Consider the following 56,917-nt stretch of genomic DNA (forward strand, 5'->3'; position numbering starts at 1 on the left):
GGGGGGGGGCCCCCCCACCCGGGGGCGGGTTGTTTTCTACTGGGGGTTGTGGGTGGGGCGGGCGGGGGCCCCCACCCCCCCCCTGGGGTGTGGGCCGCCCCGCGCCCGGCACTACCATGCCGCTCCTGCTCCTGCCTTTGACTCCGTCTCCGCGCCAGCGCAGGGAGCTGTCCTGCAGGGGCTGATGGGTCAGCGCAGGACCGTTGGCGCCACGGATGGCGCCATCGAGCCCCATGGATGGGTTCACGGCGTGTCCTGCGCTGACCCATCAGCCCCTGCCTGCCAGGAAGAATCAAGGCGACGAACGCGCACACATTTCAATCCCGCCCCTTGACCTCAACCAATGTTGAGGTGCGATAACAATCTTCCCACGGCCAGCCCTCTGGCCTTCCCCACGGAGATTGCTTCGATGTCGTACTCGCTTCCCCCGCTCCCCTACGCCTACGACGCCCTTGAGCCGCACTTCGATGCGCGCACGATGGAGATCCATCACAGCAAGCACCACCAGGCCTACGTCAACAACCTCAATGCCGCCGTCGAGCAGGCCGGCATTGCCGAGCAGCCGGTCGAGGCGCTGATCGCCAACCTCGGTGCCGTGCCCGAGGCGCAGCGTGGCGCGGTCCGCAACAACGGCGGTGGCCACGCCAACCACAGCCTGTTCTGGACCGTGCTCAGCGCCGACGGTGGTGCACCCGATGAGGAACTGGCCACCGCCATCGACCGTGACCTGGGCGGCTTCGATGCCTTCAAGGACGCCTTCAGCAAGGCCGCGCAGACCCGTTTCGGCAGCGGCTGGGCCTGGCTGACCAGTGATCGCGACGGCCGCCTGCAGGTCGAAAGCAGCGCCAACCAGGACAGCCCGCTGATGGGTGCAACCGTCGGCCTGTCAGGCAATACCCCGATCCTCGCGCTGGACGTCTGGGAACACGCCTACTACCTGCACTACCAGAACCGTCGCCCGGACTACATCGGTGCGTTCTTCAACATCATCAACTGGGCCGAGGTCGGCCGGCGCTACCGCCAGGCCCGGGCCTCATGAGCGGCGAGACAGTGCCGTACGCCGGGCCGTGGGCGGGGGTCTTCCCCGCACCGGCGCCGGTGCCGTCGGTCGAGATGCCGCCGCGTGCCCTGCGGCGGCTGCTCGGCCATTTCCCGACCGGCGTGGCCATCGTCTGCGCGCGCGATGCACAGGGCAAGCCGGTCGGCCTGACCATCAACTCGTTCGTACCGGTCTCGCTGCAGCCACCGCTGGTGCTGTGGAACCTGGCGTTGCACGCGCAGAGCCTGTCCACCTTCCAGCGCGCCACCCGCTTTGCAATCAGCGTGCTGGCGGCCGACCAGGAAGCGCTGGCCCGGCGCTTCGCCGATCCGCAGGTCCGCAATCGCTTCGACGGCCTGGCATTGCTGGATGACGACGAGGACGCCCCACCCCGCATCGCCGGTGCGGTCGCCCATCTCACCTGTACCCGCCACGCACAGTGGCCGGTGGGCGATCACCTGCTGCTGGCCGGCCGCATCATCGACGTGCACGAGAACGGCGGCGCGCCGCTGCTGTTCCATCGCGGCCGCTTCCAGCCCGGCCCGGCCGAACTGCTGGTGGAGGTGCGCGGATGAACATCGAAGCTCTGGAATGCATGCTCGCCGCCGGCAGGGACGGCGCGCTGCTGCGCTTCGGCCTGGGCAAGGGCTGGCTGGATGCCGGCAACCCGGTGCGCGCGGCCACCCATCTGGGCCGTTGCGTGGTGCTTGATCCGCAGTACTCGGCGGCGTGGAAGCTGCTGGGCAAGGCCTGGCTGGCCAGTGGCCAGCCGCAGGCGGCGCGCGAAGCCTGGCAGCGCGGATTGAGCGTGGCCGGCAGCAAGGGCGACCAGCAGGCACGCAGGGAATTGCAGGTGTTCCTGCGCCGCCTGGACCGCGAGCAGGCGGAGCCGGCGAAGGCGGGCTGAGTTGATCAGCCCGCGTTGGCCGATGCCGGTGCGGACATGATGTCCGACATCGGCAGGCGGCGCGGCTTGCTCGGGAACGCGTGGCGCAGGATGCGCCAGACCACCTGGCCGAACTGGCGCGGCAGCGAGCCGTTGTTGTAGTGCTGGCCGTAGCGACGGCAGATGTCCTTCACTTCCTTGGCAATGGCCGCATAGCGGTTGGCCGGCAGGTCCGGATAGAAGTGATGCTCGATCTGGTGGCTGAGGTTGCCCGACAGCACGTTGATCAGGAAGCCGCCGCTGATGTTGGATGAACCGCGCAGCTGGCGCAGGTACCAGTGGCCGCGCGATTCATTGCGCAGGCATTCCTTCGGGAAGGTTTCCGATTCGGCGGTGAAGTGGCCGCAGAAGATGATCACGTAGGTCCAGATGTTGCGCAGTCCGTTGGCCACCATGTTGCCCAGCATCACGGTGAGGAAGAACGGGCCGGCCAGCAGCGGGAAGAACACGTAGTCCTTCAGCACCTGGCGGGCCATTTTCCGCGCCACCGGGCGGGTCTGCATCCACATCGCACGGCCGCTGATGCGGCCCTTCAGCCAGCGGCCCAGGCGCAGGTCCTGCGCGGCCACGCCCCACTGGAACAGCAGCGCGAAGATCGGCGCGATGATCGGCTGCAGCAGGTAGAACGGCTTCCAGCGCTGCTCCGGGAAGATGCGCAGCAGGCCATAACCGATGTCATCGTCCATGCCACGTACGTTGGTATAGGTGTGGTGGCGGAAATTGTGGGTCTTGCGCCAGTTGTCGGCAGTGGCAACGATGTCCCACTCATAGGTATTGCCGTTGAGCTTGGGGTCGCCGGTCCAGTCGAACTGGCCGTGCATGACGTTGTGGCCCAGCTCCATGTTCTCCAGGATCTTAGACAGCGCCAGCAGCAGCGTGCCGGTGATCGCGGCCGGCCACAGCAGCGGCATCCAGAACAGTGGCGAGAACGCCGCCAGGAACAGCAGGCCACGGCCCCCCACGCCAAACCAGCGCACGGCGGCGGCCACGCGGCGGATGTAGCGGGTATCGGAGGCGCCGAGGCTGCCGATCACACGGTCGCGGATCGCGTCGAGTTCCTCACCGAAGGCATGCATCTCGGCAGTACTCAGGGCACGGTCGGTAGCGCGGGTCATGGCAGGCGTCCTCAGAGATCCAGGGTCAGGTCGGTGGTCGGTGCGCTCACGCAGATCCGTACCGGCTGCGCCGATTCGGACTGCAGGTCGCCGGTGCGCAGGTGGCGGGTGGCGCCACTGACGCGGTCACAGCTGCAGGTGTTGCAGATGCCCATGCGGCAGCCATGCCTGGGCTTGATGCCATGGGCTTCCAGGCTTTCCAGCAGCGAGCTGCCACGCGGCACGCTCAGCTGGCGGCCACTGCGCGCCAGCGTCAGCACGACCTCCCCTTCACTGCTGGCGTCACGCAGCGGTGCGGGAGGAGTGAACGCTTCCGCCTGGAAACCGGCGACCTGGTGCGCCAGGCGTTCGCGGGCGGCGGCAACGAAGCCGTCCGGGCCGCAGGCCAGCACATGGCGCTGCGCCAACGGGGTGTCATCGCCCGCCACCTGCAGGTCGTGGGCATCGATCCGTGCGGCGGGCACATCCCCTTCGCGGGTGGTCAGCAGATGCACACGCAGGTTCGGCTGGCTGGCGGCCAACGCCTGCAGCTCATCACGGAACTGCAGGTGGGCGGCGCTGCGTTCCCAGTAGAACAGGTCCACCGGCGCTGCCAGCGGGCGCTGGCAGGCGTCGCGCAACAGGCTGCGCATCGGCGTGATGCCACTGCCGGCAGCCAGCAGCAACACCGGCGCCGCAGCCGGCATGTGGAACTCGCCGAAGGCGGCATCGAGGCGGAACAGTTCGCCCGGCTGCGCGCGGTTGACCAGGTGCTGGCTGACGAGGCCGCCGTCGATCGCCTTGACGGTGATCGCCAGCTCGCGCCGACCCAGTGCGGTGGGGCTGTAGCTGCGCTGCCACAGGCGCCCTTCAATCTCCACGCCCAGGGTGACGTGCTGGCCGGCGCGCATGCCGGCCCAGTGCCGGTTGGTGCGCAGGACCAGGGTCGCCGCGCCCTCGCCGGCCGGCTCTCGCCGGACCAGGCGGGCCACCGGCTCGCGCAGGGTCCACAGGGGATTGAGCTGGCCTGCCCAGAAATCGAACAGCGACGGCGAGACCCAGCGGTACGGAGAGAACAGGGACGGACGGACGACAGCGCTCATGGGCGAACTATACGGGCGCACATACACCTGTGTATACATGTGTATATTGAACCGGATTGGGTATGATTCAGCCTCGCCCCACCGGAACCCCCATGGCCGCCGCCACCGCCTTGTCGACGCCTGAAGATGCCAACAGCCCGGCCCGCCGTACGGTGAGCCGCGAGGACCTGCTGGCCGCCGCCCTGAAACTGATCGGGCCGCACCGCAGCCTGTCCACGCTCAGCCTGCGCGAAGTGGCACGTGAGGCCGGCATCGCGCCGAACAGCTTCTACCGGCAGTTCCGCGACATGGACGAACTGGCCGTGGCGCTGATCGACGCCGCCGGCCGTTCGCTGCGGACCATCATCGGCGAGGCCCGCCAGCGTGCCACCTCCACCGCCACCAGCGTGGTGCGGGTTTCGGTGGAGACCTTCATGGAACAGCTGCGCGCCGACGACAAGCTGCTGCACGTACTGCTGCGCGAAGGCGCGGTGGGTTCGGACGACTTCAAGCACGCGGTCGAACGTGAGCTGCACTATTTCGAGGAAGAGCTGCAGCACGACCTGGTGCGTCTGGCCGCGCTGGACGGCGCCGTGCTGCATGCCCCGGAACTGGTGGCCAAGGCCATCACCCGGCTGGTGTTCGCGATGGGTGCCACCGCCATGGACCTGCCGCCGGAGAAGGACCCGGAGCTGATCGAAGAGATCTCCACGATGATCCGCATGATCATCGTCGGCGCCCGTACGCCCGCCGCGTTCCGCCGCGGCTGACGATCGCCCCCGGGGTCGGATCCCTTTCCAACGGAAAGGGCTCTGACCCCAACCACACAGCAACACCAACCTCCGTGCATGACCACAGGCAGGGTTGCGGCTGCCAAATGTAATGTTATAACACAGCCATGATCTGGCTCGGTCGGCGTTCCGCTCGGAATGACTGCGGCTTCCTTATATAGCACTTGCTATATTGATAAGCCACTGCTTTCATATGCGTCAGCCAGGTCGCCCTCGCCGCCTTTCTTTCCCCAAGGACGACGCCCTCATGCCCGTTGCCACGCCCCTCTTCCATCGGCTGCCCCTGGCCGCCGCCATTGCCCTGACCCTGCCGCTGCCCGCACTGGCCGCCACTCCGAAACCGACCGAACTGGACCGTGTGCAGGTCAAGGTGAGCACCGCCACGCGCAGCGAACGCCTGCTGTCGGACGTGCCGATCCGCACCGAGGTGCTGCGCAAGGAAGACATCGCGCTGCGCGCGGCCACCGACTTCTCGCGCGCCGCCGAGCTGATCAACGGCCTGCGCGTGGAGAGCAACTGCCAGAACTGCAACACCAGCGAAGTGCAGCTGCTGGGCCTGCCCGGTGCCTACAACCAGCTGCTGTTCGATGGCATCCCGCTGCTGTCCACGCTGGGCAGCGTGTACGGCCTGGAACAGATCCCGGCCGGGTTCGTCGACCGCATCGAAGTGGTCAAGGGCGGTGGCTCGGCGCTGTACGGCCCGGGTGCGGTTGCCGGTGTGATCAACCTGATTCCGCCGCTGCCGGCGCGCAGTGGTGGCCATGTGCAGGCCGGCGTGGATGTCCTGAAAGGTACGCCGCAGAAGAACGCCGACCTGCGGCTGGACCTGGTGGCCAGGGACGCAGACGCCGGCCTGTCAATGATTGCCCAGCGCAACTGGAACAACGGCATCGACTACAACGGTGACGGCTACACCGAGATCACCCGCAAGAACCTCAAGGTCGGCGGGCTGCAGGCCTGGTACGCGCCCACGCCGGGCACGCGGCTGCGCCTGGACCTGCAGGTGACCGATGAAACCCGCCGCGGCGGCAACCGCCTGGACCAGCCCGGATACCTGGCCAACATCGCCGAATCGCTGGATACGAAATACCGGCGCGGCAGTGTGTCGTGGGACCAGGAGATCACTGCCGACGTCGATTTCCGCCTGGCCTACGCCTTCGCCGACATCGACCGCGACAGCTTCTACGGCGGTCTCGGCGACGTAGTCACCGATCCGTCCGCACCCGGCTATGACCCGTCGCAGCTGGACCGCAACGTGGCCGGCAGCGCGGCCTCGCGTTCGTGGCGCCAGTACGGCCGCACCCACAACCCGCTGCACTACATCGACAGCCAGTTGAACTGGCGGCTGGGCGCGCATGCGCTGGCCTTCGGCGTGCAGTACAAGCACGAGGCGCTGCGCGACGACAACCGCACCGGTGACGGGCAGCGTCTTGCGGTGCTGGAGGATGCGACCTTCCACAACCTGGGCGCGTTCATCCAGGACGAATGGAGCCTGCGCGACAACGTCGACCTGGTGCTGGGTGCACGCGTGGACAAGAGCTCGGAACTGGACAGCGCGGTGTTCTCGCCGCGCATCGCGCTGGCCTGGCAGGCCACGCCAAACCTGAAATGGCGGGCGGGCATTGCCACCGGCTTCCGTGCTCCGGAGATCTTCGTTGAGGATGTGCACGTCGATACGCTCGGTGGCGAACAGGTACGCGTGCGCAATACCGATGGCCTGAAGGAAGAGCGCGCGTTGACCACCCTGTTCGGCTTCGACTGGCGCTCGGACCCGGCCAATCCGGTGTGGAGCTGGGATGCTACCGCCTCCTATGCACGCATCCGCGATACCTTCGCGCTGGGCGAGATCCAGCGCGGCGATGACGGCCAGCTGAGCCAGCTGCGTTACAACGCCTCCGGCTCGGACGTGCTGGGTGCGGAAACCAACCTCGGCTGGCAGCCGTCGCCGCAGTGGCGCCTGACCGCCGGCGCCTCGTGGTACCGCTCGCGCTTCCGCGAGCCGCAGCGCATCTTCGACGACAGCGGCGACGGTGGCGACACCGTGATCGAAAGCCGCGACTACCTGAAGACTCCGCGCTGGACCGGCCTGGCCCAGCTCAGCTGGATGCCGGCCGAACCGTGGGAGACCTTCGTCGCGCTGCGCCATACCGGGCCGATGTCGGTGCTGAACAACCGGTTGGGCGAACTGCACCGCACGCGTTCGTTCCTGGTCACCGATCTCGGGGCGCGTTGGCACCGCCATCTGGGCGCACAGGCGCAGCAGGAAGTGTCGGTGGCCGCGGGTGTCAAGAACGTGTTCGATCAGCGCCAGAAGGATCTGGAAGTGGGCGCACTGCGTGACAGCGACTATGTCTACGGGCCGCGCTTCGCGCGCTCGTGGTACGTCAACCTGCGCTATGCGTTCTGAAGCGCTGCGAGCGTTGGTGCTGGCCTGTGCCGTGCTGCCGGCCGCACCGACGGTGGCTGCGGACCTGCACGCGCAGGTCTCGGCCTCGTTGATGCGGCCGGAGCAGCGCTCGCTGCGGCCGATGCAGTGGTCGCCGCCGCCGAAGCTGGTCGCGCTGTACTTCGGTGCCGACTGGTGCGCACCGTGCCATGCGTTCGTCCCCACGCTGCGCAGCGTGCGCGACGCATTGCGCAAAGCCGGCGCCGATACCGAAGTGGTGTACGTCAGCCTGGATGAGAGCGAGAGCGCGCTGCGCCGCTACATGCACGCGCAGGACATGCCGTGGCCGGTGCTGGACCCGCGCCGCGCCGCGCGCATGCCGGCGCTGCAGGCATTGGCCGGGCTGGCACCGCCGAACCTGGTACTGATCGATGCCGACGGCACGGTGCTGGCCAACGGCTGGCAAGGCCGGCGCTATGAAGGCCTGCAGCCGGTGTTGAAGGAATGGATGAAACGGGCGTGTGCGCAGCAGCAGGCGCGCTGCCCGCCCGATCTGTAGAGTCGAGCCACGCTCGACGCATTCGATCACCGTGCGAACGGCAGCCGAGCATGGCTCGGCTCTACAAAAACCGGGATCGCGCGAACGGCCGGAGGCCATGGCCCGGCGCTACCGTTACGGCGCCTCGCCCTCGGCCTTGCGCACGAAGGCTTCGAACAATGCCAGCGTCTGCTCGCTCACATGGTGCTCGATGCCCTCGGCATCGCGCCGCGCGGTATCCGCGTCCACGCCCAGCGCCAGCAGGAAACGCTCCACGGTCTGGTGGCGCTGGCGGCTGGCGTGGGCCAGCGCTTCGCCTTCCGGGGTCAGGAACACGCCACGGTACGGCCGCTGTACCACCCAGCCATCACGGGCCAGGCGCCGCAGCATCTTCGCCACGGTGGGCTGGGCCACGCCCAGTCGGGTGGCAATGTCGACCTGGCGGGCCTCGCCGCCGTCGGCCAGCAGGTCCGAAATCAGCTCGACATAGTCCTCCACCAGTTCCATCCGGTGCGCCTCGCGCACTTGCCGGAAGCTCTCGACCTGGCGCTCGGCCTCGATCAAGGGGGTGCTTTTCAGCGATGTCGAATCGTCGGTCTTGCCCACGCCTGCGCCTGTCCTTCCGGTGCAATCCGGTGTTGAACCTGAATTCTGGACCAGTCACACGACAAAGACGATTGTTTCCCATTGCTAATGACTATAGCAGGAGCTATATTCGGACCCATGAATACCCTGGCGCCCAGCGACCCTTCGGCCTCCACTCCGGCCAGCCTGGGTGCGCTCAACGCCTCGGTCGCGGTGCCCGACAAGGGCCATTGGTGGTTCCGCCTGCTGGCCTTCCTCGGCCCGGGCTACATGATCTCGGTCGGCTACATGGACCCTGGCAACTGGGCCACTGACCTCGCCGGCGGTTCGCGCTTCGGCTACCTGCTGCTGTCGGTCATCCTCATCTCCAACCTGATGGCGGTGATCCTGCAGGCGCTGTCGGCGCGGCTCGGCATCGCCACCGGCATGGACCTGGCGCAGGCCTGCCGCGCGCGTTACCCCAAGCCGGTGAACCTGGCGTTGTGGGCGCTGTGCGAGGCGGCGATCATCGCCTGCGACCTGGCCGAGGTGATCGGCACCGCCATCGCACTGAAACTGCTGTTCGATCTGCCACTGCTGTGGGGTGCGGTGATCACCGCGCTGGACACGCTGCTGGTGCTGCTGCTGATGAACCGCGGCTTCCGTGCGCTGGAAGCGTTCGTGATCGCGCTGCTGATGGTGATCTTCGGCTGCTTCGTGGTGCAGATCGCGATGGCGGCGCCGCCGGTGATGGCGGTGCTCGGCGGCTTCATTCCGCGCGCGCAGGTGGTGACCGATCCGCACGCGCTGTACATCGCGATCGGCATCATTGGTGCCACGGTGATGCCGCACAACCTGTACCTGCATTCGTCCATCGTGCAGACCCGCGCCTACCCACGTACCGATGAAGGCCGCCGCAGTGCGCTGCGCTGGGCGGTGACCGACAGCACCCTCGCGCTGACCCTGGCGCTGTTCATCAACGCCAGCATCCTGATCCTGGCGGCGGCGGTGTTCCATGCCAATGGCCGATTTGATGTGGAAGACATCGAGCAGGCGCACCAGCTGCTGGCACCGATGCTGGGTGTGGGCGCGGCGGCGACGTTGTTCGCGGTGGCCCTGCTGGCCTCGGGCCTGAATTCGACGGTGACCGCCACGCTGGCCGGCCAGATCGTGATGGAAGGCTTCCTGCACCTGCGAATGCCGCCGTGGCTGCGTCGGCTGATCACGCGTGCGCTGGCCATCATCCCGGTGGTGGTGGTGATCCTGCTGTTCGGCGACCAGGGCGCGGTGAAGCTGCTGGTGCTGAGCCAGGTGGTGCTGTCGATGCAGTTGCCGTTCGCGATCATCCCGCTGGTACGGATCGTGACCGACAAGGTGACGATGGGCGCGCTGGTCGCACCGCGCTGGCTGGGCGCGATCGCCTGGGTGATCGCGCTGGTGATCGTGGTGTTGAACGTGAAGCTGCTGGTGGACACCTTCGCCGGGGCGTAAACCGCATCCCTGGGGTCGGACTCCCTGCCGCAGGCAAGGGGTTCCGACCCCGCCATCTCCATGCTACAGATGCAACGCAATCGCGGCCTCGATCTGCTGCGGCGACTGGAACCCTGCCAGGCGGGTACGTTCGTCCCCGTCACGGAACAGCGAGAGCGTCGGCGTCTGCCGCAGCCCCAGTTCCCTGAAGAACGCCTCGCCCAGCACCTCCAGCTGCACGCGCAGCAGCGTGGTGCCCTGCCCCGCGACACTGTTGGCCACCCGGTGCAGCGACATCTCCAGCATCCGGCACCCCGGGCACTGGTCCTTGTGGAAGTCCACCAGTACGCGCGGGTGTTCGGCCAGCAGCTGCTGGAACTGCTCAGGCGTGGTGGCGTCGATGATCTGCATCGGTGGTGCTCCAGTAATGGGCCAGGACCTCGTCAGTCCAGGCCTCGATGGCCCCGGCATGGCGCTCGCCATGCGGCATCTGTTCGATCTCCAGCGGCGGGTAGTCGCTGCGGAAATAGCGGATCAGCCGGTGCACGGCACCGCAGTAGTACTCCTGCCCCCACTGCGTTTCGCCGGTGCCGAACACCGCCAGCTGCCGTGGCCGCTCGCCGCGCTCGGCAATGCTGGCCACCCACGCCTTCATCTCCGCTGGCGTGCGGCCGGCGTTGTCGGTCCAGCAGCCCAGCAGCACCAGGTCGGCCTCGTCGGCCGCCAGGGGAGGCGCCTGGCGCAGATCGTCGGCCTCCTGCCAATGCACGGCATGACCCGCAGCGCGGCAACGCTCGGCAATCTGCCGACCAAGCTCGCGGGTATTGCCGCTCAGCGAGGCCACCACCAGCAGGATGCGCAGCGCAGCGCCGGGCTCAGAGGTCGTCGAAGCCGTTGTCGACGTTGGTCTTCTTGTAACTTGCATTGCGCATCTCGAAGAAGTCGGTCTTGGTCTCGGTGAAGTTGTCGGCGTAGGCCTTGATCCACGGCATCACGTTGTCGGTGGTGTCGCTGTACAGGCGCTCGATGCCGAGCATGCCGGCCATCTTGTTGGCGCGGTACTTCACGTAGCGCACCATCTCGTCCACGTCGATGCCATCGATACCGTCCAGCACCTCCGACGACCACTGGGTCTCCAGTTCGATGGCGTGCTCGAACGCCTGGTGCACATAGGCGGTCAGCTCGTTGGTCTGCAGCTCCGGGTTCTCGCCGATGATGGCGCGGATCAGCTCGCTGATGAACTTGGTATGGGCCAGCTCGTCGCGGTTGATGAAGCTGATGATCTTGCCGGTGCCGGTCATGCGGTTCTGCCGCACCATGTTGTAGAAGTACGCAAACCCGGAATAGAAGTTGATGCCCTCCAGGATCGAGGACTGGATCAGCGACTTCAGCAGGGTCTCGGCGGTCTTCTCGCGCATGAAATCGCCATACGCGCCCATGATCGGTGCGTTGCGCTTGATGATGGTCGGGTGGGTGCGGGCGATCTCGAAGATGCGGTTCTGGTTCGGCAGGTCGGTGATCGAGGCCAGCACGTAGCTGTAGCTCTCGTTGTGGATCACTTCCTGCTGGCCGATGATCGCCGCGTTGGCATGCGCCGCCGGGTCGGTGATGTACTCGGCCACGTTATAGATGAAGCGCGTCTGCGGTGAATCGAGCGTGGCCAGCAGGCCGATGATCGAGTCGTACGCGTTCTTTTCGCGCGCGTTGAGCTCGCCGTACTGGCGGGCGTCCAGCTTCATGTCGACCTCGTCGGGAATCCAGAAGTTGGTCGACAGCTCCTTGTAGGCCCGATAGAACGACGGGTACGGGATGTCGTTCCAGTTGAGGATGCCACTGGTGCGGCCGTTGATGATGCCGGTGCTGCGGTTGGGATGGCGCGGTTCGAGGATCTTGATGCGGTCGAGGGGGGTTGCCATGGTCGTCTACCTTCGTATTACGTGCATTGCGGATGTAGCGCCGAGCCCATGCTCGGCTGCTCTTCGCGTCTGAGCCGAGCGCGGGCTCGGCTCTACAGGGGGCGCAGCGATCAGCTGGAGCACCATTCGCATTCGCTGATGTCGATGTCGTTGGAGCGCACGTAGTACGTGGTCTTCAGGCCTTCGCGCCAGGCGCTCAGGTGCAGTTCCAGCAGCGTGCTCGCGCGGATGGTGCTGGGCACGTACAGGTTGAAGCTGATCGACTGGTCGACATGGCGCTGGCGGCGGGCGTTCTGGCGCACGCTGGCGAACTGGTCGACCTTGTAGGCACCCTTCTCGTAGTACGGCCAGGTTTCCAGCGACAGGCCCGGCGCTGCCACCGGCCGCCGGAAGTCCTTCTTTTCCTCGTAGTAGAACGCGCTGTAGATCGGGTCGATGGAGGCGGTGGAACCGGCAATCTGCGCGGTGCTCATGTTCGGTGCCACGGCCAGCAGCCAGCCGTTGCGCAGGCCGTGCGTGGCGACCTCGTGGGCCAGGCTGTCCCATGCGGCGCCGCTGTAGTCGCGGTCACGGAAGTAACGCCCGTTGTGCCAGTCACTACCCGCGAACATCGGGTAGCTGCCCTTCTCCTTCGCCAGCTGCGCGCTGGCCTGGATGGTCAGGAAGTTGATGCGTTCGTAGAGACGGTCGGCCAATTCTTCGGCATCCGGTGATTCCCACTGGATCGCCTGCTGCGCCAGCAGGTGGTGCCAACCGAACGTGCCCAGGCCGATAGCGCGGTACTTGCGGTTGGTGATGGTGGCCTGCGGCACCGGCAACGCGTTGAGGTCGATCACGTTGTCGAGCATGCGCACCTGGATCGGGATCAGGCGCTCCAGCACATCGGTGGCCAGCAGGTCATCCGGCGCGCTGATCGCGCGGCCGAGGTTGATCGAGGACAGGTTGCAGACCACGAAGTCACCGGCGCGGCGTGTGGTGACGATCTGGTCGCCGCTGACGATCTCCTGGATCATCCGCGTCGGGCTCATGTTCTGCAGGATCTCGGTGCACAGGTTGCTGGAATAGATCATGCCCGCGTGCTTGTTCGGGTTCCGGCGATTGACCTCGTCGCGGTAGAACAGGAACGGATTGCCGGTCTCCAGCTGGCTGAGCATGATCCGCTTGAACAGATCGATGGCCTTCACCGTGCGTCGGCTGATGCGCTCGTCGGCCACCAGTTCGGCGTAGCGGTCGCGGAAGCTGCCCGAACCGCGCGTCTCATCGTAGAAGTCCTGCAGGTACCAGCCCTTGGCCTGCTTCACCTCGTGCGGGTCGAACAGGTACCAGTCGGCGCGACGCTCGACCGCTTCCATGAACAGGTCGGGCACGCATACCGAGGTGAACACATCGTGCGCGCGCAGGCGCTGGTCGCCATTGTTCAGGCGCAGGTCCATGAAGGCTTCGATGTCGCGGTGCCAGATGTCCAGGTACACCGCCACCGCACCCTTGCGCTGGCCGAGCTGGTCGACCGACACCGCGGTGTTGTTGAGCTGCTTGATCCACGGCACCACGCCACCGGAGGAATTGGCCACGCCCCGGATCGGCGCGCCGCTGCTGCGCACATAGCCCAGGTAGGCGCCGACGCCGCCACCGTGCTTGGACACGCGGGCGATATCGGTGTTGGAGTCATAGATGCCCTGCAGGCTGTCGTCCACCGTGTCGATGAAGCAGCTGGACAGCTGCCCACCCACCTTGCCGGCATTGGCCAGGGTCGGTGTGGCGACGGTCATGTACAGGTTGGACAGCGCCCAGTACGCCTCGCCGACCAGCTGCATGCGCCGCTCGCGCGGCTTTTCTTCCTGCATGAGGTACAGCGCGATGGTCAGCCAGCGCTCCTGCGGCAGTTCGTAGACCTCGCGGCTGCGGTCGCTGGCCAGATAGCGCGTGGCCAGCAGGTACAGGCCGTTGTAGGCGAACAGGCGGTCGCGCTCCGGGTCGATCATCTCGCCGGCCTGCTGCAGCTCTTCCTTCGAATAGCAGCGCAGGATGTCGTTGCTGTAGATGCCGCGGTCAACCAGGCTTTCCTGCAGGCCCACATACGAACCGTACTTCAGGCCGACGTCGTAGAAGCGGTTGCGGCTGGCGCGCTTGTACAGGCGGCGCAGGTAGATGCGCGCGGCAAACTGTTCCCACTCGGGTGCAACCAGGTCCACCCGCGATTCGGCCTCACGGATCAGCAGATCGACAAGGTCATCGGCGCTGATGCTGGGCTTGCGCTCGACCATTGCCTGCACCACGCGGCGGTAGTCGCTCACATCCAGCTGCGGGAACTCGGCGTGCACCGCATCGATGCTGCGCTGCAGGCGCTCGGCGTCGAATGGCAGGCGGCGGTTGCCGGCCTCCTTGGTGATCCAGGTCGGCACGCGCTCGCCACCGGCGCGCAAGGCGTCGCCAGCGCCGGCCAGATCGGCCACGCGGAAGGTACTGTCGGTCATGGTGGTGAAGCTCCAGGCTCGCACGCGCGTTGGCGGTCGATGCCATGGCGGCCCTGCACGCGATACCGGCGCACGGGGCGGTCGGGGTGGGATGCCAAAGCGCGGGAACACCAGATCGTCGGCAACAGCCTGCGCCTGCGGCCGGTATCCGGGCCGTGGGGGCGATCTGGGTCCGCACGATGGCGGCCGCGTCGACACGGCAAGCCTTCAGGGGCGGGCCGCGGGACGTTTGCTGCGTGTCCGGCGGCGGCGGCTGACCGGGAGTGACGACCACAACATAGTGGGGATAATCGGAACCGTCAACACAAGATGCGGCAATCACGACATGCCGCGACGATCAGTCGCAGGATGCCGTGTTGCACCTGCGGCGCCTTGTCGACAGCGCCTGCGTCCCCAGTTCGGTACAACATCAACTTTCCGCGGAACACCGCCCATGCGCGCTGCCCAGTACCATTCCTTCGGCAACCCGGCCGACGTCCTCGCCATTGCCGATGCCACCCTCCCCGAGCCCGGCCCCGGCGAGGTGCGCATCCGCACCGTGCTGGCCTCGATCCACAATCACGACCTGCTGACCGTGCGCGGCCTCTACGGCTACAAGCCGACACTGCCGGCGATCGGTGGCAGTGAAGCATTGGGCGTGGTCGATGCACTCGGCGAAGGCGTCGACGGCCTGCAGATCGGCCAGCGGGTGGCCGCCGCCTCGGTGCATGGCACCTGGGCCGAAGCGTTCATTGCACCGGCACGCATGGTGATTCCGATGCCCGAGGCGATCCCCGACGAAATGGCCGCGCAGCTGATCGCCATGCCGCTGAGCGCGCTGATGCTGCTGGAATTCCTGCACGTCGAAGCAGGCCAGTGGATCGTGCAGAACACCGCCAATGGCGCGGTGGGCAAGTCGCTGGCGATGCTGGCGCGGGCGCGTGGCGTGCATGTGGCCAACCTGGTGCGCAATGCCGATGCCGTCGCGCAGTTGCAGGCGCTGGGTATCGATCATGTGTTCGACACCTCGGTGGAGGGTTGGAAGGATCGCGTGCGTGAAGCGACTGGCGAAGCACAGGCCGCGGCCGCGGTGGATTCCATCGGCGGCGACGCCAGCGGTGACCTGGTCGACCTGCTTGGCCACCACGGCACCCTGGTGTCGTTCGGGGTGATGAGCGGCGAGCCGATGCGCATTCCCGCCGGTGGCCTGATCTACAAGGAGGCCACGGTGAAGGGCTTCTGGGGCAGCAAAGTCAGCCAGGCGATGGCGGTGGAGGACAAGCGCCGGCTGGTCGGCGAGCTGCTGAAGCGTGCGGCCAGCGGCGAACTGACCCTGCCGGTGGAGAAGATCTTCGCACTGGACGACATCGCCCAGGCGGCGAAGGCGGGCGCCGGTTCTGGCCGCAATGGCAAGGTGCTGCTGCGGCCTTGAGGGTAGGACAACCGGGGTCAGATCCCTTTCCGCTGGAAAGGGATCTGACCCCCGGGAGGAGTGCGGACCAACGGTCCGCACCCACCGAGTCGGTTCGTTAAGAACCTGTGATGTATAACTGAATGCGCTTTCGTCATTGGAAGGCGTACTTGCCTGCATGCGGTACTGACGGCTCCTCCCCCGTTCGGCGTTGTCGCTTCCATGTACCGCACCACCCTGAACCTGCTTGCCGGCGCGATCGCGCTGGGCCTCACCGCCGGCGCTGCCGGCGCCGCTGAATCCGCCGATACCGGCAAGGAAAGCACCACCCTCGGCGCCGTGCTGGTGACCGGCTCCAACATCAAGCGCAGCGATACCGCCGGGCCGAATCCGGTGCAGATCGTCAGCCGCGAACAGATCGAGCAGACCGGCCGCTCCACCCTCACCGACGTGCTGCGCAACCTGTCGGCCAATGCCGGCAACAGCTTCGACGAACAGTACACCGGCAGCTTCGCCGCCGGCTCGGCCTCGATCGGCCTGCGTGGCCTGTCTCCGAAGAACACGCTGGTGCTGGTCAACGGCTACCGCGTCTCCAACTTCGGTTTCGCGCTCAACACCCAGGACACCTTCGTCGACCTCAACGCGCTGCCGATCAGCGCAGTGGAACGCATCGAAGTGCTGAAGGATGGCGCCTCGGCGGTGTACGGTTCCGATGCCATCGCCGGCGTCATCAACATCATCCTGCGAAAGAACTTCCAGGGCGTGGAAGTCGGCGGCGGCTTCGGTACCGCCACCCAAGGCGGCCTGAACGAGCGCAAGGCCAACCTGCTGGCTGGCTTCGGTGACCTCGAACAGCAGGGCTGGAACGTGCTGTTCGGGCTGGACCTGCTCAAGCGTGATCGCCTCGACGCCGACCAGCGTGCCTACACCCGCAGCGGCGATTTCCGCGACAAGCCCGGCGGCCGCCTGGCCGGTTGGTCCACCGCCGGTGGCAACTGGCTGTCCAACCCACGCGCGCCGCAGCCGTTCGCCAACTGCCCCGACGGCAGCCAGCTGCGCCCGTACAGCGACTTCGGCAGCACCCTGCCCGGCCAGGCCTGCGCCTTCAACGCGCAGCCGTTCAAGACCCTGCAGCCCGGCGCCGAGCGCCTGCAGGCGTCGTTGAGTGCGACCTACCGCTTCAATGACAGCGTCGAAGCGTTCGCCGACGTGCTGTACAGCCACAACAAGGCCGACCAGATCTTCAGTGCGCCGCTCACCGTGGGCCCGGGCCTGCGTGCCTACAACCCGGCCACCGGCACCCTGATCGACGTGCCGGCGGTGCTGCCGGTCGGCCACCCGAACAACCCGGGCAGCACGCCGCTGCCGTTCGAGTACACCTTCTTCGACATCGGCCCGCGCCTGAAGGACAACACCCAGGTGTTCTACCGTGCACTGGCCGGCGTGCGCGGCAGTGGCGAGCGCTGGGACTGGGAAGTGGCGGCGCTGAGTTCGCAGAGCGCGCAGCGCGAGTACGTCGACAACTTCGTCAACCGCTACGCGTTCGAACAGATCCTGCGCGATGGCAGTTACAACTTCCTCAACCCGTCCAGCACGCCGGGCGCGCTGGATGCACTGCGCCTGCAGACCAAGCGACCGGGCTGGTACAAGCTGCACGCGTTGAACGTGAAGGCCTCGACCTCGCTGTGGGAGCTGCCGGCCGGTGCGGTCGGCTTCGCCTGGGGTGCCGAGTTCCGCAAGGAATCACTGGACGCGCGCACCAGTGCGCAGGTGCTGTCGGGCACCGAGCTGCGCCCGGCCATCAACGTGGTCAACGGCGAGCGCCAGGTCAGCGCCGCCTACGCCGAACTGAGCGTGCCGCTGCATCGCACCCTGGAGCTGCAGGTGGCCGGTCGCGGCGATCACTATGACGACTTCGGCAACGCGTTCTCGCCGAAGGTGGCGCTGCGCTGGCAGCCGCTGGACAGCCTGCTGCTGCGCGGCTCGTTCTCGCGCGGCTTCCGTGCACCGTCGCTGCCGGAGATCGCGCCGGGCCAGACCGTCAGCTACGGCTCGGTGATCGATCCGCTGGATCCGCTGCAGCCCGGTGGCAGCCGTGGCGTGACCAACATCCGCACCGGCAACCCGGACCTGAAGGCCGAACGCTCGCGCAACTTCAACGTGGGCGCGGTGTGGTCGCCCGATGGCGATACCAGCATCGGCCTGGACTGGTACCGCATCGAGCAGGACAACCTGGTCAAGCCGGACAGCGCGCAGTTCATCGTCGACAACCCGACGCTGTTCCCCGGCCGTGTACAGCGTGATGCGCAGGGGCGCATCCAGTTCATCACCAACCAGTACGCCAACCAGGGCGAACTGACCACCTCCGGGCTGGACCTGGATGCCAACCACACCTTCCGCACCGAGGGCTGGGGCAACTTCACCGTGGCCGGCAGCTGGACCCACCTGCTCAGCTTCAAGCAGCCGCTGGTGGCCGGCCAGGCACCGTATGACGGCGCCGGCAACAACCGCCACGGCGCACTGCCGCGCACCCGCGGCACCACCTCGCTGAACTGGGCGGTGGGCGACTGGAGCAGCACGCTGAGCCTGCAGTACGTGAGCGGCTATGACCAGCGTGTGGCGACGGCGACCAGCAACCCGGGCCTGCGCGACCGCATCAAGCCGTATCACCAGCTGGACCTGTACGTGGCCTACGAAGGTATTCCCAACACCACGCTGTCGCTGTCGGTGCTGAACCTGACCGACAAGGATCCGCCGTTCGACCCGGCCGGTGGCTCCAACGGCTTCGACATCAGCCAGTACAACCTGCGCGGGCAGTTCGTCTCGCTGGGGGCGCGCTACCGGTTCTGATGGGCCAACGGGGCGGCGGTGATGGGCCGCCCCGTTCGCGTTGCCGGCCAGCGGCCGGCACTACCATCGAATCCACCGACCGCCGGGGGAATGCCCGGCGGTCGTGTATTACCGGCTCAGGTGCAGGAACTGCAGGTGCCGTTCGTACTGGCTGATGATGTCGTTGATGATCTGCTTGCGGCTGTAGCCGACCAGGTCGTAGTCCTGGCTGCCTTCGAACAGATGCACTTCCGCGCGGTAGTAGCGCTGGTTGCGCAGCTGCTGCGCGGCGAACGACGGGGTCAGGTAGCCACTCAGGATCACCCGGTACAGGAAATCCTGCTGCTCGCCATGGTTCACTGTCAGCTCCATGTCGCCGGCCTCGAAGCGCGTGGCGACGTCCCAGCCCTGCCCGCGCAGCTGTTCGGCCACCGCTTCCATCGCCGGCTTCACCGTGTCATCCATGAAGCGGTAGACCTGGTCGCGCACCGGGAAGTGCATGGCCTGGCTCAGGCGCTGGCGCCAGCCCTGATGGTGGCGATCGTCACCGATCAGCGGCGAGGGCCGGTACTGCAGCGCGCGCTTGCGGTGCGATTCGTCACTGAAGGCGCGGGTCAGGCCCCACATCATCAGCAGCAGCACCGCCGAGAACGGCAGCGAGGCCAATACCACCGCCGATTTCAGTGCATCGATGCTGCCGGCCAGCAGCAGCCCGGCGGTCAGCACCGCGATCACCGTGCCCCAGAACACGCGCAGCCAGCGCGGACCATCATCCTCCGGCGCGCCGCCGTGCGAGGACAGCGTGGACAACACCACCGCCCCCGAATCAGCCGACGTCACGAAGAAGATGAAGCTGACCAGCACGGTCACCGCGATCACCGTGCGGCTCCACGGGTAGCCATCCAGCAGTGCATACAGCACGGTCGGTGGGTCATCCACCGCCAGCTGCGCCAGCTGCTGCTGGCCGTGGTGCAGCACCTGGTCCAGCGCGCTGTTGCCGAAGATCGACAGCCAGGCCAGGGTGAAGCCCAGCGGGATCAGCAGCACGCCGAACACGAATTCGCGGATGGTGCGGCCACGCGAGATGCGCGCGATGAACAGGCCGACGAACGGCGCCCAGCCGATCCACCAGGCCCAGTAGAACACCGTCCAACCGCCCAGCCATTCCGGCCGGCCGCCATAGGCGTACACATCGAAACTCTTGCCGACCACGCTGCCCAGGTAGTCGCCCAGGTTCTGCATCAGCGTACTCAGCAGGTACTGGGTGGGGCCGGCGCACAGCATGAACAGCACCAGCGCGATCGCCAGCAGCATGTTGATGTTGGCCATCCAGCGCACGCCCTTCTCCACGCCTGAAACCGCGACGGCCACCGCCGCGCCCATCATGCTGACCACCAGGATGATCTGCACCAGGTTGGAGTGCGGGATGTTGAACAGGTGCGACAGGCCCGCGTTGAGGTGCAGCACGCCGAAGCCCATGTCGGCGCCGATGCCGAATACGGTGGCGACGATGCCCAGCGCGTCCACGGTGTAGCCGATCGGCCCGTTGATGCGCTTGCCGATCAGCGGATACAGCGCCGAGCGCAGCGCCAGCGGCAGGTTGTGGCGATAGGCGAAGTAGGCCATCGCCATCGCTGCGAGTGCGAACACGCCCCAGCCATGCAGGCCCCAGTGCAGGAAGAGCAGCTGCATGGCCTGGCGCGCGCCGGCCTCGCCCGCCGCCGGTTCGCCCTGCGGCGGCTGCAGGTAGTGGGTCAGCGGTTCGGAGACGCAGAAGAAGAACAGGGTGATGCTGATGCCGGCGGCGAACAGCATGCCGGCCCAGGAAAGATAACTGAACTCCGGCTCATCATGGTCGGCGCCGAGCTTGATGCCACCATACTTGGACAGCGCCACACCGACCACGAACACCAAGTACAGGGTCATCGCCAGCAGGTAGTACCAGCCGACATTGAGTGCGGCCCAGTCCTGCGCCTTGACCAGCAGGCGGCCCGCACCGAGCGGAAACAGGCTGACGAACAGCGCGAACGCCACGACAACGATCGCCGCGAAGGCGAACACAGGCCGAAGGGTGCGCACCGGGGATTGTTGCGGCTCCAGTACATCCATGGGGCGGCGTTCTCCGGTAGATCAAAGGGTTAGCCGACCGATTCTGGCTGAACCGCAGTGGACAGAGCATGAAGTTGCGGCCTGTGGTCACAGGCCCGGCCCACCATTCCGTGTTATCACGCGCGCGCCGGAGCGCAACCTTGCCCGCGCGGGCCGCGCCGCGGCCACGCGCGTCCTGTCCGATCACGACATTACATGCACCGCACACAGCTTGTTGCCATCCGGGTCACGCAGATAGGCCAGAAACACCTGCCGACCGGACATGTTGCGGACGCCGGGCGGATCTTCGATTGCGGTGCCACCGTGAGCCACGCCAGCTTCCTGCCAGGCACGCACGGCCTCTGCACTGCCCAGACTGAAACCGATGGTGCCGCCGTTGGCATGGCACGCTGGCTGCCCATCGATCGGCGCGGTCACGCCGAACATCCGCCCATCCTTGAAGTACAGCAGCCGACCCTTTTCGTCGAACACACCCGGACGTGCCCCCATCGCGGCGAACAGGGCATCGTAGAAGCGATGCGCGACGTCCATGTCGTTCGTTCCAACGGTGATGTGGCTGAACATGCGGGCACTCCTTGTGGAAAGCCGCAGTGTCGGCGAGCGCGGGCGACTTCGCAAATCGCCCGCACCGGTGCCGCCACGCCCGCGAAAAGACCCGTTGCTACTTGGCGGTGCTGAGCAGCAGCACCGCCGCAGTGACCAGACCGATGCCGATCCAACCGATCGGACGCAGGCGGTTGCCGAACAACAGGCGTCCGCAGGTGGCGGTTCCGATCACGCCGATCGCACCCCACATCGCATAGGCGGTGGCCAGGTCCATGTAACGCACCGCCTGGCCCAGCAGGGCGAAGGCGATCCAGACCATGACGATCGCAGCGACACCCCAGCGCCAGCGGCGGAAGCCTTCCGACTTGGCCACCATCATGTTCGCGGCGACATCGATCAGCGCCGAACAGATCACGAAAAACAGAGCCAAGGTATTCATCAGTGTGCCTCCCCGAGGGTGACGCAGACGATGCCCACCACCGCCAGCACCAGGCCGGCCAGCTGCTGCAGCGACAGGCTCTCGCCGAACACGGTGAGGCCGACCACGGTCAGCAGGGTCAGGCCCAGGCCTTCCCACACCGCGTAGGCCACGCCCACCGCGATGCGACGCACCGACTGCGCTAGGAAGAAGTAGGACAGCGCCAGCGCACCGGCCATGATCAGATAACCGGTCCAGCCGCCATCGCGGGCGGCGTGGGCCATGAACGAGGTGCCGACCACTTCGGCGACGATCGCCACGGTCAGGCAGGCCCAGGCGACCAGCGCGCCACGGGCGGGAACAGTACGGGACATGTGAAACTCCTTGCAGGACGGGGACCGCGCCGCCTCATCAATGGATCCACGCCGCGCGTGGAGGGTCCGGAACGCCCCTCGCAGACAGGGGCGACGGTGGTTAGTATCATCGCCTTTTACGGTGGTATCAAAATGGATTCCATCGACAGGAGCGATGGATCAATGCCCTATTCCCCTGAATCCCTACAGGCCTTCGTGGAAGCTGCCGCGCTGGGCTCGTTCTCGGCCGCGGCACGGCGGCTGGGCAAGACCCAGTCGACGGTCAGCACCGCCATTGCCCACCTGGAAGCCGACCTCGGCGTGAGCCTGTTCGACCGCAGCGGGCGCTACCCGCGGCTGACCGAGGCCGGGCGCCAGGCGCTGGGCCACGCACAGGAGATCCTGGCCGCCGATGCGCGCCTGCAGCAGTTGAGCGTGCGCCTGTCCGCGCCGGTCGAGCCGCGCCTGACCGTGGTGTTTTCCGATGTCTACCAGCTGGATCCGGAGCAGCGGATCCTGCAGCGCTTCGCCGAAGCGTTCCCGGAGATCGAGCTGGAGTGGCTGGATGCCGAAGGCGAGGACGTGCTGGAGCTGGTCGGCAGTGGTCGCGCCGCGCTGGGCCTGCTGCCCAGGCAGGAGCGCTATCCCGATGGGCTGGTGGCGCGGCCGCTGGCGCACCACAGCGAACTGTCGGTGTACGTGGCGCGCGGACACCCGCTGGCCAGCGCCGGGCGTCGCGCCGCCGCACAACTGGCACGGCATCGGCAGGTGCGCCTGAGCGCGGAAGTCGATCAGACCCGCTTGGTCACCGGCCTCGCGTGGACCGCCACCGATTACCTGATGGTGATGGAGATGGCCGAGGACGGCATCGGCTGGGCCGAACTGCCGCGGGCGCTGGTGCAGCGCTATGACCGTGGGCGGCTGGTGGAACTGGTGCTGCCCGGCTGGCCGCGGCGCATCCACAGCGACCTGCTGTGGCGCCGCGACACGCCGCCAGGCCCAGCCGCACTGTGGTGGGCCGACGCGTTGGGGTGAAAAAGGGGACGGAGGGGATTAAGTCGTTTGTGCCCCGGCGGTACTGGGGCACAAACGACTTAATCCCCTCCGTCCCCTTTTTATCTGTCAGCGATGGGCGAGCGCGTAATCCAGCGCCGCGCACACCGCTGCCACCTGTGCGTCGTTGCACTGCTGCGGGGTGGCCCGCGGGCTGTCCGGGTAGACCTCGGTGGTGGTGGTGTACTTCGCGCCGGTAATGCCGGCGCACAGGCCCAGCTTCACCAGCGGATACTCGATCACGCCATGGGCGACCACCGGCGAACCGATGATCTCGCCCTTGTCGTCGGCGGGGGCAATGTGGGTGACCTTCTCCACCGCAGCGATCACCGCCTGCTGGAAGGCCGGCTGCGGGGCCTCGCTGTCATCCACCAGGTAGAAGCCATCCGGAATCAGGCCCGGCTCGAACGGCTTGCCGTCACGCGCGGCCAGCGCCGGACGGAACTCGCTTTCATCACTGTCGGTGGTCTCGTGCAGGTCGATGTGCAGCACGAACTGGCCCTTGATCGGTGCAATCAGCTCGATCAGCGCAGTCGACTCGCGGGCCGGGCCATCGGCGCGGAAGTTGCGGTTCGGGTCGATCGCATCGAAGTTCCAGCGGTTGATGCGCTCGAAGCCCCACGGATTCACGCACGGCGCCACCATCAGGTTGGCCTTGCCGGCATAGTCGGCGGCGTGCTTCTCGAGGAACTCCAGCGCGCCCATCACGCCACTGGTCTCATAGCCGTGCACGCCACCGGTAACCAGCGCGGCGGGCAGCGCCGGGTTCCAGTCGCGGCTGCGCAGGGCGAACAACGTATAGGTCTCGCCAGCGTAGTCGAGCTGGCCATAGGCCACCTTGTCGAAACACGAGGCCAGCGCCTCGATGCGCGGCAGCACCTCCTGGTCATAGCGACGCAGGCGCTGCTGGCGACCACGCCACAGCTCCCGTTCCGCCGCTCCCCACGGTTGGCCAGGAGTTCCGACGGGGTAGAAGGCGGCTTGGGACATGGCGGATCTCGGCGAGTCAGGAAGCAATCGCCCACTCTACCACCGGGGCATCGGTATGAACCGGAGGCGCATTCCAATAGCGAATGGAATCAGCAATAATTCTCATTTACGACCTTCCACAACCCGCATCGATGCCCATCCACGCCCTGCAACCGGCCCGCCTGCCCCTGGCTGCCGCCCTCGCCCTGTGCCTGCTCCCGGCCACCCGTGCCTTCGCCCAGGACGGCGCCACAACGCTGGACAGCATCCAGGTGTCCGGCAGCTGGCTGGGCACCGGCCTGCATGACAGCGTCAAGAGCTTCGCCGGCGCGCGCACGGTGGTCGACCGCCAGCGCATCGAGGCCAGCGGCGCGGCCAGCATCGGCGATGCCATGCGCCGCATCCCCGGCGTGCAGGTCACCGACAACTCCGGCACGGCCGGCAGCTCGGTCTCGCTGAACATCGGCGTGCGCGGCCTGACCGGACGCTACTCGCCGCGCTCGACCGTATTGCTGGACGGCGTACCGCTGGCGGTGGCGCCGTATGGCCAGCCGCAGCTGTCGTTCGCGCCGACCAGCCTGTCCAACATCGAATCGATCGACGTGGTGCGCGGCGGCGGCGCGGTGCGCTACGGCCCGCAGAACGTGGGCGGCATCATCAACTTCAGCACCCGCGCCATCCCCACCGAGGCAGGCCTGCACGGCGAAGCGGGCGTGCGCTACACCGCCTACGACCATGGCGGCGGTGACAGCACCCAGTACAACGCCTTCCTCGGCGGTACCGGCGACAACGGCCTGGGCGCGGCCCTGCTGTACTCCGGCCAGGACGGGCGTGGCTGGCGCCAGGGCAGCGATGACCGCTTCAACGACCTGGCGCTGAAGTTCGCCTATGCCATCGACGCGCAGCAGGAACTGCGTGCCAAGCTGTCGTACTACGATGTGCGCTCGCTGACCCCGGGCGGCCTGACCCGCGCGCAATACGAGGCCGACCCGTTCCAGAACACCCGCTCCACCGATTTCTGGAAGGGCCACCGCACCGGCATCGACCTGGGCTACACCAACACGCTGTCGGCCAACAGCGAATTCGAGGTGCTGGCCTATTACAACGAAAGCAGCCGCGCCAGCTCGCTGATCAACGCGGCCAATACCCAGTTGACCGTGCAGCCGCGCGATTACCGCGTGCTTGGCATCGAGCCGCGCTATACCCAGCGCCTGCATTGGGGCAGCACGGTGCACGACATCACCGCCGGCTACCGCTTCCTGCGCGAACGGGGCAACGACCGCAGCTACACCGTCAGCCGCCGCACCGGCGTGGCCAGTGCCACCACCCGTTTCGACAACGCGACCGATGCCCATGCGTTCTACATCGACGACCGCATCGCGATCGGCCAGTGGCGGATCACCCCGGGCGTGCGCATGGAATGGATCGACATGGACCGCCGCCAGGCCGGTGGCACGGCGACCTTCAGCAGCCGCAACGACAAGGCCCTGCCCTCGCTCAACATCGCCTACCTGCTGACGCCGCGGCTGACTGTGTTCGGCAACTACACCACCTCGTTCGGGCCGGTGCAGAACATCCAGCTCAATTCCCAGACCGCCAGCAATCCGCTCAAACCGGAAGTGGCAAAGACCGCCGAACTGGGCGCGCGCTGGCAGGACGGCGCACTGCGCGCGGAAGTGACCGTGTTCAAGATGCGCTTCGACAACCAGATCCTGCAGGTGCCGGGGATCACCCCACCGACCTTCCAGAACATCGGCGCCACCGACCACAAGGGCGTGGAGAGCGCGCTGGAGTACCACTTCGCCGAGGACAGTGCGCTGGCCGGGCTGGAGCTGTACGCCAACTACACCTGGACCCAGGCGATCCAGCAGTCCGGTGACAACCGCGGCCTGGACGTGCCCTTCTACTCGCGCGACACCGACAGCGTCGGCGCCCGCTACGCACTGGCCGGCTGGACCTTCAATGTCTCCAGCACCCATCAGAGCGGCCAGTTCTCCGATGCCGCCAACACCTGGGAAGAAACCGCTGACGCGCGCGTGGGCCGCGTGCCGGGCGTGCGCCTGTGGAACGCGCAGGTGGCCTGGCAGGTGCCGGGGCTGGACGACAGCGAGATCGCGCTGGGCGTGAACAACCTGACCGACAAGCGCTGGTACACCCGCAACGTCGATGGCAACGCCGGCCGCATGGTGGCTGCGCCACGCACCTTCTACGTGCAGGGCCGCTACCGCTTCTGACGCGGTAACCGCCCGATGCAGTGACGGCGGCGACCACGGTGGCGGCGTATCATGCCGCCACCATGTCACTGCCTGTTTCGCCATCGCGCCTGCATCTGGCCTTCCAGGGCCTGCGCCTGCGCCTGCGCGGCAGCGACCTGTGGTTCATCGCGCTTGCCCTGCTGGTCGGCCTGATCGCCGGCTACCTGACCCTGCTGCAGTCCGGCATCGCACGCTGGCTGCAGGGCACCCTGTACGGGCTCGACGACGGCATGCGCCTGAGCTCCCTGCCCGCGCTGACCTGGACCGCACTGCTGGTGCTGCCGCTGGGTGGCCTGCTGGTCGGCCTGGTCAGCCTGGCCGCGACCCGGCTCAAGCGGCCCCTGCTCGATGCGGTCGAAGCCAATGCCCTGCATGGCGGGCGCATGTCGATGCGCGACAACCTCATCGTGCTGACCCAGACCCTGCTGTCCAATGGCTGCGGCGCCTCGGTCGGGCTGGAGGCTTCGTATACGCAGATGGGAGCGGGCAGCGGCTCGCAGCTGGGCAGGGTGATGCGCCTGCGCCGCAACGACGTGCGCATCCTGGTCGGCGCCGGTGCCGCCGGTGCCATCGCGGCCGCCTTCGGGGCGCCACTGGCCGGCGCGTTCTACGCCTTCGAGATCGTCATCGGCGCCTACACCCCGGCCGCACTGGCGCCGGTGGCGGTGGCCGCGCTGGCAGGTGCATTCGTGGCCGACCAGGCCGGCATCGAGCCCTACCTGCTGCCGGCTGCCTCGACGATTGATGTCCGCGCCGCCGACTACGCCATTTACGGCCTGCTTGGCTGCTGCTGCGCGATGGTCGGCATCGCGGTGATGCGGCTGATCGCCTCGATCGAAGGCACGGTCAAGCGCAGCCCGCTGCCTGCCTGGGGTCGGCCGGTGGTGGGCGGCCTGCTGCTGATTCCGCTGGCCCTGGCCAGCCCGCAGGTGCTGTCGTCCGGCCATGGCGCGCTGCACCTGGACCTGACCACGCACCTGCCGCTGATCTGGATCGGCGGCCTGCTGACCCTGAAGTGCCTGGCCTCGGGCATCTCGCTCGGGTTTGGTTTCCGCGGCGGCCTGTTCTTCGCCTCGTTGTTCATGGGCACCCTGGTCGGCGCCCTGTTCGCCGGCCTGCTGGCGATGGCCACTGGTGTGCCGGTGATCGATGCCACGTCCGCCGCGCTGGCTGGCATGGCAGCGTTGGCCGCCGCCGTGGTCGGCGCACCGATGACCATGGCCATGCTGGTGCTGGAAGGCACCCACGACTTCCTGCTGACCAGCGTGGTGATGAGTGCGGTGCTGGTCTCCAGCACGCTGGTACGGCAGTGGTTCGGTTATTCGTTCTCGACCTGGCGCATGCACCTGCGCGGCGAGACCATCAAGAGCGCACGCGACGTGGGCTGGGTGCAGAACCTCAACGCCGGCCGGCTGATGCGCAAGGGCGTGGCTACCGCGCCGGCCGATCTCGATGCCGCCACGTTCCGCCAGCGCTTCCCGCTGGGTTCGGGCAGCCGGGTGATCCTGATCGACAGCGAAGGCCATTACGCAGGCATCGTGCAGATTCCGCGCGTCTACGGCGACGGCGTGAAGCCGGAGACCATGATCGGCGAGCTGGCCGAGAACCGGGACGTGTCACTGTCACCGGTCGCGGACGTGGTCAGCGTGATGCAGCGCTTCGACCAGACCCAGGCCGATGAACTGGCCGTGGTCGCCGCCGACGGCCAGGTCCTGGGCGTGGTCTCTGAAGCCTTCGTCCGCAGGCGCTACGCCGAGGAACTGGACAAGCGCCAGCGCGAACTGATGGGCGAGCGCGTCGACGACACCGACTGACCCCACAAAAAGGGGACGGAGGGGATTAAGTCGTTTCTGACACTTTCGAAATCCGCGCATGGCGTGGATCTACTGTCACCTCGACCGGGTAGACTCCGGCCATGCGCTTCATTGAGACCTTCCAGGCCGGTCCCTTCGCCGACACCGTGGTCAGCCTGCTGGCCGCCTTCGTGCTGGGCACGCTGATCGGCGCCGAGCGCCAGTACCGCCAACGCACCGCCGGCCTGCGCACCAACGTGCTGGTGGCAGTGGGCGCCGCCGCCTTCGTCGACCTGGGCATGCGCATCGCCGGCAGCGCCGAGGCGGTACGGGTGATCTCCTACGTGGTCTCCGGTGTAGGCTTCCTCGGCGCCGGCGTGATCATGAAGGAAGGCATGAACGTGCGCGGCCTGAACACCGCCGCCACCCTGTGGTGCTCGGCGGCGGTCGGCAGCTGCACCGGCGCGGACATGCTGGCCGAGGGCGTGCTGCTGACCGTGCTGATCATCGCCGGCAACACGCTGCTGCGGCCGCTGGTGAATGCGATCAACCGCATCCCGATCAACGAGGCGGCGACCGAAGCCACCTACGAAGTGCGCCTGAGCGTGGATGCCGAAGCCGTACCGCGGGTGCGCGAGCGACTGGTCGATGCGCTGGAGGCCGCGCAGTATCCGGTGGGCGATGTGCAGGTGGTCGAGCATGCCGACGCGCCTACCGACGTGATCGCGGTGCTGGTCAGTACCGCGGTCAGTGCCGACGAGCTGGATCTGGTGCTGGCACGGATGGAGCACGTGCCGGGGGTGCTGCATGCCACGTGGGAAGTCAGCACCCGCGATTGATTCATCCACGCAGGGCGTGGATCTGCCGAGGTCGTGCTGCAGTAGATTCACGCCATGCGTGGATACGCTTCTCTCACCCACCCGCCATGCGCTGCTGTGCCCGCAGCAGCTTCCGGAACGAGCCGCACTTCCGGGCATCCTCTGCCTGCGGGCAGGCCGCCGCACGTTGCAGGTGCCGGCGTACCCGTTGCAGCTGGATGATCTGCTGCTGCAGCACATCAGCCTGCGCCAGCAGGGCCTCACGATCCAGCGTAAGGCATCCGCGCTGCGGTGGCAGCGATGCGCCGATCTGCTGCAGCGACAGCCCGGCCGCCTGGCCCAGGCCGATCAGTGCCAGCCGCTCCAGCACCTGCTCGTCGTACTGCCGGCGCAGGCCGCGACGGCCCACTGCCTGCAGCAGCCCAAGCTGTTCGTAGTAACGCAGGGTCGAGGCCGGCACGCCACTGCGCTTGACCACTTCGCCGATATCCAGTTCACGCACGGGCTTGACCTCAAGTGACCTTCAAGCGCCAACCTATGGGCGACTTCCCTGCAAGGCAAGACCATGACCCGTACACCCCCCGTTGATCAGAGCGCCCTGTGGAACGGTCCTGGCGGCCAGGTCTGGGTTGCGCAGCAGGCCATTCTCGATGGCCTGTTCCAGCCCATGGCCGACCTGCTGGTGGCCGAACTTCCGGAGACCGTCACGCAACTGCTGGATGTAGGCTGCGGTACCGGTGCCAGCCTGCTGGCATCAGCCGCCGCACGCCCGGCGACACACAGCACCGGCCTGGACATCTCCGCGCCGATGCTGGCGCTGGCCCGCCAGCGCGCCGAGGCTGCGGGACTGGACGCGGACTTCATCGTGGCAGACGCGCAGCGCCATCCTCTGCCGTCCGCGCACTTCGACTGGATCCAGTCGCGGCTGGGCGTGATGTTCTTCGAGGACAGCCAGGCCGCGTTCGCCAACCTGCATCGTGCCGCGACACCCGGCGCTGGGCTGCGCTTCATCGCCTGGCGCAGTGCCGACGAGAATCCATTCATGACCACGGCCGAGCGCGCCATCGGCGATGCACTGGATCTGCCGCCCCGGGTACCCGGCGCGCCGGGACAGTTCGCCTTCGCCGACGGCGGGCAGGTACAGCGGCTTGTGCAGGCCGCCGGTTGGAAGGATGTGGAGGTGGTTGCGGTAGACCTGTCCTGCTCGATCGCCCGCGAAGACCTGCCCACCTATGTCGGCCAGCTGGGCCCGTTGGGGCTGGCCCTGCGCTCAATGCCGGAAGCCCGTGCCGCCGTGCTTCGCCACCAGGCGCTGGCTGCATTCGCGCCGTTCATCGAAGGCGACCGCGTACGCGTGGATGCCGCCTGCTGGCTGGTCCGCGCCCGCGCGTAGGAAAAGGGGACGGAGGGGATTAAGTCGTTCTTGCCCCGCGTGTGCAGGAAACGACTTAATCCCCTCCGTCCCCTTTTTCTTTACAGCGCCTCGCCGGCGTCGGCCAGGCGCGATTCGATCAAGGCGTACCACTGCTGCAGCACGTCGATCAGCATGTCCAGCTCGGCGTCGGTGCGCTGTGCGCGGCCGCTGCGCAGGCAGGCCTGTGCTTCCTGCAGTTGGGCCAGGAACCCTGCCACGGTATCGGCCTGCAGGATCAAGCCGGGCAGGCGCCGGCCCGGGATGCGCACCACGGCATGGTTGCCGAGCTGGCCGTACACGCTGAGCGTAGCTTCCGTCTTCATGGAGAGTGGCAGGAATTGGGCATTCATCGCGTGCACCGTTTGTAGACCTGAGCCGCAGGCAGGCGTGGACGACGGGGGAGACGTTGCCACGCCTGCCGGCGGTCAGGGGGGACTCGGGATGCCGGGGCACCGCCCCGGCGCAGGAGGGTCAACGTGGCTGTGCCATCCCGGCGATCTGCACGCGCCGGTTCGGCGCCAGGCAGGCAATCAGCTCGCGCCGGTTGCGCTGCCCGCACTGCACGATCGGCTCAGCCGCGCCGCGTCCTTCGGCGCTGATGCTGGCCGCAGGCACGCCGCCCTGCACCAGCGCGCTGCGCACGGCCTCGGCGCGGCGCTGCGACAGCGCCTGGTTGTAGCTGGCGCTGCCGATACGGTCGGTATAGCCGGTCACCCTGATCGACTGCACCTGTGCGGCTTCGCGTACCTGCGCCAGGATGCCCTGCACCCCCTGCTGCCCTTCCGCGCTCAGCACCGCGCTGTCGAAGCCGAACAACGCGTCGGCCGACAGCCGCAGCGGCTGTTCCGGCAGCGGTGCCGGTGCCGGTGCCGGCGGGGCCGGTGGCCGCGGCGGCTCCAGCACGGCCGCGCACGATTCCGGCTTCCAGTAACCCGCCTGGGCAATGCCCTTGCTGTCAAAGCGGACCTGGAACTGGCAGGTGAAGTACTCCGCACCTTGCGCGGTGCGGAAGTTGAACAGGTAGTTCCACTCGCGCACGCCCCACATGCCTTCGTTGAAATGCGGCGTGCCCAGCAGCGTGTACAACTGCCGCTTGCTCATGCCCGGCGCGAAGCGGCGCAGGTCGGCGACGTCCGGATAGATGCCTTCCTTCAACGAGGCCCTGGAGGCCTCCGGGAACTGCACGGCGGTGGCTTCGACGGGACCGTCGGTTGCCGGCGCATGGCTGCGGCAGGCGGCCAGCAGGCCCATCCCCAGGATCAGGCCCAGCGTAGCGGCATGTTGGCCGGCGCGGGCGATGCGATGCTGTTTCATGTCATTCCCCCTGTAGACGTTTCCGCGATGCCGGGCCGCGGGTGCGGCCCGGCGGCGGGGATCACCACTGGATGCCGGCACCGACGGCCACGCCGGCCTCGCCACGGCTGTTGGTCGAACCGCTGAACTTGTAGATCCAGCGCCCGCCTTCGGAGACACCGGAGATGCCCAGCGCCACGCCCGATTCGCCGTTGTAGCTGCCAGCCGCGATCGAGGCCATGCTGCGGCCCGCCTCGCTGGGCTGCGGCAGCGCTGCGGTGGCCATCGCCGAGGCGATACCGGCCGAAGCACGGTTGTCGGTCTTGCGCAGGTCGCGCTCGAAGCCACCCATGCGCTCGTCGGTGTAGGCCTTGGACCAGTCCAGGGTCTGCGCCATGCCCGACTTCAGCTGATCCACGTTGACCGCGTCGGTACCGGCGGTGCCAGCGGCAACGTTGCGCACCGTGGTCGGGCCACTGCTGGTGCTGCCCAGGGTGACGCTGTTGTAGTTGGTCGCACCGTTCACCGTGGTGTCGTAGCGGATGGTGCCCTGCTGCGACGCCTGCAGCTGGCGCACGTTGACCGCGTCGGTGGCCTGCGAGCCGTCGGCCACGTTGACCACCTGGCGTTCGGCGCCGCTGGCACCCACCGAGACCGTGTTGGCCCGGTTCGCCACCGAACCTGCACCCAATGCCACCGAGTTGTCGGCCTGCGCCTGTGAACCATTGCCGAGCGCGGTCGAGTTGGCACCGGCGGCAGTGGAGCCTGCACCACCGGCGGCGGAGTTGGCGCCGCTGGCGGACGGATCGGCCAGGTTGTTGGTGTTGTTGGCGCGGAAGCTGCCCGCCACGTTGGTGATGTTCTGGATCTTCTGGTCGGTGTACTTCTTCGACTCGTCGATGGCGTAATTCACGCCGTTCTTCAGCTGGCCGACATTGGTTGCGTCGTAGGTGTCCGAGCCGTCGGCAACGTGGGTGATCTTGCGCTCGCTGCCGCTGCTGCCGACCGAGACCTCACCGGCCGAGTTGCTGGCACCGGTCTGGCCGTAGGCGCCGGTATAGCCGCTCTGTGCGCCAACGCTGGCCACCGAACCGGCACCCAGCGCCACGCTGTTGCCGGCACTGCTGCTGGCACCGTTGCCGACCGCCACGCTGTTGGCACCGGCTGCACTGGCCTGCGGGCCGACCGCCACCGCTTCCGCACCGGCCGCGGTGGCTGCGGCCGCCGTCGAGTTCACCGCCAGGTAGGCACTGCCACCGCCACCGTTGGTGATGCGCTGGTTGAGGACCTTCAGCGAGCCATCGACGGCAGTGAAGGCGGCGGTGACGTTGTTGTAATCGCCGCTGGTGAAGGTGCCATCGGTGGCGATGCTGGAGATGCTGAACGTCGGCGCGGTCCACGCGTTGGTGGTGCCGTTGTAGGCAGTGGTGCCGCCGAAGTAGTTGGCGATGGTGCTGTGGGTGCTGAACAGCTGGTCGCCGGTGATGGCGTCGCTGCTGCCGGCCAGGATGCTGCCGGCGGCGACGTTGGTGATCTTCACCGCGCCGGTGCCGGTGCCGGTGCCCGTCAGCGTCACGCTGTTGAGCACGTTGCCACTGCCGTCGACATCGTACTTCACGGCCAGCTTGTCGATCTCGCCGGTCTGGTCGGCAACGTTGGCCAGCGAGTTGCTGACCGCATCAAAGGCGGTGCCGACGTCGTTGTAGCTGCCCTTGGTCACGGTGCCGTTGGCGGCGACGTTGTTGATCGAGTACGTCGGTGCGGTCAGCACGCCGCTGGCGCTGACCGCAGCACCACCGCCGAGGTGGGTGGCCACGGCCTGGTTGGCGGCGAACAGCTGGGCCCCGTTGATGGCCTCGCTGCTGGTGGCGCTGACCTGGCCCGGGCCGAGATTGCGCAGCGTGGTGGCGGTGCCGGCCTGGCCCAGCGTGGCGCTGGCATAGTTGACGCTGCCATCGGCGTTGAGGTCATAGCGCAGTGCCCCCTGCTCCGAGGCCTGCAGCTGTCCCACGTTGACCGCATCGGTGGCCGCGGTACCGGCCGCCACGTTGATGACCTGACGCTCTGCGCCAGCGGCACCGATGGAAACCGTGTTGGCACGATCGGCAAGGCTTCCCGCACCCACTGCGATGCTGTTGGCTGCCGTCGCCCGCGCATTGGTGCCGACCGCGATCGAATCGGCGCCGCTGGCCACGGCCTCGGTACCGGTCGAGTTCACCCGCAGGTACTTGGTACCGCCGTTGCGGATATCGGTGATCTGCGTGTTGAGGTTGACCAGCGAACCATCCACCGCCGCGAAGGCATCGGTGGCGTTGGTGTACAGGCCCTGGGCGATGGCGCCGGTGGTGGAGATCGTGCTGATCTCGAACAGCGGTGCGGTGAAGATGCCGCTGGCCGGGTCAAAGGCTGCACGACCACCGAAGAAGCTGGCGATCGCGCTGTTCGTGGCCGCCAGCTGGCCACCGTTGACGGCCTCGAGGCTGCCCGCGGTGACCGCACCGGCGGCGAGATTGCCGATGGTGGTGGTGCCGGTGCCTGCGCCGAGGGTGACCCGTCGATAGTTCGGATTGCCGCCGGCGTCCAGATCGTAGGTCACCGCGGCATCGGCCACACCATTGATCAGGCTGATGGCCCCCTTCAACTGCGCTACGTTGACCGCGTCGGTGTTGCCGCTGCCCGCAGCCACGTTGGTGATCTGGCGCTCGCCCCCACCGGCGGTGCCCACCGATACTTCACCGGCCGAGACCTGCGGCGCCGTGAGGCCGTAGGCACTGTAGCTGGCCTGCGCGCCACGCAGTGCGGCCGAGCGGTAGCCCAGCGCGACCGAGTTGGCCTGGTTGGAGGTGGACTCGGCACCCAGCAGGGTCTGCCCGTTGGCGGTGCCGACGGCACTGTCGCCGACGATCACCGAATGGCCCATGCGCGCGGCATAGTCGGCCGTCGGCACGCCGGTCGGGTTGCTGGGATCGTTCACGCCATCACCGGGGAAGGCGACGTTGGCATCGACCTTCGGCAGCTCATGCCGTGCGTTGGCACCGATCACCACTTCCTTGGAGCCGTTGGCGAAGGCGCCGTCACCCATCAGCACCTGGTAGTCCTGCGCCGCGTTGACGGCCCAGCAGGAGATGTCGGCCAGCGCGATGTCCAGGCACTTGGCCGCCCACGCCGGCGAATCGGTCGGCAGAAGAAGGCCCAGCAGGCCACCGGGATTGCCGTTGTTGATGTTGTAGATATAGCTGTCGGAGGTGACGCCACCGATCAGGGTCAGGTGCGAGCTGCCGCCCGTGGCGGCGCCACCCAGGCCGTTGAGCGTGCTGCCGACCGGTGACAGGTTGACCACCGGCAGACCCAGCACGTTGACGGCCGAATAGGTCTGCATGACGTTGGCGTTGCTCAGCTTGAGATTGCCGTTGCTGACGTAACCATCGCCGCCGAACAGGCTGGTGGTGGTCGGCCCGATCAGCTGGCCGACATTGCCGACCAGGCCACCGGTGCCGATGATCAGGCCGGCATTCGGGTCGGCCGGCGCCGGTGCCTTCGGGCTGGTCGGCGGGATCGCCGACGGCTGGGTCAGGCCGAGACTGCCGAGCGTGCCACCCACCAGGCCACCCACGGCGCTGCCCAGGTTGCCGACGGTGCCATTGAGATTGCCGTTGAGCAGGTTGCCCACCGCGCTGCCTACGTTGCCCAGCGTGCTTCCCAGCACGCCGCCCAGGCCTGTGCCGGGGCTACCGGTGGTGCCGTTGAGAATGCCGCCCACTGCGCTGCCGACCGTGCCGACGGTGTTGTTGAGCGTGCCGCCCACCGCGCTGCCGACCTGGCCGACGGTGCCGTTCAGAGCGCCACCCACCGCACTGCCGACGGTACCGTTCAATGCGCCACCGACTGCGCCCACCGTGTTGTTGAGCGTGCCGCCCACTGCACCGCCGACCTGGCCGACAGTGCCGTTCAGTGCGCCACCCACCGCACTGCCGACGGTACCGACAGTGCCGTTCAGAGCGCCACCGACTGCGCCTACCGTGTTGTTGAGCGTGCCGCCCACTGCACCGCCGACCGTACCGACAGTCCCGTTCAGAGCGCCACCCACGGCGCCGCCGACCTGGCCAACCGCGCCGTTGAGCGCACCGCCCACTGCACTGCCAACAGTGCCGACAGCACCGTTCAGAGCACCGCCAACTGCACCACCGACTGCGCCGACCGTGTTGTTGAGCGTGCCACCCACTGCGCCGCCGACCTGGCCAACGGTGCCGTTCAGAGCTCCGCCCACAGCACCACCGACCGCACCGACCGTGTTGTTGAGCGCGCCGCTCACGGCGCCGCCAACTGTGCCGACCGTGCCGTTCAGAGCACCGCCAACTGCACCACCGACTGCGCCGACCGTGTTGTTGAGCGTGCCACCCACTGCGCCGCCGACCTGGCCAACGGTGCCGTTCAGAGCTCCGCCCACAGCACCACCGACCGCACCGACCGTGTTGTTGAGCGCGCCGCTCACGGCGCCGCCAACTGTGCCGACCGTGCCGTTCAGAGCACCGCCAACTGCACCACCGACCACGCCGACTGTGTTGTTGAGCGTGCCGCCCACTGCACCGCCGACCGCGCCGACTGTGCCGTTGAGTGCACCGCCCACTGCGCCACCGACTGTTCCGACAGTACCGTTCAGAGCGCCGCCCACTGCGCCACCGACCGTGCCTACCGTGCCGTTCAGTGCACCGCCAACCGCACCACCGACTGCGCCCACCGCGTTGTTGAGCGTGCCACCCACTGCACCGCCGACCGCGCCGACTGTGCCGTTGAGTGCACCGCCCACTGCGCCACCGACTGTTCCGACAGTACCGTTCAGAGCGCCGCCCACTGCACCGCCAACCGTGCCAACGGTGCCGTTCAGCGCACCACCCACCGTGCTACCGACCGCACCCGCGGCACCGTGAAGCGTCCCGCCGACAGCATCCACTGCTCCGCCCACCAGACCGCCGACGCCCAGCGCGCTGTGCTGCGCGGCTACGGTTGCCTGCCCGGCCAGCTTCAGGTTGCGATCGGCGACTACTTCCTGGCCGTCCGGCGCCTGCACGCGCACCTTGCCCGCGGCGCCGGCATCGAACGCGGCACTGATGGCGCGATCATGCGTGTCACCCGGCAGTTCCTCCTTGGCCGGCAGCGTGACCGCCGCCGTCGCCCGGGCCTGGCCCTGCCCCTCGATGTGATGGCCAGCCACCGCCAGATGCGCGTCGGTGTCGCCGTCGACAGAGGCCTTCAGGGACGAACCGCTGAGGCCCGCTGCCGCCTGGGCACCCGAATCGATCGAAGCGACCTGATGGCCAGCGATGCCGACCTTGGCCCTGGCGCGCGCATCGGCAGCCACGCCCAGCGGCGCCTGCGCGCCCGGCGCAACGTGCGCTGCCAGCGATGCATCCACCTGTGCCGCCTTGATCGCAGTGTTGCCCAGGCCGACAGTGGCGCGTACATCGGCCGCCAGCGCCGGCACGGCCACCTGCTTCGGCGTGGTGTTCGCTGCCAGCTTCACCTGCACGGCGGCCGGCAATACGTCACGCACCACCGGCAGCGATGTGGTGTTCAACTGCAGGCCCAGGCGAGCGTCCGCACTGATCGCGGGGCTGCTCTGCGCCTGTCGCGCGGCGGCAGCCAAGGCCACTTCCGCGTCGACCTTGACCGGCATCGGCTGCGCATACTTCGCCGCAAGCGCTTGCAGGTCGCGCAGCGACTGATTGGTTTCCGATGCCCCTGCGTGGCCGCTGGCCAGCGCGCACAGCAGTGCCAGGGCCAGCGCGGTGGGCATCAGCAGGAAGGCGCGCGGATCGCGTGCGGCGCCGCCGCCGCTGTCGCCGGTGGCCAGTTCCGAGGCCACAACCAGAGCATTGAGCTGGCGGTTCCATACACGCCGGTAGATGCGGTTCATGAGCATTTCCCCCGTAGGCGAACAACTGGAATGTCAGTGGACTTGCCGTTAGGCAGGTGACTGACATTTCAGCGGTTGCAACGGTGGCGGCGCACTTCAATCCGGCACGGCAATCGCGCATTCCGGCAAATCCACGGCCGGAATCGGCAGCCGTTTATGCAGAAGCGGCAACATGATCGGCAAGCGGATGTGCAATTCCGGCACGAATGCCGCGAAAACCCTTGCGGGGCTTGGCTCAGGCCGGTTGGCCGATCTGCGCGGGCGCGCGCATCAGGGTATCGCGCGGCAGTTCGCCGAATACCTTGCGGTAATTGTCGGCGAAGCGCGAAAGATCCCACAGGCCGCAGCTGAGGGCGATGGCTTTCACCGAGCGACGGCTGGAATCGGCCATCGACAGGCTGCGGCAGGCCGCGCACAGGCGCAGCATGGAGAGATACCGGTTGGGCGAGGTTCCAAACAGGTCCTCGAACGCATAACGCAGGCCGCGCTCGCTGACCCCAGCCGCATCGCAGATTTCATTCATGTAGATATTGCGGCGCAGGTTGAGCCGCATGAAGTTCTCTGCCCGCTGTGCGATCAGATAATGCGTACGCCGTGCACGGCTGCAACCCGGGCGATCCGCCGCACCGGCACCCAGAAGGGCCTGCACATGCTCGTGCAGCAGGGTTTCAGTTTCTTCCGGCTGCAGGCCTGCACCCTGCCCCAGCTGCAGGTGCAGCTGCTGGTAGTGGCGTGCCAACGGCGTGCCTTCGCTGGCCAGATTGAACAGTGACAGTGCCTGGCCAGCGGGAGGCGTGCTGCGCAGGCTCAGTTCGGTCAGCTTGCGCTGCACCCGTGCCACCGGCAGCAGCATCAGGGTCATGTGCGTGCCTGGGCTCAGGGTGAACTCACTGATGCCTTCCGGCATGATCGTCAACGCCATCCCCGGCGTGAGCGGTACGCCATGGCACCAGCTCAGCGTCTCATCGGTGGCGTGCAGGTACCCGAGCATCGCCCAGTCCGGCGGCAGCATGAAACGGCCGCGGCAGTGGAAACCGCAGCTGATGCTGCAGAACAGGGCTTCCTCGTGCACGCGCGAAGCGAATGCCGCACGTGGCCCATTGCCATCGAGCAGCAGCAGTTCGACATCACAGACACGAAGCACGCCGCTCAGCGTGGCCAGGTCTATCGACCGAAGGCCGCTGTCGCCGCTGTCTCCTACCCCACCATCGACCATGACAGTGTTGTCCCCCGTTGATCCGCCATGCGATGCGGCCCCCACTGCCTGACAGGGCGCGCAGCGATCCAGAAACCACTTCCGTTGTCGTGCAGGCCGCATCGGCTCCGATGCGGCCAACCATGGAAATGCAACAGCTTGAATGCGAGTATGCCCGATAATCGGCGAAGGTAAACCCGCGGGCTGCAATGAAGAAAAAAGATACACAGATGAAGAAAATGTCGGCGCCATTGGCACGGTCCTCGCATGCGCCGGAAAATGGAAATCACATAATCTGCACGACCATGAATCGTTTTGCCTTCGAAAGGATTCTCGTCACAGAAACGGCCTGAAAGTTTCAGCATCCCGGGGTTTCTGCCGAATTTGCATATAGGTTCCTGTTGCAGCCAACTTCCATTCAGGCAAAGTCGATAGCACGGTGATCCGGCCAACTGATCCGGCCGCACCCAGGGGGACAGCATGACCACGCACGCATCATTGGATGCCTCGACCACCGGCCCCGGGCCGAGCGGTCGCGACCGTGCGGCTGGCGGCCAGCCTGGAGACGATCACCCTGCTTGAGCACAGCGGGTCCATCCCGCCGTGCCTCCTCCGCCAGGACGCGCGGAGGCCCACGGACGATCCCGGCGGAGCCGGGCCACCGCCCAACGCAGGTGTACTGCATCCGCAGACAGGTAGAGGGAGACATTGGTCATGAACGCATCGATCCGCAAATTCCTGAAGGAAGAAGACGGTGTCACCGCGCTCGAGTACGGGCTGCTGGCTGCCGTCATCGCTGGTGTCCTGATCGCGGTCGGCAACGACCAGATCAAGGGGTTCTTCGAAACGCTGTTCAAGAACCTCTCCGCACTGGCCACCAAGGCGTCGGGCTCGACGACCTGAGCGGCGACCGCGCGCGGCCGGCAGAGCCGCGACGGTGGGGCGCATGGAACCAGGCGAAGACCGTCCAGTGACGGACGACGGAGTGTGCGATGACACTGCTGGGATTGTTGGCCATCGGCGTATGCCTGCGGATCGCGATCAGTGATCTGTATGCCCGTCGGGTGCCCAACGCCTGGCTGATCGCCGCTTGCGTGATCGCCACCGTGGTGATCGTCTTCGGCCAGTTCAGTGCGCCGCGCCAGCCGTGGTTGCCCCACGTTGGCGGCGCGGCGCTCGGCCTGTTGGCGCTGCTGCCGTTCTATGCCCTGCGCTGGATGGGCGCCGGCGACGTGAAGTTCTTTGCCGTGCTGGGGCTGATGCTGGGCTGGCAGGCGCTGCTGCCGGTCTGGCTGGTCGCCAGCCTCGCCGCCGGGTTGCACGCCGTGCTGGTGCTGGCGGGCCGGCGCTTGGGCGTGTTGCTGCCCGGCCACCTGCAGATGCAGGTGAATCGCACCAGCACGCAATGGCACGCGCATCCGGCCCTGCGCGACATGCAGGCCGCACGCCAGGGACGACGTGGCATTCCCTATGCCGCCTACCTCGCACTCGCCGCCATCGGCTGGGTGCTGGCAAGCATCTACGGAGGTGCACCATGAACATCCGCAGCCCGCGCCGGCAACGCGGCGTCGCCAGCATCGAGTTCGCCCTGATGCTGATGCTCGGCCTGTTGCCGCTGCTGCTGTTCACCTTCTCCGGGGTGATGATCATGGCAGCGCAGCAGACCCTGGCCACCGCCTCGGCCGAAGGTGCGCGCGCCTCGCTGCGCTACGGCACGGCCGGCGAACGGCGCACCGCCGCCTGCGTCGCCGCACGCACCTCGATGCAATGGCTGCTGCAGTTCTCCAAGCAGAACGTTGACTGCAGCGCGGGGGGCAGCAATGCCATCGTGGTGTCCGCGCAGGCGCCCTGCGCCGGCCTGGCCACGGCCCAGTGCATGACCGTGACAGTCAGCTACGACTACGCCAGCCATCCCTTCCTGCCCGGCACCGCCACGCTCTACAAGTGGGTGATGCAGGCTCCCATCCGCAGCGTCGCGGTCGCCCAGCTCGATCTCGGCAGCGGCAACTGATGACCGATATTTTGGAGACGGTTCCATGCTCAAGTTGACCCGCATCGCTGCCGTCGCCCTGATCGGCCTGGCCGTGCTGCTGGCGCTGATCGCCTTCATGATCGGGCGCAAACCGGCCGCACCGGTCACGGCCGCGCCGATCGCGCACAACGAAGTGCAGGCCATCACGGTGGTGGAAGCCGTGGCGCGCCTGCCCGCGGGCGAGCCGATCAGCGCCAACGACCTGCGCCTGGCCCAGCGCACCTCCCCCGTCGCCGGTGCCGCCACCAGCATCGCCGCCGTGGTCGGCAAGGTGCCGGTGCAGGACATCGCCGAAGGCAGCCCGATCAGCAGCAGCGCATTGGCACAGGGCTTCTCGCTGCAGCTGCGGCCGGGCGAGCGCGCACTGGCCGTGCCCGTGGACGAACTGGTTGGTGCCGGCAACCGCATCCTTCCCGGTGACTTCGTCGACGTCTTCCTCAACCTGCGCAATGCCCAGCCCAGCATCAACAGCCCCGCCGAAGCCGCGCAGACGCGCCTGCTGCTGTCGCGCCTGCGCGTGCTGAGCTATGGGCAGCAGGACATCGCGCCAGTCGCCTCGGAAGCCACCTCCAATAGCGAGGCCGACACCCGCAACGACCCGCGCGCGGCCGACATCACCGGCAGTGGCGGCAGCCACAGCAGCAATGAAGCCCCGCAACCCGCGCGCAGCGCGGTGCTGGCGGTACCGGTGGCCGACGCCAATCGACTGCTGCTGGGTGCGCAGCAGGGCAAGCTGTTCCTGGCGCTGCGCAATCCCGCTGATACGGGCCTGCCCGACCTCGCACTGTTCCCTCAGTCGCGCGGCGTGATCGATCCGCTGCGTGGGCTCGACGCAGAGCAGCAGCTGGCACTGCAGCGCCCGGAGAACCACGCCTTCGCCGGTATCGACGGCGACGCGCTGGCCGGCCGCGGCAGTGCCCCGCCACGCAGCAACGCGGATGCACCCGCACGTGCGCTGGCGCCCCGTCGCAGCGCCCCGCGCGCTTCGGGTATCGAGATCATCCGTGGCGACAGTTCCGCCCCCCGTGGCTCCCTTTGACCTGCATCGAGCGCATCCATGACCGAACGTCGCCGCCGTCCACGTCTTTCTCCCCGCCAGCGGTGGCTGGCCCTGCTGCTGGTGCTGCTGGCACCGGCAACGAGCGTGGCCGCCGATGACCTGGTGCTGCAGGCCCGTGAGCAGCGTCCCTGGAACCTGCCGGCCGACCTGGAACGGGTGGCCATTGCCGACCCCGGCGTTGCCGACATCGTGATGCTGCGCGGCCAGCGCCAGGCGCTGCTGGTGGGCAGGATGCCCGGCACCACCACCCTGCTGCTGTGGCACCGCAAGCAGGCCGAGCCGCAACGGGTGACAGTACGGGTGCAGAGCGCCGTACAGGGTGCGGCCAGCACCGGCGGCAACGATCTGGTGTTCACCCAGCAGGACCAGCAGGGCCTTTTGCAGGGAAGCACTGACAGCGTGCTCTCGCACATGCAGGAACAACGCACGGCGGCGATGGCACTGGGCAAGGAAGGTGCGCTTGCCGATACGTCCACCATCAGCAGCGGCGGTGTGGTCCAGGTCGAGGTCAAGGTGGTCGAGTTCAACAAGACCGCGATGAAGCAGATCGGCATCAACTTCCAGAACCGCAACGGCGGCTTCGCCTACGGCTTCGCGCGGCCCGGCACCGGGTTGCCGGGCAACACCGGCCTGCTGCCCGGCATGAAGGAAGGCAACAGCAGCAACGAGGCCGTCTCGCCGATTTCCTCGGCATTCCGCCTTGTTTTCGGCTCGACCAAGGGGCTGTGGAACGCCGATGTCGAACTGCTGCAGGCCAATGGCATGGCCCGCGTACTGGCCGAGCCGACGCTGGTGGCGCTGTCCGGGCAGAGCGCCAGTTTCCTGGCCGGTGGCGAACTGCCGATCCTGGAACCGCAGGGGCTTGGCACCACCACCATCACCTACAAGCCGTTCGGGATCGGCCTGACCGTGACCCCGACCGTGCTGGCAGCGAACCGCATCGCGCTGAAGGTAGCGCCCGAAGCGAGCGACCTGGACTACAGCAATGCCATTGTGCTCAACAACGTGCAGATTCCCTCGATCACCACCCGCCGCGCCGACACCACCGTCGAGCTGGGTGATGGCGAGAGTTTCGTCATCGGGGGCCTGGTCAGCTCAAACATCGTCTCCAACGTCAGCAAGATTCCGCTGCTGGGCGACCTGCCGATCATCGGCTCGTTCTTCCGCAACTTCGATTACAAGCGCCAGGACAAGGAGCTGGTGATCATCGTCACCCCGCGCCTGGTGCAGCCACTGGCGCGCAACACCGAACTGCCGCTGCCCGGCGAGCGCGAAGCCAGGCCGCATCTCCCCGAGTGGGGTTCCTGGTTGCTGGGTCCGGTCAGCCAGGACCCGGTGCCCGGATTCTCGCGCTGACTCCATGATGCCTGCGATACCACGCCCATGCCCTACGCCACCGCCCAGCCGCTGCATCCGCAAGGACCGCCAATGAACCTGGTCCTGTACGGCATCGACCGCGAACTGCTGCCCCGGCTGGCCGCCAAGCTTCCGCCGAGCACCGCCCTGCATTGGCAGGACAGCAACGCCCCCACCTCCGCCCAGGACCTGCAACGCGGCCCGCAGAGCCTGGTGCTGCTCGACTTCCGGCCCGAGCATGCGGCCGCCTCGAGCGTGCTGGCGCAGCAGCTGCAGCAGACCCAACCGGACCTGCCGCTGGTGGCCGTGGGCGCCACCAGCGCCGGCCAGGTCGAAGGCGTGGTGATCGCGCTGCGCGCCGGCCTGCGCGATGTACTGGACCTGGACAGTGACGACGCAGGCATCGAGGCGGCCTTGCGGCGCGCCCTGTCTCCGCGCCCGGCAGCGGTTGCCCAGCACGCACACAAGGCACGCCTGATCGTGCTGCTGGGTGTGCGCGCCGGCGTCGGCACCAGCACCCTGGCCGCACATCTTTCGGTGCTGGCGCAGCAGACGCGCGCCCTGGCCCAGGGCGAAGCCGTGCAGCAGGACGGCCTGCTGATGGAGCTGGCGCAGCCCTCCGGCGACCTCGCGCTGTACCTCAATCTCGACAGCCGCTTCCACTACGAAGACGCGCTGCGCAATGCCAGCCGCATCGATGCCACCCTCGCCCGCACGGCCATGGCGCGCCATGACTCCGGGCTGGTGCTGCTGGATCGTGCCAGTGGCAGCGATGCCGTCCCGCCCTCGGATCCTGGCGCGCTGCTGCAGCGCCTGCGCGGCGTGTTCGCCAGCGTGCTGTGCGATGCCGGCGGCTGCCCGTTGCGGCAGCTTCCGCCCCTGTTGCTGGACCAGGCCGACGAGATCTGGCTGGTCACCGATGCCTCGATCGCCACGCTGGTTTCTCTGGACCAGGCCCTGAAGCACCTGGCGGGCCAGCGTGAGCGCGAGAAGCGCCTGCAACTGGTGATCAACCGCCACGATGACAGCAGCGGCATGAGCCCGGAACAGATCGCACGCCGCTTCGAAGTACCGCTGCTGGCGACGCTGCCCGAACGACCGCGCGTGCGCCTGGCCGCCAGCCAGGGACACCTGCTGCTGCAGGATGCCCCGCGCGACCCCTATCTGCGTGCCCTCGCCCCGCTCGTGTCGCGCCTGGATCCGGCCGCCTGCCCGGTCCAGCCGCATGGCCTGCGGGAAAGACTCTCCCTTGCCCTGGGTGGATCGCAATGGAAGACAAGGTAACCCCGTTCCCGCACGCCGTTGCCCGCCCGGTACTGCCCGAATCTGCCCCGGGCCACCTGCCGTTCGCGCAGACCGAGCAGTACCAGAAGGTGCTGTCGGCCGCGCATGAGCACCTGCTCAACAGCATCGAGGACGAGCGCATCGACATCGATTCCTGGGCCCCGGACACCATCGCCCGCTGGGTGCAGGTGCAGACCGTGGGCTTCATCCAGGAATGGCGCATCCCGATCAACGAAGAAGAGATGCAGGTCGTCGCCGAGGGACTGGTCAAGGAGCTGACCGGTTTCGGCCCGCTGGACGACCTGCTCCACGACCCCTCCATCGAAGACATCCTGATCAACGGCTTCAAGGACGTGCACGTTTCGCAGGGCGGACAGCTCAAGCGCGCCACCCAGCGCTTCACCGATGACACCCACCTGCTGCGCATCCTGCGCCGCATCCTCGCCCCGCTCGGCCGCCGGCTGGATGATTCCAATCCGATGGTCGACGCGCGCCTGCCCAACGGTGGCCGCCTCAACGCGATCATCTCGCCGCTGGCGGTGGACGGACCGATGGTGTCCATCCGCAAGTTCCGCAAGGACCCGTTCACCCCCGACGAACTGCTCGCCAAGGGCACCTTCGACGCACCGATGCAGGCACTGCTGAAGGCGATGGTGCTGGGGCGCTGCAACATCCTGGTCTCCGGCGGCACCAGCTCGGGCAAGACCTCGCTGCTCAATGCCCTGGCCAGCTACGTGCCGGCCGATGAGCGCGTCATCACCGTGGAGGACACCGCCGAGCTTTCGCTGAACCATCCGCACGTGGTGCGCCTGGAGAGCCGCATCGGCGGCGCCGAGGGCCAGGGCGCGGTCAGCATCCGCGACCTGGTGCGCAACAGCCTGCGCATGCGCCCGGACCGCATCGTGGTCGGCGAAGTGCGCGGCGCTGAAGTGCTGGAAATGCTGCAGGCGATGAACACCGGCCACGACGGATCGATGGCCACCATCCACGCCAACACGCCGCGCGACTGCCTGTACCGCATCGAGATGCTGGCCGGGTTTGCCGGCTTCCAGGGCAGCGAAGACAGCCTGCGCCGGCAGATCGCCAGCGCCATTGATTTCATCGTGCAGATCTCGCGACTGGGCAGCGGGCGCCGGGTGCTGGTCTCGATCACCGAGATCACCGGGGTCAGCGACAACCTGATCACCACCCAGGAGATGTTCCGCCACGAGGTGCAGATCGATGGCACCGGCCGCGAGACCGACCGCTGGATCGGCCTGGGCTTCCATCCGCATTCGCACAAGCTGGAGCCGTTCCGCCAGCAGCTGCGCGAATCACTCTACGGGGACTTCTGAACATGGGCACCGGCCTGCTGCTGGGCGTGTTGAGCATCATCTCGGTGCTGCTGGCGCTGGCCGTCTGGCTGTGGGGTACCGCCAGCAGCCGTGAACAGCGCCAGGCCTCGCTGCAGCACACCGAGCAGCAGCTGGCACGCGGCAGCACGGCCGGTGCGGTGCCGGCCGGGCCTGCCGTTGCGGCGGCGAACGATTCGGCCCGCCCCGCCAGCAGTGGGAGCCGCGCATTACCCTGGGATGGCGTCCTGCAGCGCGCCGGCCTGCAGCCGGGCTGGAAGCTGCCACTGGTGCTGCTGGTACCGGGACTGGTGCTTGCGGTCGTGGCGGCGGTGCGGCTGGGCACGGCCTGGATGTTTCCGCTGACCCTTCTGCTGTACCTGCTGGGCTGCTGGCTGTGGGTGATGCGCCGGATCACGAAACTGCGCGCGCAGCTGCTGCACCAGATGCCGGACTTCCTCGACAACCTGGTCCGCCTCACCGCGCTGGGCAACAGCCTGCAGGCCGCGTTCCAGGTGTCTTCGATGCAGACCAGCGCGCCACTGCGCGGCCTGCTGGACACCACGGTGCGCTATGCGCGCAGCGGCATGGAGCTGGATCGTGCATTGAGCCTGGCCGCACAGCCGTACCGGATGGACGTGCTGAAGGTGCTGGCGGTGGTGATCGGGGTGAGCGTGCGCATCGGCGGGCGCGCCGACCAGATCCTGCAGCGCATGGGTGATTTCATGCGCGACCTGGAGCAGGCCCAGCAGGAGCTGGCCGCCACCACCTCGGAAACCCGCATGTCGGCCTGGGTATTGGGGCTGCTGCCACCGGCCAGTGCGGTGCTGATGGCGATCTCCAGCCCGGCGTTCTTCCAGCCGGTGCTGCATGACCCGCTCGGCCACAGGATCCTGCTGATCGCACTGGGCCTGGAACTGCTCGGGGCGTTGCTGCTGTATCGCCTGGCCAAATCGCTATGACCGCCCGCAGCTACCCGGGAGGTGCCCGATGAGCGCCAGCGCCTGGTTCGCCCTTTCGCTGCTGGTGCTGGCAGCGGGCGTCGCCCTGCTCGGCATTGCCGGCTGGGTGCGCAGCCATCGCGAGCACCGCACCTCGGCCGCGCTGAAGACCGCCCTGCAGCCGCGCGAGGAAGCCCGCGACACCGAGGCCACGCGCCGCGACTCGCTGGGCTGGCTCGAGCGCTTCGGGCGCTCGCTCAGTGGTGGCCGCCTGGAGGCCGCGCTGCTGGCCAACGAGGACAGGCTGCTGCTGGACCTGGCCGGCTGGAACACGCGCCGCGGCACCGCCATCTATCTCGGCCTGCGCCTGTTGCTTGCGCTGCTGGTGCTGGCGCTGGCGCTGGCGTTCAGCAGCGCGCACGGTCTGGCCAGGGTGATGGTGGTGATCGGTGCGCTGGCGGCCGGGCTGCTGCTGCCCAAGTTCGTGCTGTCGTCGTGGGTCAAGCGCCGCCGCCGCGCGGTCGAGAACGAACTGCCCTTGCTGATCGACCTGCTGCGCCTGCTGCAGGGCGTGGGCTTCAGCATGGACCAGAGCCTGCAGACGCTGGGCGACAAGCTGCGCGATGCGTTGCCGGTACTGGGCGGCGAACTGCAGGAAGCCAACGTGGCCTACACCCACGGCCGCACCCGCGCGCAGTCACTGCGGCGCTTGAGCGAGGTCTACGCCGATGACGACCTGGCCAGCCTGATGCAGCTGATCCTGCAGGTGCATGCGCACGGCGGCGCCGTGCAGGAACCGCTGCGCCAGTTCAGCATCCGCCTGCGCGAGCAGCGCCGCAACACGTTGAAGGAAAAGGTCGGCAAGCTCTCGGTGAAGATGACCGTGGTGATGATGCTGACCCTGTTGCCGGCACTGATGCTGGTGCTTGCCGGTCCAGCGCTGGTCGCGCTGGCCACCACCATGTCCAAGATGGGATCGCCCTGATGCCTGCCCTGCGCACCCCCTGCCTGCTGCTTGCCGTCGCCCTCGCCACCCTGGCCAGTGGCTGCGCATCGACCACGCCGAAGTACGTGCGGGCGCCCAGCCTTGCGCCGCCGGAGCCCGATCCGCAGGACAGCCGCAACACCTATCTGGAGCTGATCGAGCGCATGCAGCAGCAGGGCGCCTGGTATGCCTCGCTCGCCCACGTGGAGGCCTTCCGCCAACGCTATGGTGATCGCCCCGCCCTGCGCCTGCTGCAGGCCGACGCCCTGCGCGAGACTGGCCAGAGCGACGCAGCGGTCGCGCTGTATCGCGAGCTGTCCAGCGGGCCGCAGGCCGCTGCGGCCGCCCACGGCCTGGGCCTGATCGCTGCACGCCGCGATGACGACGCCGGCAGCGAACAGGCGCTGGCGCGCGCCACGCAACTGCAGCCCTTGAACACCGACTACCTGGGCGACCTGGGTTATGCGCGGCTGCGCGCCGGCCAGTTCGACCAGGCGCGCGAGCCGCTGGCCAAGGCCCTGGAACTGTCGCCAGGCAACGCCAAGGCCACGGCCAATCTCGCACTGTGGGCGCTCCTGCGCGGCGACCAGGCCACCGCGGAGCGCCTGGCGGCACAGGCCAACCTCAACGACGAAACGCGCCGCAGCATCCAGCAGCAGGCCCAGCAGATCCGCACGCGCCTGCAGCAGCGGCAGGCGGCGGCCGCCGTCAACGCCCCTGCGCCTGCGCCTGCGGCCAGCAGCGAACACGGCGCCCGTGCGTCGGGCAGTACCCGGCTGGCAGCCGAACCACGCCGCGAAGCACGTGACGAGCGCGATCCGCAGCGCCTGCCACCGTCGATGCTGGAACGCTTCAGCACCACCGAACACCCGACCGGAAGCACACCATGACTGCGATGCGCCTGACCCGACGCCTGTTGCCCGTGCTGTCCTGCCTGCTTGCTGCCGGTGCCGTGCAGGCCCAGCAACAGCCATTGACCGGACAGATGCTAGGTGGCCCCTTGCCGTCGGCACCGGCCGCAGCACCGATGCAGGCCGAGCCGCTTCCCACCGTGGAGCTGGCCGCACCCGCCGCATCCGCGGCGGTGGCAGCGGTGCCACCGGCACTCCCCGCAACCGACGGTGCCCCGCCGGCAACACCGCGTGCGCGCCTGCAGAGCGGCGAAGCCACCCGCAACCTGTTCCGCCTGCAGGCGTCGGGACAGCAGGCCGGCCAGCGCCTGCCGATCCTGGGTGACCAGGCCACCCTGAGTTATGCGCGTTACCTGAAGAGCTTTGAACACGAGATCCCGGACTTCTTTGAGACCGATGTTGCCCGGTCCAAGGATGCCTCCTCCTCCGGACGCTGAGGTAGGCCATGAAACGCCCACGCCAGTTCAGTTTCGGCCGCGCACGCGGCGGCATGTCGGTCACCATGATGCTGGTCATGCTGGCCTTGCTGGCGATGCTGGGCCTGATCGAGATCGGCTATCTGTTCTGGGCCAAGCGCGATGCGCAGAAGGTTGCCGATCTGGCCGCACTGGCCGGCGCGCAGCGACTGGAGTTGTGCAGCGCGGACAACAGCGACAACAGCGCCGCCCGGCAAAGCGCACTGGCCCAGAACAGGTTCGCAGGCACCTTGCAGGTCCGCTGCGGCAACTGGAGTGCCAGCCGCGGTACCAGCAACCGTTTCGTCACCAGCGTTGGTGCCAGCAACCCGCGCAATGCGGTGCAGGTGATCGCCGAGCGCAGCGTGCTGCCCTTCTTCGGCCAGAACACCAGCCTGCCGACCGTCAGCGTGCAGGCGGTCGCCCGCCGCTCGGAGCCCACGGCGGTGTTCGCGGTGGGCTCGCAGCTGCTGCGCACCAATGGCGATTCCGTACTGCTGTCGACCCTGCGCCTGGTCGGCCTGGATGTCAGCAATGCCACGGTGCTGTCCTATGACGGTCTGGCGCAGGCCAACGTCACCCCATCCGGCCTGCTGAAGGCACTCAACATCCCGGTGAGCGCCAACCTCAGCGTGGCCGATTTCAACCGCCTGCTGTCGGTCAACAAGATCTCGCTGGCGCAACTGGTCGATGCCACCGCCACCGTGGTCGGCCGTGACTCGACGGTGGGCGTGCAGCTGCGCGCCCTGTCCGACCTTGTCGCCACCCAGCTGGACATCAACAAGCTCAACATCGTGCTCGGCAGCCAGGCCGGCGGCGGCGGGCTGTTCGCGGAAGTTGTCTCACCCGACGGCACCGTCGGCAGCGCACTGGAATCGAAGATCAACGTGCTCAACCTGATCAGCACCGCCATCTCCATCGCCAACGATGGCAACGGCGTGACGATCAAGGGGCTGGACCTGCTGGGCATCAACATCCAGGGCGGCGTGGTCGAGCCGCCGTCGATCGCCATCGGCGGCGTCGGCACCCGCGCCTACAATGCGCAGGTGCGGCTGATGGTGGACGTGGACAGCAACAACCTGTTCGCGCTTGGGCCGCTGCTGAACCTGCTCGGCACGCGCCTGCACCTGCCGCTGCACGTCGACGTGGCCAACGGCATGGGCACCCTGACCGGCATCCAGTGCGGCGGCAGTCCCGCCAAGGCCACCATCCAGGTCGATTCATCGGTGCTGCGTGCCTGCGTCGGCAACGTCGACCCCGCACAGCGATTCTCCAAGGCCAATGTCTGCGACGCCACGCTGCAGAACGAACAGCTGTTGAAGCTGCTGGGCCAGCCGCTGATCAACGACAGGATCACCCTGCCCGCCCTCACCGGCTCACAGAACCTGACCCTGGCTGCGGGCGAGACCGGCTCGACCCGGATCAATCCGCTCGCGATCGGTGACGCAGTGTCGAGCCTGGTCAACGAGCTGCTGCGGGTGCTGTCGGGCATGCTCAGCTCGCCCAAGCAGGGCATGAGTGCCAACGACACGGCCAAGGCGCTGGCCGATCGTTACCTGCAGGCGGCCTTTCCCACTGGCGGACGCTACAACGTCGACCAGGTCATCCCGCTGCTGCGCGATGGCGATCCGGCACGCAACCTCGCCCCGCTGGGCAACTGGACGGTGAAGAATGGCGTCCCCAAGCCCTGCCTGCTGGGCCTGACCACCTGCTGGGAAGACGGTTCGGTGTGGACCGGTTACAGGACGACCGTCACCGGCCAGGGCCTGGGCCTGCTCGATGGCCTGCTCGGCTCGCTGGTCGGCGGCCTGCTGATCAACCGCTGCGACAGCCTGCTCGGCAACCTGATCGACTACAACGGCTGCGTGCGCAACAACCTGGCGTCGTACATCCAGACCGCGCCGGCGGGTTTCCTCGATGGCGCCGGTGGCAGCGGCGTCGCCAACCCCGACGGAAGCGTCAGCTGCAGCGGCCTGCTGTGCACCGTGCTGAAGCCGATCCTGGCCGCACTGCGACCGGTGCTCAACAGTGTCGGCACTCTGCTGACCAACCTGCTGGCCAGCGTGCTGGGCCTGGAACTGGGCCGGACCGACGTCAACGTGCAGTCGATCCAGTGCAGCGCGGCACAGCTGGTCTATTGAAATCGCGCCGTGACCGCCGCCCTTGGCGGCGCCCGCGCCCATGCTAGACTCCCGGCGGGGAACCACCTTCATCTCAACCCACACTCATCCGTGGATGGTCTAGACATGCGAGAAACTTCAGGGGGCGCGGTCTTCGCCCGGCACGCGCGCAACGCAGCAGTGCTGGCCGTGGCCATGATGCTGGTGGCACCGGCGGCGATGGCCGCGCGTGGCGACCGCGAGGCTGCAGCCGAACCGGCGCGCAGCGCGCCGGTGGTGCGCAATACCGTGGACGAGCTCAAGCAGTTGATGGATTCGCGCCAGCTGACCGAGTTGCGCACCACCTACAACGGCAACTACGGCGCCAGCCTGCTGTTCAACGCCAATACCCTGACCTACTACGTCGCCCTGTTCCAGGAGAAGAACTTCTGGCGGGTGATCAAGACCGATGCGGTGGACAACGCCGAACGTGTCTACCGCACCTTCGCGCAGCAGTCCGAGCAGCTGGCCCAGGTCTACATCGACACCACGCGCCTGGAAGCCGGCAAGCGCTACACCGAGCGCCTGGTGGCCTACAACGAAGAACGCCTGCGCACCCTGCAGCAGGAAATGGAACAGCAGCAGGCACAGTCGGCGCAGGTCAGCGCCGCCCTGCAGCAGGCCCAGCAGCAGGCAGTCAGCCTCAGCACCGATGTGCAGAGCACCAACAGCCAGCTGGACGCCCTGCAGCGCCGCATCCAGATCCTGCAGGCCGAACAGGGCAACCCGGAGTTGAGCCTGCCCAAGCCGGACAGCGTGCCCTCGCCGGCACCGGCCGCCACCAGCGACGGCCGCTGAGAGCTGCACTCACGGCATTGCACACGACGGCGCCCCAGGGCGCCGTTGTTGTTTTCGGCGCTTCAGTGCACCACTTCACTGGCAGGCGTCGTAGACCGCGTCATCCAGCTGCCGGCGCTGCACGAAATCCAACCGCCGACGTTTGAGCAGCGCCTGTCCGCGCTGGCGGCGCACACGCTCGCAGGCCGCCGCATCCGTGCTGATCGTGATCAATGCGCCCTGCGCCCGGACGGCACGACGCGGGCGACGCGACGGCTTCGATGGCGTGACTGCGGGAACCACCGCCCCACGGGACAATGACTGCTCCGCCGGGACATCCCAGCGCCACGCCGCCCGGCCCTGGCAGGGTGTCTGCTGGTAGACCGGATGCGGTCCATCCACGCATTTGTAGACATTGGTCTGAGCCGGCGCGGCCATCGGCAACAGCAGGCACAACAGCAGGGACCATCGCGTGGCGGGCATCCGGGCATTCCACAGGCGGGCTGCGGACATCCTCGGCGCGCGACTCGGGTCCCGCCAGAGCGATATGCGTCACATCCTCTGCAATCCAGCACAGCGGTGCAAGTCCGTCGCCGGCACCTGCGCTGTACTGCCGAAGGCACCGGCAGCCTGCCGGTGCCTTCCCTCCCTTCCGCCAAGGAACCTGCAATGAGCAACTTCGTCACCGTCGCCGACGGCGCCCGCATCTTCTACAAGGATTGGGGCAACGGCCAGCCGATCGTGTTCGCCCACGGCTGGCCGCTGTCGTCCGATGCCTGGGACCCGCAGATGCTGTTCATGGGCCAGAACGGTTACCGCGTGATCGCCCACGACCGCCGCAGCCACGGCCGTTCCAGCCAGACCTGGGACGGCAACAACATGGACACCTACGCCGACGATCTGGCTGCAGTGATCGAGGCGCTGGACCTGAAGGACGCGATCCTGGTCGGCCATTCCACCGGCGGCGGCGAAGTGGCCCACTACATCGGCCGCCACGGCAGCACGCGCGTGGCCAAGGTGGTGCTGGTCGGCGCCGTGCCGCCGCTGATGCTCAAGACCGCCGGCAACCCGGCCGGCACCCCGCTGGAGGTCTTCGACGGCATCCGCAAGGGCACCGGCGGCGACCGTTCGCAGTTCTTCAAGGACCTGACCATCCCGTTCTTCGGCGCCAACCGCGATGGCAACACGGTCACCCAGGGCATGCGTGATGCGTTCTGGCTGCAGGGCATGCTCGGTGGCGTCAAGGGCCAGTACGACTGCGTGCACGAATTCTCGGAAGTGGATTACACCGAAGACCTGAAGAAGATCGACGTGCCGGCACTGGTCGTGCACGGTGATGACGACCAGATCGTCCCGTTCGATGCCTCGGCCAAGCTCTCCTCGCAGATCATCAAGAATGCCGAACTGAAGGTATACGCCGGTGCCCCGCACGGCCTGACCATCACCCACGCCGAGCAGTTCAACGCCGACCTGTTGGCGTTCGCGCGCAGTTGATGTGCCGCGGCGGCACTGTAACGGTGCCGCCGCACCTTCGATCGCAAAAAGGGGACGGAGGGGATTAAGTCGTTTGTGCACAAACGACTTAATCCCCTCCGTCCCCTTTTTTTGTCAGATGTCGGTGTGGTGATGCGGCACAGCGGCAGGCAGCGGGTCATGCCCACCCACGAAGTGGCGCACCACCGGCGCACGCTCACCGCGATGCAATCCGCGCAGCACTTCCTGGATCGCCCTGTCGTCGGCGGTGATGCGTTCGTGCTGGCGCAGGTGCTCCAGCCACGACGGGGTCACGAAATACTCCAGGTGGATGCCCGGGGTGGCCACATCCTCGACCACGCCCCAGACCACGGCGCCATCGCGGCGGCGGATGGTGCCCAGTGCGCGCATCTGCGCCTGGAACGCGGCGCGATCAGCATCGTCAATGCGGTACTCGATGGTCACCAGCACCGGGCCCCGATCATTCGATACCGGCACCGACAGTTCCGGCGCCGGCCAGTGTCCGGCAGGGCGCAGATTCAGGTCCTCGGTGCCTGCAATGCGCACCCGCCACACCAGCAGTCCTCCGATCACCGCGCCGGCGGCCGCCACCAGCAATGCCAGCTCCGGCGAAGTGCGTTGCGCCAGTGCGCCCCAGCTCAGGCCGCCGGCGGCCATGCCGGCGGAAAACACCATGATGTACAGCGCCAGTGCGCGTGCACGCACCCACGCCGGTACCGCCGTCTGCGCGGCGATCTGCAGCGACGACAGCACGGTGATCCAGGCAAAGCCATTGACCAGCATCACCAGCGGCAGCACGTACCAGCTTCGGGTCAGCGCCAGCCCGACCAGGCTCATGGCCAGCGACAGGGTCGCCAGCAGCACCAGCAGGTCGCGATCCAGCTGCGCGCGCAGCTTCGGCAGCAGCAGCGCACCGCCCACCGCACCGATGCCGATGCAGCCGAGCAGCATGCCGTACTGGCCCGCCCCGCCCTGCATCTGCCCACGCACCACCACCGGCAGCAACGCATTCATCGCTGCGGCGAAGAAGAAGAAGCCGACCGACTTGATCAGCACCGCCTGCAACCGCCCGGCGCGGCTGGCATAGCGCAGGCCCGCTTTCAGGCCCGCACCGAAGCCTTCCGGCGGCAGGCTGGACTGCTTCGGGTCGCGCTTCCAGCCCCACACCACGAACAGCATTGCGGCGAAGGTGATGGCGTTGAAGCCGAAGGCCCAGACCGCACCGAGCTGGGCGACGATCACGCCGCCGATGGCCGGGCCGATCGAGCGCGCGATGTTGATGCCGATCGAGTTCAGCGCCACCGCCGAGGCCAGCATCGGCTGTGGCACCAGTTCGGACACGATAGCGGCCTGCGCCGGCATCGCCATCGCCGCACCGCAGCCCATGCAGAAGGTCAGCAGCACCAGCAGCTGCGGGGTCAGCATGTCCATTGCGGTCAGCGCCGCCATCACGGCGGCGACCAGCAGCATCCAACCCTGCGTGGCCAGCAGGTACCTGCGGCGATCAACGATGTCGGCCAGGGTTCCGGCGGCCAGTGCCAGCAGCACGATCGGCACGGTGGTGGCCGACTGCACCAGGGCCACCATCAACGGCGAGCCGGTACGTTCGGCCATCACCCAGGCGGCGGCCACGTCGTTGACCCAGGTGCCGATGTTGCTGGCCAGGATCGCCAGCCAGATCGAGCGGAACATCTGGATCTTCAGTGGGGACCAGGCGCCTGCGGCCTGTGCGGGGGGTTGCGACGCGGTTGCGTTCACCATTGCCATGCTCCAACGATCGAGGCGAACCGCGTGTCCTGGCCGCCGGCCTGCTTCAGTGCAGGCCCGGCATCGACCCAGGCCAGCTGCAGCTGCCATTGCCAGTGTTCGCTGGCCTGCCAGCGGGTTTCGGATTTGTACTGCGTGCCGATGCGGCGCGCGCCGCCGGCGCTGCCCGGCAACGCCACCAGCGGTGCCGGCGTGGTGTAGACCGCATCGGCGCGGCGATGCTTCCAGGCCATCTGTACGCCCAGTTCCGTCGTCACCGCGTCGTGCAGGCGCAGTGTCAGGGTCGGCTGGACGTCCATCAGGTTGGCCGGGGCCAGCAGGCTGGCCTCGCTGAAATAGGCCGACTTCGGGAACAAGGCATTGAAGGTGCCCAGGCGGCCGTCGTGCAGATTGCCATCGCCACTGGCGATGTCGGCCTTCAGCCCCAGACGCGGCTGCAGCTGCAGGTCCGTCCAGCGCCACCCCGTATCGGTGGCCAGCGTCCAGGCATGGATATCGAGCGTGCCAGCGGTCGTTCGCAGTTCACCGCCCTGCGCCACCAGCTCGCTGTTCCAGTCCAGTGCACCAGCCTGACCGAACCAGCGCGCGCCCAGGGTCTGCCGTCGCTCGGTACCGGAGCCCGCCGCAAAGCGCGCGCCTTCACGACGGTAGTCCAGCAGGTACAGATCCCATTGGCCTGGGCCACGACCACGCGCGGTGGTCGCATACGCGCCCCACAAGTGGGCACCGCGTTCGCCGCGGTCATCGAAGGCGCCGGGTCGGTTCTCCAGCGGTCGCAGCGCCATCAGGTCCAGCGTGCCGAGGCGGCCTTTCCAGCCTGCACGGGCACCATCGAATGCCAGCCGGATGTTCGGCCCATCGCGCACCGACAACAGCCGCGAGCTGCCATAGCCGGCTTCCTGCCGGCCGAGTTGCAGATGGAACCCACCGCGCTGCCAGCGCCAGTACGCCTGCTGCACGTCCAACGCGCCACGGTCGGTACGACCCGGTCCACCTGCCTTGCCAGTCTCGGCATGCACGCCCAGCTGCACCCGTGCCTGCCAGTTGTCCTCGACATACGTGGCCGACGCCAGTGCACGCAGCAGACCGTAGCCGTCTTCACTGCCGCCGATACCGAATCGGGCCGGGTCGTAGTACATCCCCCTGAAGCGCAGCGAGGCGTCCCATTGCAGTTGCCCGCCGCCCATGTCGGTGCAGCGGCCGGTGTCACAGGCCAGCGCCATCCACGGCATGGCCAGCAGCGCCAGGCTCAGAACGCGAAGCACGAGCATCCCATCGCACCCCAGAAGGCGCTCAGGTCGTCGGTGGGCGCCGCGTGCTGCGCGGCATGGCCGTGAGCACCATGCGTACTACAGGCCACGCCGTGATGGTGGCGATGCGCGGCGGCCAATCCGGTGGCGGCACCGCCAACGTGGTAGCCACCGAAGCGGTTGACCGGCGACCAGTCCGGCATCGCCGGCGGCAGCTGCGGCGCCAGGCCGGCGTAATCGCCGTCGGCGTGCACGATGCGGCCGCCGACCACGGTCAGCAGGCTGGTGATGTCGGCGATCTGCGCGTCATCAACGCGGAAGAAGTCGGCCGAGAGCAGGATGAAGTCGGCCAGCTGGCCCACCTTCAGCGTGCCCTTCACCGCTTCGTCGCCGGAGAACCAGGCGCTGCCCTGGGTCCACAGGCGCAGCGCCTGTTCGCGCTCGAGCAGGTTCTCATCGCCATACA

General features: G+C 67.6%; 49 protein-coding genes (1 of these 49 cut by a window edge). 28 read left to right on the forward strand and 21 right to left on the reverse strand.

The window, feature by feature from the left end:
* Window positions 1-409 precede the first annotated feature (409 nt).
* From AC5JLE_RS07055 to AC5JLE_RS07065, 3 genes are read left to right on the forward strand one after another with little or no spacing between them, the layout of a single operon-like run.
* Window positions 410-1,039, forward strand: coding sequence for a superoxide dismutase (locus tag AC5JLE_RS07055; protein WP_496065153.1), 630 nt, complete (start codon window positions 410-412; stop codon window positions 1,037-1,039).
* Complete coding sequence (locus tag AC5JLE_RS07060; protein ID WP_032962524.1) at window positions 1,036-1,614, forward strand: flavin reductase family protein; 579 nt, start codon at window positions 1,036-1,038, stop codon at window positions 1,612-1,614. The genes AC5JLE_RS07055 and AC5JLE_RS07060 overlap by 4 nt, the downstream gene beginning before the upstream one ends.
* Complete coding sequence (locus AC5JLE_RS07065; RefSeq protein WP_478439516.1) at window positions 1,611-1,946, forward strand: tetratricopeptide repeat protein; 336 nt, start codon at window positions 1,611-1,613, stop codon at window positions 1,944-1,946. Before AC5JLE_RS07060 ends, AC5JLE_RS07065 begins: the two co-directional genes overlap by 4 nt.
* Window positions 1,947-1,951: 5 nt before the next feature.
* Here AC5JLE_RS07065 and AC5JLE_RS07070 read toward each other — a convergent pair whose 3' ends face one another.
* Window positions 1,952-3,100, reverse strand: coding sequence for a fatty acid desaturase family protein (locus AC5JLE_RS07070; RefSeq protein ID WP_005413710.1), 1,149 nt, complete (start codon window positions 3,098-3,100; stop codon window positions 1,952-1,954).
* Window positions 3,101-3,111: 11 nt separating this feature from the next.
* A complete protein-coding gene (locus AC5JLE_RS07075; RefSeq protein WP_053494485.1) occupies window positions 3,112-4,182 on the reverse strand; it encodes a ferredoxin reductase in 1,071 nt (356 codons plus the stop codon).
* Window positions 4,183-4,274: 92 nt separating this feature from the next.
* Here AC5JLE_RS07075 and fabR point away from each other — a divergent pair, with 92 nt between their 5' ends.
* From fabR to AC5JLE_RS07090, 3 genes are all read left to right on the forward strand, one after another.
* Complete coding sequence (fabR, locus tag AC5JLE_RS07080; RefSeq protein WP_014647432.1) at window positions 4,275-4,931, forward strand: HTH-type transcriptional repressor FabR; 657 nt, start codon at window positions 4,275-4,277, stop codon at window positions 4,929-4,931.
* A gap of 268 nt (window positions 4,932-5,199) precedes the next feature.
* A complete protein-coding gene (locus AC5JLE_RS07085) occupies window positions 5,200-7,359 on the forward strand; it encodes a TonB-dependent receptor plug domain-containing protein (RefSeq protein ID WP_496065154.1) in 2,160 nt (719 codons plus the stop codon).
* A complete protein-coding gene (locus tag AC5JLE_RS07090) occupies window positions 7,349-7,897 on the forward strand; it encodes a thioredoxin-like domain-containing protein (protein ID WP_496065155.1) in 549 nt (182 codons plus the stop codon). The genes AC5JLE_RS07085 and AC5JLE_RS07090 overlap by 11 nt, the downstream gene beginning before the upstream one ends.
* 114 nt (window positions 7,898-8,011) lie before the next feature.
* Here AC5JLE_RS07090 and mntR read toward each other — a convergent pair whose 3' ends face one another.
* Window positions 8,012-8,482: a manganese-binding transcriptional regulator MntR gene (gene mntR, locus AC5JLE_RS07095; RefSeq protein ID WP_014647435.1), complete on the reverse strand. Its 471-nt coding sequence runs from the start codon at window positions 8,480-8,482 to the stop codon at window positions 8,012-8,014.
* A gap of 117 nt (window positions 8,483-8,599) precedes the next feature.
* Here mntR and AC5JLE_RS07100 point away from each other — a divergent pair, with 117 nt between their 5' ends.
* Window positions 8,600-9,931 carry an Nramp family divalent metal transporter gene (locus AC5JLE_RS07100; protein WP_496065156.1) on the forward strand — a complete coding sequence of 444 codons (1,332 nt, stop codon included), beginning with the start codon at window positions 8,600-8,602 and terminating at the stop codon, window positions 9,929-9,931.
* A gap of 63 nt (window positions 9,932-9,994) precedes the next feature.
* On the opposite strand, the gene AC5JLE_RS07105 is transcribed toward AC5JLE_RS07100, so the two are convergent.
* From AC5JLE_RS07105 to AC5JLE_RS07120, 4 genes are all read right to left on the reverse strand, one after another.
* The gene (locus AC5JLE_RS07105) at window positions 9,995-10,321 is read right to left on the reverse strand and encodes a thioredoxin family protein (protein ID WP_005409967.1); all 327 of its coding nucleotides are present in this window, start codon (window positions 10,319-10,321) and stop codon (window positions 9,995-9,997) included.
* Window positions 10,293-10,760 (reverse strand): flavodoxin, encoded by a 468-nt coding sequence (locus AC5JLE_RS07110; RefSeq protein ID WP_119006977.1) that lies wholly within the window; start codon window positions 10,758-10,760, stop codon window positions 10,293-10,295. Before AC5JLE_RS07110 ends, AC5JLE_RS07105 begins: the two co-directional genes overlap by 29 nt.
* A 25-nt stretch (window positions 10,761-10,785) precedes the next feature.
* Window positions 10,786-11,826, reverse strand: a complete 1,041-nt coding sequence (locus AC5JLE_RS07115; protein WP_496065157.1) for a ribonucleotide-diphosphate reductase subunit beta — start codon at window positions 11,824-11,826, stop codon at window positions 10,786-10,788.
* A 110-nt stretch (window positions 11,827-11,936) separates the two neighbouring features.
* Complete coding sequence (locus AC5JLE_RS07120; RefSeq protein ID WP_496065158.1) at window positions 11,937-14,300, reverse strand: ribonucleoside-diphosphate reductase subunit alpha; 2,364 nt, start codon at window positions 14,298-14,300, stop codon at window positions 11,937-11,939.
* Window positions 14,301-14,733: 433 nt separating this feature from the next.
* Here AC5JLE_RS07120 and AC5JLE_RS07125 point away from each other — a divergent pair, with 433 nt between their 5' ends.
* Window positions 14,734-15,711, forward strand: coding sequence for a zinc-binding dehydrogenase (locus tag AC5JLE_RS07125; RefSeq protein ID WP_496065159.1), 978 nt, complete (start codon window positions 14,734-14,736; stop codon window positions 15,709-15,711).
* Between the two features lie 201 nt (window positions 15,712-15,912).
* Window positions 15,913-18,540, forward strand: a complete 2,628-nt coding sequence (locus AC5JLE_RS07130) for a TonB-dependent receptor (protein ID WP_321210772.1) — start codon at window positions 15,913-15,915, stop codon at window positions 18,538-18,540.
* A gap of 108 nt (window positions 18,541-18,648) precedes the next feature.
* On the opposite strand, the gene betT is transcribed toward AC5JLE_RS07130, so the two are convergent.
* The 4 genes from betT to AC5JLE_RS07150 form a co-directional block, all read right to left on the reverse strand.
* A complete protein-coding gene (betT, locus tag AC5JLE_RS07135) occupies window positions 18,649-20,628 on the reverse strand; it encodes a choline BCCT transporter BetT (protein ID WP_049407437.1) in 1,980 nt (659 codons plus the stop codon).
* Between the two features lie 183 nt (window positions 20,629-20,811).
* Complete coding sequence (locus tag AC5JLE_RS07140) at window positions 20,812-21,192, reverse strand: VOC family protein (RefSeq protein WP_046431075.1); 381 nt, start codon at window positions 21,190-21,192, stop codon at window positions 20,812-20,814.
* Window positions 21,193-21,289: 97 nt separating this feature from the next.
* Window positions 21,290-21,613 carry a DMT family transporter gene (locus AC5JLE_RS07145; protein WP_014647443.1) on the reverse strand — a complete coding sequence of 108 codons (324 nt, stop codon included), beginning with the start codon at window positions 21,611-21,613 and terminating at the stop codon, window positions 21,290-21,292.
* Window positions 21,613-21,966 (reverse strand): SMR family transporter, encoded by a 354-nt coding sequence (locus AC5JLE_RS07150; protein ID WP_010485170.1) that lies wholly within the window; start codon window positions 21,964-21,966, stop codon window positions 21,613-21,615. The genes AC5JLE_RS07145 and AC5JLE_RS07150 overlap by 1 nt, the downstream gene beginning before the upstream one ends.
* Window positions 21,967-22,128: 162 nt before the next feature.
* Between AC5JLE_RS07150 and AC5JLE_RS07155 the strand changes: the two genes are divergently transcribed.
* Window positions 22,129-22,980 carry a LysR family transcriptional regulator gene (locus tag AC5JLE_RS07155; RefSeq protein WP_164110510.1) on the forward strand — a complete coding sequence of 284 codons (852 nt, stop codon included), beginning with the start codon at window positions 22,129-22,131 and terminating at the stop codon, window positions 22,978-22,980.
* 87 nt (window positions 22,981-23,067) lie between these two features.
* Here the strand turns inward: AC5JLE_RS07155 and AC5JLE_RS07160 are convergent, their stop codons facing one another.
* On the reverse strand, window positions 23,068-23,988 hold the full coding sequence (locus AC5JLE_RS07160; RefSeq protein ID WP_496065160.1) for a M14 family metallopeptidase: 921 nt from the start codon (window positions 23,986-23,988) through the stop codon (window positions 23,068-23,070).
* 131 nt (window positions 23,989-24,119) lie between these two features.
* Here AC5JLE_RS07160 and AC5JLE_RS07165 point away from each other — a divergent pair, with 131 nt between their 5' ends.
* From AC5JLE_RS07165 to AC5JLE_RS07175, 3 genes are all read left to right on the forward strand, one after another.
* Window positions 24,120-26,201: a TonB-dependent receptor family protein gene (locus AC5JLE_RS07165; RefSeq protein ID WP_241884021.1), complete on the forward strand. Its 2,082-nt coding sequence runs from the start codon at window positions 24,120-24,122 to the stop codon at window positions 26,199-26,201.
* A gap of 62 nt (window positions 26,202-26,263) precedes the next feature.
* Entirely contained in the window at window positions 26,264-28,036 is a 1,773-nt protein-coding gene (locus AC5JLE_RS07170) for a chloride channel protein (protein WP_262217521.1), read from the forward strand.
* A gap of 101 nt (window positions 28,037-28,137) precedes the next feature.
* Window positions 28,138-28,854: an MgtC/SapB family protein gene (locus AC5JLE_RS07175; protein WP_014647448.1), complete on the forward strand. Its 717-nt coding sequence runs from the start codon at window positions 28,138-28,140 to the stop codon at window positions 28,852-28,854.
* A gap of 73 nt (window positions 28,855-28,927) precedes the next feature.
* Here AC5JLE_RS07175 and AC5JLE_RS07180 read toward each other — a convergent pair whose 3' ends face one another.
* The gene (locus AC5JLE_RS07180; RefSeq protein WP_262217522.1) at window positions 28,928-29,335 is read right to left on the reverse strand and encodes a MerR family transcriptional regulator; all 408 of its coding nucleotides are present in this window, start codon (window positions 29,333-29,335) and stop codon (window positions 28,928-28,930) included.
* 63 nt (window positions 29,336-29,398) lie between these two features.
* Here AC5JLE_RS07180 and AC5JLE_RS07185 point away from each other — a divergent pair, with 63 nt between their 5' ends.
* Complete coding sequence (locus tag AC5JLE_RS07185) at window positions 29,399-30,226, forward strand: class I SAM-dependent methyltransferase (RefSeq protein ID WP_049407423.1); 828 nt, start codon at window positions 29,399-29,401, stop codon at window positions 30,224-30,226.
* A gap of 80 nt (window positions 30,227-30,306) precedes the next feature.
* On the opposite strand, the gene AC5JLE_RS07190 is transcribed toward AC5JLE_RS07185, so the two are convergent.
* The 4 genes from AC5JLE_RS07190 to AC5JLE_RS07205 form a co-directional block, all read right to left on the reverse strand.
* Window positions 30,307-30,570 carry a DUF6959 family protein gene (locus AC5JLE_RS07190; RefSeq protein WP_223224455.1) on the reverse strand — a complete coding sequence of 88 codons (264 nt, stop codon included), beginning with the start codon at window positions 30,568-30,570 and terminating at the stop codon, window positions 30,307-30,309.
* Window positions 30,571-30,718: 148 nt separating this feature from the next.
* On the reverse strand, window positions 30,719-31,561 hold the full coding sequence (locus AC5JLE_RS07195) for an outer membrane protein assembly factor BamE (protein WP_496065161.1): 843 nt from the start codon (window positions 31,559-31,561) through the stop codon (window positions 30,719-30,721).
* 61 nt (window positions 31,562-31,622) lie between these two features.
* Entirely contained in the window at window positions 31,623-37,454 is a 5,832-nt protein-coding gene (locus tag AC5JLE_RS07200; protein WP_496065162.1) for an ESPR-type extended signal peptide-containing protein, read from the reverse strand.
* Window positions 37,455-37,689: 235 nt separating this feature from the next.
* The gene (locus AC5JLE_RS07205) at window positions 37,690-38,670 is read right to left on the reverse strand and encodes an AraC family transcriptional regulator (protein WP_032962548.1); all 981 of its coding nucleotides are present in this window, start codon (window positions 38,668-38,670) and stop codon (window positions 37,690-37,692) included.
* Window positions 38,671-39,363: 693 nt separating this feature from the next.
* On the opposite strand from AC5JLE_RS07205, the gene AC5JLE_RS07210 reads away from it, so the two are divergent.
* The 13 genes from AC5JLE_RS07210 (at window position 39,364) to AC5JLE_RS07270 (ending at window position 51,961) form a co-directional block, all read left to right on the forward strand.
* Complete coding sequence (locus tag AC5JLE_RS07210; protein ID WP_005416979.1) at window positions 39,364-39,552, forward strand: Flp family type IVb pilin; 189 nt, start codon at window positions 39,364-39,366, stop codon at window positions 39,550-39,552.
* A gap of 89 nt (window positions 39,553-39,641) precedes the next feature.
* Window positions 39,642-40,187, forward strand: coding sequence for an A24 family peptidase (locus AC5JLE_RS07215; protein ID WP_032962549.1), 546 nt, complete (start codon window positions 39,642-39,644; stop codon window positions 40,185-40,187).
* A complete protein-coding gene (locus tag AC5JLE_RS07220; RefSeq protein ID WP_032962550.1) occupies window positions 40,184-40,660 on the forward strand; it encodes a TadE/TadG family type IV pilus assembly protein in 477 nt (158 codons plus the stop codon). Before AC5JLE_RS07215 ends, AC5JLE_RS07220 begins: the two co-directional genes overlap by 4 nt.
* Before the next feature lie 25 nt (window positions 40,661-40,685).
* A complete protein-coding gene (gene cpaB / locus AC5JLE_RS07225) occupies window positions 40,686-41,720 on the forward strand; it encodes a Flp pilus assembly protein CpaB (protein WP_049408169.1) in 1,035 nt (344 codons plus the stop codon).
* Window positions 41,721-41,738: 18 nt separating this feature from the next.
* Window positions 41,739-43,097, forward strand: coding sequence for a type II and III secretion system protein family protein (locus AC5JLE_RS07230; protein ID WP_032962552.1), 1,359 nt, complete (start codon window positions 41,739-41,741; stop codon window positions 43,095-43,097).
* A gap of 27 nt (window positions 43,098-43,124) precedes the next feature.
* The gene (locus AC5JLE_RS07235; protein WP_041863560.1) at window positions 43,125-44,381 is read left to right on the forward strand and encodes a CpaE/TadZ family protein; all 1,257 of its coding nucleotides are present in this window, start codon (window positions 43,125-43,127) and stop codon (window positions 44,379-44,381) included.
* Window positions 44,366-45,715 carry a TadA family conjugal transfer-associated ATPase gene (locus tag AC5JLE_RS07240; RefSeq protein WP_014647459.1) on the forward strand — a complete coding sequence of 450 codons (1,350 nt, stop codon included), beginning with the start codon at window positions 44,366-44,368 and terminating at the stop codon, window positions 45,713-45,715. Before AC5JLE_RS07235 ends, AC5JLE_RS07240 begins: the two co-directional genes overlap by 16 nt.
* Window positions 45,716-45,717: 2 nt before the next feature.
* Window positions 45,718-46,674 carry a type II secretion system F family protein gene (locus tag AC5JLE_RS07245; protein ID WP_032962554.1) on the forward strand — a complete coding sequence of 319 codons (957 nt, stop codon included), beginning with the start codon at window positions 45,718-45,720 and terminating at the stop codon, window positions 46,672-46,674.
* Window positions 46,675-46,702: 28 nt separating this feature from the next.
* Window positions 46,703-47,638: a type II secretion system F family protein gene (locus tag AC5JLE_RS07250; RefSeq protein ID WP_014647461.1), complete on the forward strand. Its 936-nt coding sequence runs from the start codon at window positions 46,703-46,705 to the stop codon at window positions 47,636-47,638.
* Complete coding sequence (locus tag AC5JLE_RS07255; protein WP_100450231.1) at window positions 47,638-48,528, forward strand: tetratricopeptide repeat protein; 891 nt, start codon at window positions 47,638-47,640, stop codon at window positions 48,526-48,528. The genes AC5JLE_RS07250 and AC5JLE_RS07255 overlap by 1 nt, the downstream gene beginning before the upstream one ends.
* The gene (locus AC5JLE_RS07260; RefSeq protein ID WP_049440896.1) at window positions 48,525-48,986 is read left to right on the forward strand and encodes a DUF3613 domain-containing protein; all 462 of its coding nucleotides are present in this window, start codon (window positions 48,525-48,527) and stop codon (window positions 48,984-48,986) included. Before AC5JLE_RS07255 ends, AC5JLE_RS07260 begins: the two co-directional genes overlap by 4 nt.
* An 8-nt stretch (window positions 48,987-48,994) precedes the next feature.
* Entirely contained in the window at window positions 48,995-51,145 is a 2,151-nt protein-coding gene (locus tag AC5JLE_RS07265) for a TadG family pilus assembly protein (RefSeq protein ID WP_496065163.1), read from the forward strand.
* A 105-nt stretch (window positions 51,146-51,250) separates the two neighbouring features.
* Window positions 51,251-51,961 carry a DUF2968 domain-containing protein gene (locus AC5JLE_RS07270; RefSeq protein ID WP_014647465.1) on the forward strand — a complete coding sequence of 237 codons (711 nt, stop codon included), beginning with the start codon at window positions 51,251-51,253 and terminating at the stop codon, window positions 51,959-51,961.
* A 75-nt stretch (window positions 51,962-52,036) separates the two neighbouring features.
* Here the strand turns inward: AC5JLE_RS07270 and AC5JLE_RS07275 are convergent, their stop codons facing one another.
* A complete protein-coding gene (locus AC5JLE_RS07275) occupies window positions 52,037-52,423 on the reverse strand; it encodes a hypothetical protein (protein ID WP_014647466.1) in 387 nt (128 codons plus the stop codon).
* Window positions 52,424-52,609: 186 nt separating this feature from the next.
* Between AC5JLE_RS07275 and AC5JLE_RS07280 the strand changes: the two genes are divergently transcribed.
* Window positions 52,610-53,434, forward strand: coding sequence for an alpha/beta fold hydrolase (locus tag AC5JLE_RS07280; protein WP_241884027.1), 825 nt, complete (start codon window positions 52,610-52,612; stop codon window positions 53,432-53,434).
* Window positions 53,435-53,548: 114 nt separating this feature from the next.
* Here the strand turns inward: AC5JLE_RS07280 and AC5JLE_RS07285 are convergent, their stop codons facing one another.
* The 3 genes in view from AC5JLE_RS07285 to AC5JLE_RS07295 are tightly spaced (each overlapping or abutting the next) and all read right to left on the reverse strand, a layout consistent with a single transcriptional unit that may run on beyond the window.
* Entirely contained in the window at window positions 53,549-55,195 is a 1,647-nt protein-coding gene (locus AC5JLE_RS07285; RefSeq protein WP_164110495.1) for an MFS transporter, read from the reverse strand.
* A complete protein-coding gene (locus AC5JLE_RS07290; protein ID WP_049407109.1) occupies window positions 55,189-56,472 on the reverse strand; it encodes an alginate export family protein in 1,284 nt (427 codons plus the stop codon). Before AC5JLE_RS07290 ends, AC5JLE_RS07285 begins: the two co-directional genes overlap by 7 nt.
* Window positions 56,451-56,917 carry the end of an amidohydrolase gene (locus AC5JLE_RS07295; protein WP_496065175.1) on the reverse strand. 1,381 nt of this gene lie beyond the right edge of the window, so only the last 467 of its 1,848 coding nucleotides appear in the window; the start codon falls outside the window, past its right edge — the gene reads right to left on this strand; its stop codon occupies window positions 56,451-56,453. Before AC5JLE_RS07295 ends, AC5JLE_RS07290 begins: the two co-directional genes overlap by 22 nt.

Source organism: Stenotrophomonas sp., from assembly GCF_059505245.1.

Excerpts from the sequence above, each read along its gene's own strand:
- AC5JLE_RS07055 (WP_496065153.1), top strand. The coding sequence starts at position 410 with ATGTCGTACTCGCTTCCCCCGCTCCCCTACGCCTACGACGCCCTTGAG.
- AC5JLE_RS07060 (WP_032962524.1), top strand. The coding sequence starts at position 1,036 with ATGAGCGGCGAGACAGTGCCGTACGCCGGGCCGTGGGCGGGGGTCTTC.
- AC5JLE_RS07065 (WP_478439516.1), top strand. The coding sequence starts at position 1,611 with ATGAACATCGAAGCTCTGGAATGCATGCTCGCCGCCGGCAGGGACGGC.
- AC5JLE_RS07070 (WP_005413710.1), bottom strand. The coding sequence starts at position 3,100 with ATGACCCGCGCTACCGACCGTGCCCTGAGTACTGCCGAGATGCATGCC.
- AC5JLE_RS07075 (WP_053494485.1), bottom strand. The coding sequence starts at position 4,182 with ATGAGCGCTGTCGTCCGTCCGTCCCTGTTCTCTCCGTACCGCTGGGTC.
- fabR (WP_014647432.1), top strand. The coding sequence starts at position 4,275 with ATGGCCGCCGCCACCGCCTTGTCGACGCCTGAAGATGCCAACAGCCCG.
- AC5JLE_RS07085 (WP_496065154.1), top strand. The coding sequence starts at position 5,200 with ATGCCCGTTGCCACGCCCCTCTTCCATCGGCTGCCCCTGGCCGCCGCC.
- AC5JLE_RS07090 (WP_496065155.1), top strand. The coding sequence starts at position 7,349 with ATGCGTTCTGAAGCGCTGCGAGCGTTGGTGCTGGCCTGTGCCGTGCTG.
- AC5JLE_RS07100 (WP_496065156.1), top strand. The coding sequence starts at position 8,600 with ATGAATACCCTGGCGCCCAGCGACCCTTCGGCCTCCACTCCGGCCAGC.
- AC5JLE_RS07105 (WP_005409967.1), bottom strand. The coding sequence starts at position 10,321 with ATGCAGATCATCGACGCCACCACGCCTGAGCAGTTCCAGCAGCTGCTG.
- AC5JLE_RS07115 (WP_496065157.1), bottom strand. The coding sequence starts at position 11,826 with ATGGCAACCCCCCTCGACCGCATCAAGATCCTCGAACCGCGCCATCCC.
- AC5JLE_RS07120 (WP_496065158.1), bottom strand. The coding sequence starts at position 14,300 with ATGACCGACAGTACCTTCCGCGTGGCCGATCTGGCCGGCGCTGGCGAC.
- AC5JLE_RS07125 (WP_496065159.1), top strand. The coding sequence starts at position 14,734 with ATGCGCGCTGCCCAGTACCATTCCTTCGGCAACCCGGCCGACGTCCTC.
- AC5JLE_RS07130 (WP_321210772.1), top strand. The coding sequence starts at position 15,913 with ATGTACCGCACCACCCTGAACCTGCTTGCCGGCGCGATCGCGCTGGGC.
- betT (WP_049407437.1), bottom strand. The coding sequence starts at position 20,628 with ATGGATGTACTGGAGCCGCAACAATCCCCGGTGCGCACCCTTCGGCCT.
- AC5JLE_RS07140 (WP_046431075.1), bottom strand. The coding sequence starts at position 21,192 with ATGTTCAGCCACATCACCGTTGGAACGAACGACATGGACGTCGCGCAT.
- AC5JLE_RS07145 (WP_014647443.1), bottom strand. The coding sequence starts at position 21,613 with ATGAATACCTTGGCTCTGTTTTTCGTGATCTGTTCGGCGCTGATCGAT.
- AC5JLE_RS07150 (WP_010485170.1), bottom strand. The coding sequence starts at position 21,966 with ATGTCCCGTACTGTTCCCGCCCGTGGCGCGCTGGTCGCCTGGGCCTGC.
- AC5JLE_RS07155 (WP_164110510.1), top strand. The coding sequence starts at position 22,129 with ATGCCCTATTCCCCTGAATCCCTACAGGCCTTCGTGGAAGCTGCCGCG.
- AC5JLE_RS07160 (WP_496065160.1), bottom strand. The coding sequence starts at position 23,988 with ATGTCCCAAGCCGCCTTCTACCCCGTCGGAACTCCTGGCCAACCGTGG.
- AC5JLE_RS07165 (WP_241884021.1), top strand. The coding sequence starts at position 24,120 with ATGCCCATCCACGCCCTGCAACCGGCCCGCCTGCCCCTGGCTGCCGCC.
- AC5JLE_RS07170 (WP_262217521.1), top strand. The coding sequence starts at position 26,264 with ATGTCACTGCCTGTTTCGCCATCGCGCCTGCATCTGGCCTTCCAGGGC.
- AC5JLE_RS07175 (WP_014647448.1), top strand. The coding sequence starts at position 28,138 with ATGCGCTTCATTGAGACCTTCCAGGCCGGTCCCTTCGCCGACACCGTG.
- AC5JLE_RS07185 (WP_049407423.1), top strand. The coding sequence starts at position 29,399 with ATGACCCGTACACCCCCCGTTGATCAGAGCGCCCTGTGGAACGGTCCT.
- AC5JLE_RS07190 (WP_223224455.1), bottom strand. The coding sequence starts at position 30,570 with ATGAAGACGGAAGCTACGCTCAGCGTGTACGGCCAGCTCGGCAACCAT.
- AC5JLE_RS07195 (WP_496065161.1), bottom strand. The coding sequence starts at position 31,561 with ATGAAACAGCATCGCATCGCCCGCGCCGGCCAACATGCCGCTACGCTG.
- AC5JLE_RS07200 (WP_496065162.1), bottom strand. The coding sequence starts at position 37,454 with ATGAACCGCATCTACCGGCGTGTATGGAACCGCCAGCTCAATGCTCTG.
- AC5JLE_RS07205 (WP_032962548.1), bottom strand. The coding sequence starts at position 38,670 with ATGGTCGATGGTGGGGTAGGAGACAGCGGCGACAGCGGCCTTCGGTCG.
- AC5JLE_RS07210 (WP_005416979.1), top strand. The coding sequence starts at position 39,364 with ATGAACGCATCGATCCGCAAATTCCTGAAGGAAGAAGACGGTGTCACC.
- AC5JLE_RS07215 (WP_032962549.1), top strand. The coding sequence starts at position 39,642 with ATGACACTGCTGGGATTGTTGGCCATCGGCGTATGCCTGCGGATCGCG.
- AC5JLE_RS07220 (WP_032962550.1), top strand. The coding sequence starts at position 40,184 with ATGAACATCCGCAGCCCGCGCCGGCAACGCGGCGTCGCCAGCATCGAG.
- cpaB (WP_049408169.1), top strand. The coding sequence starts at position 40,686 with ATGCTCAAGTTGACCCGCATCGCTGCCGTCGCCCTGATCGGCCTGGCC.
- AC5JLE_RS07230 (WP_032962552.1), top strand. The coding sequence starts at position 41,739 with ATGACCGAACGTCGCCGCCGTCCACGTCTTTCTCCCCGCCAGCGGTGG.
- AC5JLE_RS07235 (WP_041863560.1), top strand. The coding sequence starts at position 43,125 with ATGCCCTACGCCACCGCCCAGCCGCTGCATCCGCAAGGACCGCCAATG.
- AC5JLE_RS07240 (WP_014647459.1), top strand. The coding sequence starts at position 44,366 with ATGGAAGACAAGGTAACCCCGTTCCCGCACGCCGTTGCCCGCCCGGTA.
- AC5JLE_RS07245 (WP_032962554.1), top strand. The coding sequence starts at position 45,718 with ATGGGCACCGGCCTGCTGCTGGGCGTGTTGAGCATCATCTCGGTGCTG.
- AC5JLE_RS07250 (WP_014647461.1), top strand. The coding sequence starts at position 46,703 with ATGAGCGCCAGCGCCTGGTTCGCCCTTTCGCTGCTGGTGCTGGCAGCG.
- AC5JLE_RS07255 (WP_100450231.1), top strand. The coding sequence starts at position 47,638 with ATGCCTGCCCTGCGCACCCCCTGCCTGCTGCTTGCCGTCGCCCTCGCC.
- AC5JLE_RS07260 (WP_049440896.1), top strand. The coding sequence starts at position 48,525 with ATGACTGCGATGCGCCTGACCCGACGCCTGTTGCCCGTGCTGTCCTGC.
- AC5JLE_RS07265 (WP_496065163.1), top strand. The coding sequence starts at position 48,995 with ATGAAACGCCCACGCCAGTTCAGTTTCGGCCGCGCACGCGGCGGCATG.
- AC5JLE_RS07270 (WP_014647465.1), top strand. The coding sequence starts at position 51,251 with ATGCGAGAAACTTCAGGGGGCGCGGTCTTCGCCCGGCACGCGCGCAAC.
- AC5JLE_RS07275 (WP_014647466.1), bottom strand. The coding sequence starts at position 52,423 with ATGCCCGCCACGCGATGGTCCCTGCTGTTGTGCCTGCTGTTGCCGATG.
- AC5JLE_RS07280 (WP_241884027.1), top strand. The coding sequence starts at position 52,610 with ATGAGCAACTTCGTCACCGTCGCCGACGGCGCCCGCATCTTCTACAAG.
- AC5JLE_RS07285 (WP_164110495.1), bottom strand. The coding sequence starts at position 55,195 with ATGGTGAACGCAACCGCGTCGCAACCCCCCGCACAGGCCGCAGGCGCC.
- AC5JLE_RS07290 (WP_049407109.1), bottom strand. The coding sequence starts at position 56,472 with ATGCTCGTGCTTCGCGTTCTGAGCCTGGCGCTGCTGGCCATGCCGTGG.